The sequence below is a fragment of the Cognatundibacterium rugosum genome (genome assembly GCF_014284365.1).
GTDB lineage: Bacteria > Pseudomonadota > Gammaproteobacteria > Burkholderiales > Burkholderiaceae_D > Undibacterium > Undibacterium rugosum.
The window spans coordinates 1-50,552 of the sequence record NZ_JACOGG010000021.1 but is presented as its reverse complement, the minus strand read 5'-3'; the positions used below and the strand labels follow the sequence as shown (position 1 = coordinate 50,552).

At 50.5% G+C, this 50,552-nt stretch carries 39 protein-coding genes, 2 tRNA genes, 1 other RNA gene and 2 pseudogenes; 32 read left to right on the top strand and 12 right to left on the bottom strand.

Annotated elements, in window-relative coordinates:
- Positions 1–360: 360 nt before the first annotated feature.
- Positions 361–699: a TM2 domain-containing protein gene (locus H8K47_RS15795; protein WP_230404997.1), complete on the top strand. Its 339-nt coding sequence runs from the start codon at positions 361–363 to the stop codon at positions 697–699.
- 32 nt (positions 700–731) lie between these two features.
- Here the strand turns inward: H8K47_RS15795 and H8K47_RS15790 are convergent, their stop codons facing one another.
- Together H8K47_RS15790 and ccoG are read right to left on the bottom strand one after the other, a co-directional pair.
- Positions 732–2,159, bottom strand: coding sequence for an aminotransferase-like domain-containing protein (locus H8K47_RS15790; RefSeq protein WP_186882358.1), 1,428 nt, complete (start codon positions 2,157–2,159; stop codon positions 732–734).
- Positions 2,160–2,226: 67 nt separating this feature from the next.
- On the bottom strand, positions 2,227–3,654 hold the full coding sequence (gene ccoG, locus H8K47_RS15785; protein ID WP_186882357.1) for a cytochrome c oxidase accessory protein CcoG: 1,428 nt from the start codon (positions 3,652–3,654) through the stop codon (positions 2,227–2,229).
- A gap of 359 nt (positions 3,655–4,013) precedes the next feature.
- Here ccoG and H8K47_RS15780 point away from each other — a divergent pair, with 359 nt between their 5' ends.
- The 5 genes and pseudogenes from H8K47_RS15780 to H8K47_RS15760 form a co-directional block, all read left to right on the top strand.
- On the top strand, positions 4,014–6,404 hold the full coding sequence (locus tag H8K47_RS15780; protein WP_186882356.1) for a TonB-dependent receptor domain-containing protein: 2,391 nt from the start codon (positions 4,014–4,016) through the stop codon (positions 6,402–6,404).
- Between the two features lie 46 nt (positions 6,405–6,450).
- Positions 6,451–7,644, top strand: coding sequence for a hemin-degrading factor (locus H8K47_RS15775; RefSeq protein ID WP_186882355.1), 1,194 nt, complete (start codon positions 6,451–6,453; stop codon positions 7,642–7,644).
- 161 nt (positions 7,645–7,805) lie between these two features.
- The gene (locus tag H8K47_RS15770) at positions 7,806–8,267 is read left to right on the top strand and encodes a GNAT family N-acetyltransferase (protein ID WP_186882354.1); all 462 of its coding nucleotides are present in this window, start codon (positions 7,806–7,808) and stop codon (positions 8,265–8,267) included.
- A gap of 593 nt (positions 8,268–8,860) precedes the next feature.
- Complete coding sequence (locus H8K47_RS15765; protein ID WP_186882353.1) at positions 8,861–10,165, top strand: diguanylate cyclase; 1,305 nt, start codon at positions 8,861–8,863, stop codon at positions 10,163–10,165.
- A gap of 11 nt (positions 10,166–10,176) precedes the next feature.
- Positions 10,177–10,363, top strand: a pseudogene (locus H8K47_RS15760) (FAD-binding domain-containing protein); the annotation flags it as partial.
- Positions 10,364–10,370: 7 nt separating this feature from the next.
- On the opposite strand, the gene soxR reads toward H8K47_RS15760, so the two are convergent.
- Positions 10,371–10,868, bottom strand: coding sequence for a redox-sensitive transcriptional activator SoxR (gene soxR / locus H8K47_RS15755; RefSeq protein WP_222612815.1), 498 nt, complete (start codon positions 10,866–10,868; stop codon positions 10,371–10,373).
- 99 nt (positions 10,869–10,967) lie between these two features.
- On the opposite strand from soxR, the gene H8K47_RS15750 reads away from it, so the two are divergent.
- The 7 genes and pseudogenes from H8K47_RS15750 to H8K47_RS15720 form a co-directional block, all read left to right on the top strand.
- Complete coding sequence (locus tag H8K47_RS15750; protein WP_186882352.1) at positions 10,968–12,107, top strand: questin oxidase family protein; 1,140 nt, start codon at positions 10,968–10,970, stop codon at positions 12,105–12,107.
- A gap of 138 nt (positions 12,108–12,245) precedes the next feature.
- Complete coding sequence (locus H8K47_RS15745; RefSeq protein ID WP_186882351.1) at positions 12,246–12,575, top strand: ArsR/SmtB family transcription factor; 330 nt, start codon at positions 12,246–12,248, stop codon at positions 12,573–12,575.
- A gap of 86 nt (positions 12,576–12,661) precedes the next feature.
- A complete protein-coding gene (locus H8K47_RS15740) occupies positions 12,662–13,144 on the top strand; it encodes an arsenate reductase ArsC (RefSeq protein ID WP_186882350.1) in 483 nt (160 codons plus the stop codon).
- 29 nt (positions 13,145–13,173) lie between these two features.
- Positions 13,174–13,860 carry an aquaporin gene (locus tag H8K47_RS15735; RefSeq protein WP_186882349.1) on the top strand — a complete coding sequence of 229 codons (687 nt, stop codon included), beginning with the start codon at positions 13,174–13,176 and terminating at the stop codon, positions 13,858–13,860.
- Between the two features lie 667 nt (positions 13,861–14,527).
- Positions 14,528–16,336 carry an McrB family protein gene (locus tag H8K47_RS18440; protein ID WP_186882348.1) on the top strand — a complete coding sequence of 603 codons (1,809 nt, stop codon included), beginning with the start codon at positions 14,528–14,530 and terminating at the stop codon, positions 16,334–16,336.
- Between the two features lie 14 nt (positions 16,337–16,350).
- Positions 16,351–17,646 carry an McrC family protein gene (locus H8K47_RS15725; RefSeq protein WP_186882347.1) on the top strand — a complete coding sequence of 432 codons (1,296 nt, stop codon included), beginning with the start codon at positions 16,351–16,353 and terminating at the stop codon, positions 17,644–17,646.
- 62 nt (positions 17,647–17,708) lie between these two features.
- Positions 17,709–18,176: pseudogene (locus H8K47_RS15720) on the top strand (type I restriction endonuclease); the annotation flags it as partial.
- Positions 18,177–18,348: 172 nt separating this feature from the next.
- On the opposite strand, the gene H8K47_RS15715 reads toward H8K47_RS15720, so the two are convergent.
- The 4 genes from H8K47_RS15715 to H8K47_RS15700 all read right to left on the bottom strand — a co-directional run bounded on the left by H8K47_RS15715 (position 18,349) and on the right by H8K47_RS15700 (position 21,999).
- Positions 18,349–18,433 (bottom strand) — tRNA-Leu (locus tag H8K47_RS15715).
- An 86-nt stretch (positions 18,434–18,519) separates the two neighbouring features.
- Positions 18,520–19,908: an MATE family efflux transporter gene (locus H8K47_RS15710; protein WP_186882346.1), complete on the bottom strand. Its 1,389-nt coding sequence runs from the start codon at positions 19,906–19,908 to the stop codon at positions 18,520–18,522.
- Positions 19,905–21,626 (bottom strand): ArnT family glycosyltransferase, encoded by a 1,722-nt coding sequence (locus H8K47_RS15705; protein ID WP_186882345.1) that lies wholly within the window; start codon positions 21,624–21,626, stop codon positions 19,905–19,907. The genes H8K47_RS15710 and H8K47_RS15705 overlap by 4 nt, the downstream gene beginning before the upstream one ends.
- Before the next feature lie 106 nt (positions 21,627–21,732).
- Positions 21,733–21,999 (bottom strand): type B 50S ribosomal protein L31, encoded by a 267-nt coding sequence (locus H8K47_RS15700; RefSeq protein ID WP_186882344.1) that lies wholly within the window; start codon positions 21,997–21,999, stop codon positions 21,733–21,735.
- Positions 22,000–22,314: 315 nt separating this feature from the next.
- Between H8K47_RS15700 and H8K47_RS15695 the strand changes: the two genes are divergently transcribed.
- Positions 22,315–22,944: a trimeric intracellular cation channel family protein gene (locus tag H8K47_RS15695; protein WP_230404998.1), complete on the top strand. Its 630-nt coding sequence runs from the start codon at positions 22,315–22,317 to the stop codon at positions 22,942–22,944.
- Between the two features lie 14 nt (positions 22,945–22,958).
- On the opposite strand, the gene H8K47_RS15690 is transcribed toward H8K47_RS15695, so the two are convergent.
- Positions 22,959–23,618 carry a TetR family transcriptional regulator gene (locus H8K47_RS15690; protein WP_186882343.1) on the bottom strand — a complete coding sequence of 220 codons (660 nt, stop codon included), beginning with the start codon at positions 23,616–23,618 and terminating at the stop codon, positions 22,959–22,961.
- 443 nt (positions 23,619–24,061) lie between these two features.
- On the opposite strand from H8K47_RS15690, the gene H8K47_RS15685 reads away from it, so the two are divergent.
- The 5 genes from H8K47_RS15685 (at position 24,062) to H8K47_RS15665 (ending at position 33,803) form a co-directional block, all read left to right on the top strand.
- A complete protein-coding gene (locus tag H8K47_RS15685) occupies positions 24,062–25,408 on the top strand; it encodes an efflux RND transporter periplasmic adaptor subunit (protein WP_186882342.1) in 1,347 nt (448 codons plus the stop codon).
- Positions 25,409–25,498: 90 nt separating this feature from the next.
- On the top strand, positions 25,499–28,657 hold the full coding sequence (locus tag H8K47_RS15680; protein ID WP_186882341.1) for an efflux RND transporter permease subunit: 3,159 nt from the start codon (positions 25,499–25,501) through the stop codon (positions 28,655–28,657).
- A 2-nt stretch (positions 28,658–28,659) separates the two neighbouring features.
- Positions 28,660–30,108: an efflux transporter outer membrane subunit gene (locus H8K47_RS15675; protein WP_186882340.1), complete on the top strand. Its 1,449-nt coding sequence runs from the start codon at positions 28,660–28,662 to the stop codon at positions 30,106–30,108.
- Between the two features lie 281 nt (positions 30,109–30,389).
- Positions 30,390–32,114 (top strand): hypothetical protein, encoded by a 1,725-nt coding sequence (locus tag H8K47_RS15670; protein ID WP_186882339.1) that lies wholly within the window; start codon positions 30,390–30,392, stop codon positions 32,112–32,114.
- A 33-nt stretch (positions 32,115–32,147) separates the two neighbouring features.
- Positions 32,148–33,803, top strand: a complete 1,656-nt coding sequence (locus H8K47_RS15665; RefSeq protein WP_186882338.1) for a hypothetical protein — start codon at positions 32,148–32,150, stop codon at positions 33,801–33,803.
- Between the two features lie 96 nt (positions 33,804–33,899).
- Here the strand turns inward: H8K47_RS15665 and rho are convergent, their stop codons facing one another.
- The gene (rho, locus tag H8K47_RS15660; RefSeq protein ID WP_162019950.1) at positions 33,900–35,162 is read right to left on the bottom strand and encodes a transcription termination factor Rho; all 1,263 of its coding nucleotides are present in this window, start codon (positions 35,160–35,162) and stop codon (positions 33,900–33,902) included.
- Between the two features lie 207 nt (positions 35,163–35,369).
- Entirely contained in the window at positions 35,370–35,696 is a 327-nt protein-coding gene (gene trxA, locus H8K47_RS15655) for a thioredoxin TrxA (RefSeq protein ID WP_186882337.1), read from the bottom strand.
- Between the two features lie 515 nt (positions 35,697–36,211).
- On the opposite strand from trxA, the gene H8K47_RS15650 reads away from it, so the two are divergent.
- The 5 genes from H8K47_RS15650 to ybiB all read left to right on the top strand — a co-directional run bounded on the left by H8K47_RS15650 (position 36,212) and on the right by ybiB (position 38,666).
- On the top strand, positions 36,212–36,442 hold the full coding sequence (locus H8K47_RS15650; protein WP_230404999.1) for a DUF904 domain-containing protein: 231 nt from the start codon (positions 36,212–36,214) through the stop codon (positions 36,440–36,442).
- The gene (locus tag H8K47_RS15645) at positions 36,439–36,765 is read left to right on the top strand and encodes a cell division protein ZapA (protein ID WP_186882336.1); all 327 of its coding nucleotides are present in this window, start codon (positions 36,439–36,441) and stop codon (positions 36,763–36,765) included. The genes H8K47_RS15650 and H8K47_RS15645 overlap by 4 nt, the downstream gene beginning before the upstream one ends.
- Positions 36,766–36,832: 67 nt before the next feature.
- Positions 36,833–37,012, top strand: a non-coding RNA gene (gene ssrS, locus H8K47_RS15640) — 6S RNA.
- 177 nt (positions 37,013–37,189) lie between these two features.
- Positions 37,190–37,648: an EVE domain-containing protein gene (locus tag H8K47_RS15635; protein ID WP_186882360.1), complete on the top strand. Its 459-nt coding sequence runs from the start codon at positions 37,190–37,192 to the stop codon at positions 37,646–37,648.
- Between the two features lie 7 nt (positions 37,649–37,655).
- Positions 37,656–38,666, top strand: coding sequence for a DNA-binding protein YbiB (gene ybiB, locus H8K47_RS15630; RefSeq protein ID WP_186882335.1), 1,011 nt, complete (start codon positions 37,656–37,658; stop codon positions 38,664–38,666).
- A gap of 126 nt (positions 38,667–38,792) precedes the next feature.
- Here ybiB and H8K47_RS15625 read toward each other — a convergent pair whose 3' ends face one another.
- Entirely contained in the window at positions 38,793–41,063 is a 2,271-nt protein-coding gene (locus tag H8K47_RS15625; RefSeq protein WP_186882334.1) for a TonB-dependent receptor, read from the bottom strand.
- Between the two features lie 20 nt (positions 41,064–41,083).
- Here H8K47_RS15625 and H8K47_RS18520 point away from each other — a divergent pair, with 20 nt between their 5' ends.
- The 8 genes from H8K47_RS18520 (at position 41,084) to H8K47_RS15590 (ending at position 50,359) form a co-directional block, all read left to right on the top strand.
- Complete coding sequence (locus tag H8K47_RS18520; RefSeq protein ID WP_268974430.1) at positions 41,084–41,215, top strand: hypothetical protein; 132 nt, start codon at positions 41,084–41,086, stop codon at positions 41,213–41,215.
- Between the two features lie 200 nt (positions 41,216–41,415).
- Positions 41,416–42,615 (top strand): BaiN/RdsA family NAD(P)/FAD-dependent oxidoreductase, encoded by a 1,200-nt coding sequence (locus tag H8K47_RS15620; protein ID WP_186882333.1) that lies wholly within the window; start codon positions 41,416–41,418, stop codon positions 42,613–42,615.
- Positions 42,616–42,853: 238 nt separating this feature from the next.
- Complete coding sequence (gene rpsU, locus H8K47_RS15615; RefSeq protein ID WP_005877634.1) at positions 42,854–43,066, top strand: 30S ribosomal protein S21; 213 nt, start codon at positions 42,854–42,856, stop codon at positions 43,064–43,066.
- A 124-nt stretch (positions 43,067–43,190) separates the two neighbouring features.
- Entirely contained in the window at positions 43,191–43,637 is a 447-nt protein-coding gene (locus H8K47_RS15610; protein WP_162019957.1) for a GatB/YqeY domain-containing protein, read from the top strand.
- Between the two features lie 35 nt (positions 43,638–43,672).
- Entirely contained in the window at positions 43,673–45,469 is a 1,797-nt protein-coding gene (dnaG, locus tag H8K47_RS15605) for a DNA primase (protein WP_186882332.1), read from the top strand.
- Positions 45,470–46,220: 751 nt separating this feature from the next.
- Positions 46,221–48,644 carry an RNA polymerase sigma factor RpoD gene (gene rpoD / locus H8K47_RS15600; protein WP_186882359.1) on the top strand — a complete coding sequence of 808 codons (2,424 nt, stop codon included), beginning with the start codon at positions 46,221–46,223 and terminating at the stop codon, positions 48,642–48,644.
- A gap of 170 nt (positions 48,645–48,814) precedes the next feature.
- Positions 48,815–48,892 (top strand) — tRNA-Ile (locus tag H8K47_RS15595).
- 6 nt (positions 48,893–48,898) lie between these two features.
- Positions 48,899–50,359 (top strand): DEAD/DEAH box helicase, encoded by a 1,461-nt coding sequence (locus tag H8K47_RS15590; protein ID WP_186882331.1) that lies wholly within the window; start codon positions 48,899–48,901, stop codon positions 50,357–50,359.
- Positions 50,360–50,459: 100 nt separating this feature from the next.
- Here H8K47_RS15590 and H8K47_RS15585 read toward each other — a convergent pair.
- A partial coding sequence (locus H8K47_RS15585) for an IS3 family transposase (protein ID WP_186880672.1) occupies positions 50,460–50,552 on the bottom strand: 93 nt, incomplete at its 5' end.

Below are 50,552 nucleotides of genomic sequence, written 5' to 3'. Positions count from 1 at the left end.
AAGTAGGTTATCGTCAGGCTCCCTTTAAAAACCCCTCGTTACAACCGTAACGGGGGGTTTTGCTTTTTACGCTTTGCTTTGTGCTTTGTGCTTTGCTGTTGGAATTCGGCTGCTACGGCGGCGAATCGAACTCAAGGACGGCAATCAGCTAAAAACAACACAACAGACAATCAATAACACAAAGGGAGTACGCTTGCGTGTACTCCCTTTGCTGTTCTCTGATTCTTCAAATTACAATCATTTTTTTTTGCAAATTTAACAAAAACATTGATATTGTGAGCATTATTAATTATTATAATTTTTTAATGATGCAATTTCTTTATAGAACATTGTGAGCATCAATGATTACATGCATTTGGCATGATTGAGGAAAAAATGAACGAAGCTCTTCAGGGGAATATGGCGTTTTGTCGCGGATGTGGCAAACAAATTCATGTCACAGCGATCACTTGTCCAAATTGTGGTGCACCTCAGCAAACGCTGGGGGCATCGGATAAAAAAATAGTGCCGGCCCTGCTTTTATGCTTTTTCGTTGGCTTCCTTGGTGTACACCGTTTTTACGTGGGTAAAGTTGGCACTGGCATCTTGCAACTCCTGACACTGGGTGGTTTTGGGATATGGGCATTGATTGATTTTATTTTGATCGTGACTGGCTCATTTAAAGATAGCGATGGAAACAAGCTCACTCAGTGGAGCTAATAGTCTGCAAGACTGAGCTCCAGTCATTTTGCTTACACAGTAATGGAGCTTTGTTGTTGTATCAGTCGGCCTAAAGTTTGCATTGCTTCGGCAGTTTTGTCACTGTAAGGGTGACCGTAATTCAGACGCAGACAGTGTCTGAACTGTCTTTGTGCTGAGAACATCGGCCCCGGTGCGATACTAATGCCTAACGCAATTGCTAGTTTTTGCAAGTGCAGTACGTCAACATGGAGAGCTAGTTCCAGCCATAACACGTAACCGCCCGAAGGGCGGGTGGCGAGTGTTCCCGCGGGCAGGTAGCGGGCAATCGCTTCTGTGTAGACACTCTGCTGTACCGACAAAGTATGACGCAGGCGGCGCAAGTGATTATCGTAATGCCCTTTCGACAGGTAATGCGCGATCGCTTCCTGCGCAGGCAAGGAGGCAGATAAGCTGCTGCTGAGTTTTTGCCGTATCAGTTTAGACAAATAACGCCCGCCAAGTATCCAGCCTATACGGAAACCAGGTGCCAGTGATTTTGAAAATGACGAGCAATGTAAGACCAGGCCACTTTGATCAAAGGCTTTAGCTGGCAGAGGACGATGGCTGGAAAAATACAATTCAGCATAAACATCGTCTTCAATCAGTGGTACCTGAAATCTTTCCAGCAGGGCAACCAGATTTTGTTTTTTCTGGTCGGGCATAGAACAGCCCAAAGGGTTCTGAAAGTTTGTCATCAGCCAGCAAGCTTTGGGCTGATGCTTACCTAAGGCCGATTCCAGTGCGTCCAGATCGATGCCTTCGCGTGGATGAGTCGCTACTTCGATAGCCTTCAAGCCCATGCGTTCTAAGGACTGCAATGCGCCGTAAAATGCCGGCGACTCAATGATGACGGCGTCACCTGGTCGTGTCACTGCAAATAAAGCCAGATTCAGGGCTTCCAGCGCACCATTGGTAATAAGTATATCGTCAGGATTGACATGCATGCCAACTAACAGGTAACGCAGTGCAATCTGGCGCCGCAGCTCACTGCTGCCAGTCGTCAGATCTTCAACTGTGGCCCATGGGTCGAGTTGTTGCAGACTGCTGTGCATACTGGAAGCCAGTTTGTCATAGGGGAAGAGCGAGGGGCTGGGGAAGGCCGAGCCCAACGGCACCACGTCCCTGACCTTAGTGGACTGCAGCACTTCAAAAATCAGCTCACTTACATCCACTGTGGTTGAATCACCGCTGGTACTGCTGAGTAGTTCCGGTTCCGGTGGCAATTTGCTGGCACCCGCGATGACGTAGTAGCCTGAACGTTCCCTGGCACGTATCAGGCCGCGTGCTTCAAGCAGATAATACGCTTGATACACAGTCGCCTGACTGATGCCGCGACGTTCACTGGTTTGGCGAACGGAAGGCAGTTTTTCACCACGCTTCAGTATGCCTGTGCGTATCGATAAGGCGATATCTTCTGCCAGGGCTTCGTAACGTTTCATAGCTAGTGCTGCTTGTCCTATTGATGTCTAATGCTGCAATTGTGCTGCAAATCGCATATTTTTGATTTTATTTTTCATTCAGAGTTGCGGGGAGATGAAAGCTTGCACTTTCGCGCAGTATCACTTGTTCCTGCTGATGTTCCGGATTTATCGCATACACCACAAACTCAAACTGCAGATTGCCAGCTGCCTGATGATTCGCTGGCAGACGCAGTGTAACAGGGAGTGTTCTGGATTCTGTTGGCTGCAAATGAACCAGGTTCTGTGATTGGAATTGCAGACCATCCAGGCCAGTCACTGTGATACGTAAATCCCTGGCTTGTTCAGCGGTACTCATCAGATGTAGACGATAGATATTCTCATGTGCGCCATCTTCCACCTCACGGCTCAGGATTCTTCGGTCACGCATGACATTCATGCGTAAATCAGTCCGGGTGAGCAGGGCATAGCTGAAAGCACTGACGATCAGACCCAGGATCAGGCTGTAAATGACGACACGTGGGCGCCAGATCCTGCGCAAGATAGCTCTACTACCTTCGTCATTCAAGAGTGCGCGGGCAGTGGTGAAGCGTATCAGACCACGCGGTGCCTGAATTTTGTCCATTACGCTGTCACAGGCATCGACGCAGGCGGCGCAACCTATGCAGTCATGTTGCAAGCCATTGCGAATATCAATGCCAGTCGGGCATACTTGTACGCACAAAGAACAGTCTATGCAACTGCCTTGTCGTTCACTGTTTTGTTTTTCTTTTGCAGACCACCCCTGACGTGGTTCTCCGCGTTGCTGGTCGTAGCTGACGATTAGCGTATCCTGATCCAGCATAGAACCCTGGAAGCGTGCATAAGGGCACAGGTAGCGGCATATTTGTTCGCGCATGAACCCCGCATTCAGATAAGTGGCCAAAGCATAAAACGCAATCCAGAAGCACTGCCAGGACCCGAGCTGACCAGTCTGTATATCCGCCAATAAGGAATGTGCCGGAATAAAGTAAGCGACGAAACTAAGTCCGGTCCAGCCCGCAAACATCAGCCAGAGCAGGTGCTTTAACGACTTCTTACGCAGTTTCTCCGCTGTCAGTCCCTGCTTAGCCATACGCATCCGGGCGCTGCGGCTGCCTTCTGTCTTATTTTCTATCCACATGAATATTTCAGTGTAGACCGTTTGCGGGCAACTGAAGCCGCACCAGACCCGGCCACTGACGGCGGTAAATAAAAATAAGCTATATGCACAGATGATGAGCAGAACCGCCAGGTAGATCAGATCTTGTGGAAATAGCACCAGACCAAACATAAAGAATTTTCTTGCGCTGAGGTCAAACAACACCGCCTGCCGTTCATCCCAACGCAACCAAGGCAAACCAAAAAAAACAGCTTGCGTAAGCCATACAAAAAACCAACGCAGATTGGTGTAACGCCCCTTAGATTCACGCACATAGACATCATCAAATTTGGTGTACATGCTGATGATAGACACAGCGGGAGGGGAGATTTTCATAGAATGGACCCTGAACTGAGAGTGGTAGGCAGTTGCTCACAGGCACCTGCAGGATGTCGCTTATTGTCTGTGGCACCGCAGCAAAAAAACAGAAGCAGATATTTTTGAAAAACCAGAGCAGATGAGATCGGAGCGAGGCAAGGTAGTATCAAAACCAGTTGCACGAGACAGATGGCACTGCGCTCTGAATTTAATGTCAGGATGTGAGGCTTGGGATTTCATTGTTGCAAATGAGAATCATTCGTGATAAAGTGTGCGAGTCGCCAGCACTTGTCCTATCCGTCTGAGCAGCTTTCAACGCTTACTCACGTGTCCCGGATTTCACCGCCAGCTTTAACCTTCCCAACTGTTGGAATTTAATGATGAAATCTCATTTGCGGTCGCTGGCAGACTGTGGTCTGACTTCGGCTATGCCAGCCCTAACTTTCGGTTTAACAACAAAGAGCTATTCAGCCCCCCAGCGTCGCATGCCTGGCCTGAGCACTGTGCAACTGGCTATACATGCACTGCTGACAGGCATGCTGTCACTGGCAGCCAGTGCACAGGCGCAAGAGAAAACAGCGGTCTATCCTGAGACCGGATTAGCACAAAAGCGTTTACCTGACATTCAGGTTCAGGCAAAAAAAGAATCGCTGGCGGACAAACAAAAAAAACGCATCACCAGTGAAGAAATGACTGCGCGCAATGTGGTTTCGATGGCGGACATCGTGCGTTATGAACCCTTGATCAGTGTGCCAGTAGCCTTAAGCGGCAGCGGCAATATTTGGGATGGTGCGGGCAGTACCGGGTTTCATATTCGTGGCATAGAAGGTAACCGGATTGGTATGGACTTGGATGGCATTGCGATGCCGGAAGCGGCACCGAAGCCAGATGGCGTGACGCTTAATAGCTTTGCCAGTGGGCGCGAATATGTAGATGTAGAGACTTTACGCTCTGTGCAAATAGGACATAGCGCAACTGGTGGTGCTGGCTTGGGCGGCGGCGTGGGTTTTGTGAGCAAAGCGCCATCCGATTTTGTTTCCCAGGACGGGGATCGCTATGCCGGCTATCGCGCTGGTTATCAGAGCGCAGACCGCAGTCAGTTTCATACGTTGACGGGTGCCAGTCAATCCGGTCACTGGCAAACCATGGCGGTCGCTGTCTACCGAAAAGGGCAAGAAACATCAAGCAAAGGCGATGTGCCAGCCAACCCGGATCAATGGCATTCCAGCGCTGTATTAGCCAAGCTGGCTTACCAGCCTACAGCAACACAAAACTATGTCTTCACACTGGATGGCTACGAAAGAAATCATGAGCGTCAGCTGAATAATAAGCAGGGAGGTTTGTATCCCGATGGCGCCGCGCAGGATAGTGTGACCAGACGCCAGCGTATCAGTCTGGAGCATAGCGCACAAATCGACAGTGGCTGGCTGGACAGTATCAATAGTCAGATTTACTGGCAGGACGCAAAGGTCAGTGAAAACACCCAGGCACGCTATCTGTTTGGCGGTAAAGCTTATCAACGTCAGATACTGACCAGCTATGATAACAATAGCTATGGCGTGAGCACTCAGCTCATGAAGCAATGGACGCCGCAGCACCAGACCTATGTCAATGTGCAGGCATCGCACATCAGCAGCAAGCGGCCGTGGCTGGAAGATCGCACCGTAGTGGCGACAGGCGCACATCAGATCACCAGCAAGAACCGTATGGCAGATATGGACGCGGATCAGCTTGCTCTGACTGTTAAAGATGAACAGCAATGGATGTGGAATCAGCAGCGCATCAGCCTGACACCAAGCTTGCGCGCTGACTATCGCAAACTGAAGCCTGTGAATTTACAGCAGTATGTGGTGGCAGTACCTGCAGCTGCACATGAAATCCGCACGGAGAGCGATACCGTATTGACTCCTGCTATTGAGCTTGCTGTCGGACTCGGACGTGATCTGGACGTGTACGCACAATACAAGCATGGCAATCGCTTACCCAGTGCGGCAGAACGCACCGGTACGTTTGATTCTTTCAGTTATACCGGCGCTGGTAATGGTTATGCCGTATTGGGAAATCCACGCCTGAAAAAAGAAAGCAGCGATGCGGCAGAGTTGGGTTTGCGCGGCAGCCCTGTACGTGGCTGGCAGCTACGTTCGGCGCTGTTTTATACGCGCTATCACGACTTTATCGAGTATGTGGCGCAAGCGCCGGATCCGGTGAATTATCCAAGCATTACGTATGGCTTATATCGTCCTGAAAACATAGGCGAAGTTACTACTCGTGGCATCGAAGCCAGCAGCCGCTTTGAACTGGGTGCCTGGGTACCTGCTTTAACTGGTTATGCCGTAGATTTGGCAGCGGGTTATACGCGTGGTGATGCCTTAAACCAGAAAACTGGCCAACGCGCTGCACTGGCCTCTGTGGCGCCGGCTAAGTTCAGCGCTGGTCTGAACTACGATGACCCGGCCGGTCGTTTTGGCATCGCTGTTTATGCCCGTCATATGGCTGGCAAACAAGCGCCGGACGATGTGATCTCCGGTATTGCGACCGCACGTTTTGCTGTTCCTGCCCACAGCGTGGTGGATGTCAGCAGCTGGTGGCGTATCAGTCAGCAATTCCGTGTGCAGGCAGCGATCAATAATCTGGCTGACCGCAAGTACTGGGATTACGCCTCCGCACGCGGTCTGGCTGCCGGTACGACAGCAGCTGCGCTGGCGGATATCGAGCGCCAGGCTCAGCCCGGACGTCAATTCTCAGTGACTATGAATCTGAACTTCTGACACTGGTCACGATAATTCACTACACTCGAAAAGGAAAATAATGAAGATGCTGAGCAAAAGAATACACACACTGTTCGCGCTGGCCACTGCACTGATTTTAAGTCAGGTAACACCGTCCATCTATGCAACTGGTGATCAGTCAGATGCCTCCGGTCTGGCAGCGCGTTGGGCAGAGCTGCGTAAAGAGCAGCCGCGTCTGCAAATCCGTGATGCCGCTGCCAAACTTAAGGTGTCAGAAGCGGAGCTGCTGGCAGCTCAGATAGGACAGGGCGTCACCATGCTGCAAAACGATGAGCATACTTTCCGTGAAATCATGCGCCGTGCATTGGATCTGGGTCAGGTCATGGCGACCACCAGGAATGAGCATGGCGTGCTGGAGCGTACCGGTACCGCGATGCGCTTAAAATCTTTGCAGGATGAACAGGCTCAGGCACTGACACCGGAAAATGCGCGCGAGCGTGAGGAAAGGCTGCGTAACATCGCTGGCGGCTATTTGGGTGGGGAGATCGATCTGCGCTTCCATTTCTTAGACTGGAAATATGCATTTGCTGTGGCGCAGCCAGGTCGCGACGGCAATATTAGCCGCAGCCTGCAATTTTTTGATGCCTATGGCCAGTCTGTGCATAAGCTCTACCTCAGAAATGAAGCCAGTATCGCGGTTTATGACAAATTGGTACAAGACTTCCGTCATCCGCAACAACAGCTTGCGTTGCACATTCAACGCACGCGGCCAACGCTGACAGCGAAGCCGGATCAGGAGGTGGATGTGAAGGAGTTCCAGCTAGCCTGGAAAGAAATGAGCGACGTGCATCAGTTTAATCAGATTGTCCGTGAGTTCGGCCTGAACCGTGAGCAGGCGTTCCGCCTTGCACCTGCAGGTATGGCGCAAAAAGTCAGCCCAGCTGCTTTACGTACATTGTTGGATCAGGCTGCGCAACAGAAAATCAGTATCATGGCCTTCCTTGGTAATGCCGGTGTGACGCAGATCTTCAGCGGAAAAATAGAGAAAACTGCTGCAAGTGACGAATGGTATAACGTGCTTGATCCCGCCTTCAATTTGCATGTACGCGAATCCGCTTTGGCGCAGGGGTGGGTATTGCAACGCGCAGGGGTGACTTCGGTCGAATTTTTTGATCGTGACGGTCATCTGGTGGTCAGTTTCTTCGGTGTCCGCGAACGTGCAAAACCGCAACCTGCCAGTTGGATAGCACTCGCATCGGCTTTGCCGCGTATGCCGTAATCCATGCGACGTCAGACTGGGTAGGCCGAATTGATTTGAAGATCTGCCCACTTATGTGAAGCGCCGGATGTTGCGACAGGCAGCATCCGGTTTTTTATTTGCAGCGCAGAGCTAGCCCATGTATGCTCAGTGGCTAAGCTAACGTTCACCGGGTAAGCCTCATGACATTGAATTTTCGTGCTGCTTTAGGCAGCGATATTGCGGAGTGCATACAACTGCGCGGACTCACGCGTGAAAATGCAGTCAGCGCAGCGCGTTTGGCAGAGCTGGGCATCACACAGGCATCGTGGGCTGCACAAGTCAGCGACGGCAGTTTGCCTGGTTGGATAGCTGAGCAAGAGCAAATACTGGGATATTGTTTTGCAGATGTTCAGTCGGGCGAAATCGTGGTACTCGCCTTGTTACCGCAAGCGGAAGGTAAGGGCATAGGTCAGCAATTAATTCAGCGCGCAATGCAAACACTGCGGCAGCATGGGCATCATCGCCTGTTCTTAGCGTGCTCGCGTAATCCGGTAGTGCGCTCATATGGCTTCTACCGGCATTTGGGCTGGCGCAGTACCGGGGAACTGTCTGGGCAGCATGATGAAATCCTGGAATATTGTTACCCACCTCAAGCCCGCTAGCAACATATGTGGAAAGGTGTGTTCACTTATCTGGGATGGACGAACGCATTTGACGCCAGGGATGCTGCTGGCACCTGACAATGTGCGAACAAAAAACACAACGTACTTGGATTTACTGCGATATCGCTGCAAGTTATCGCTGCAAGTTTAGCCCGTCTTCATACATCACGATGTTTGTACGTCGCAAGTGTTGAGGCCGCGGTGTGGCGCAGATCGGCATTGTTGCTTACAGCATCCGATGAAGCACAGAACAAGGGGCAGGTCTTTTAGCGTTTTCTTCAATCCGGTCAGATTGTCACGTATCCCTTGGATATAGACTGAAATAAGCAACTGTTTTACCCCTTTCGCAAACTAAATTTAAATGTTAACAGGCCATAATAGTCACTGTATTTGACGAACAAATTTGATGAGCTGAGACAAGATCAGTGAATTGTTATCTGTAAGTCGATTGCCAGTTGCCAATTAATTCGGTAATGTCACTATAGGAGTAAGGGTAAACTTGGGAAACCGCTGCTTGCTATTTGTCTGCGCAGAGGGTGGTTTGATTTGCTTCCTCAGGTTTGTAGCGTCAATCTGGATATAGAAATTTCTGCATGCTGAACCAAAATGAACGTAGCTTTCATTCAAAAACGATACCAGGCGTAGTACTGATCATTGAAGATCAAAAAACGTTTTCCAGCGTGCTGGTAACGGTATTGAATACCAAATTGACTTGTGCAACCGTGGTTTGTGCCACCCTGGCTGAAGCAAGAGAGGTGTTGGCTCGTTCGCATGCAGTAATCTCTATCGCCATTTGTGATTTAACTTTGCCAGATGGCTCGAATGAAGAGGTGATCGACGCGGTACAGGCGCATGGGATACCGGTGATTGCCTTGACCGGTACGTTTTCGGATTCTTTGCGTAATCTCTTGTTACGTCGCGGAGTAGTCGACTATGTACTCAAAAGAAGTTTGAACTCCCTGGAATATGTGGCCAGCCTGGTCGAGCGTGTGACCAGAAACAGGCAGATTAAGGCTTTGGTTGTTGATGATTCAGAATCGTCGCTGACGATCATTCGCCATTATCTGGCGCGCCAGAAAATCACCGCCATTTGCACTAAAAGTCCGGTTGATGCACTGGCAATCTTAGAGCAGGAAAAAGATATACAGCTGGTGCTCAGTGATCATGAAATGCCGCATATGAGCGGTGTCGAATTTGTGACACAAATCCGTAAAAAACACCGTAAAGAAAAGCTTGCGATTATCGGCATTTCTGGCTCCGAAGATAAAACGCTGGTGGCGCATTTTTTGAAATCCGGCGCCAATGATTTTATTCCCAAGCCTTTTTCATACGAAGAATTTTTGTGCCGTGTCACGCAAAATTTGCAAATGCTCGATCTGATCAAGGAAACGCTATATGTCTCCAATACGGATTATCTGACCGGACTATATAACCGCAGGTATTTTTTTGAATCAGGACAGGTGCTGCTACAGGAAGCGGCGGTTGCTAATCAATCCAGTTACCTTGCTGTGATCGATATCGATTATTTTAAGCGCATCAACGATCAGTTTGGGCACGACGTCGGCGATCTCGCGATCAGTTTTCTGGCACGTACCATGCAAACTTTTTTTGCCAGCGAATTAGTGGCACGTATCGGGGGGGAGGAATTTGTTATCCTGTTTCATCGACAGGAAAAAAACGAGATTCTGGATGTCCTCGAACAGTTTCGCGCACATATAGAGCAAACGCCATTTCAACTCCCGGGGGCAGCTTCTGCGAACCACGATGGGCGCCTGGCCATCACTGTCAGTATAGGTTGTGCGAGTGGTAACGGCGACTTACATGCTTTGATGAAGGTGGCTGATCTGCGTCTGTATCAGGCAAAAAAAGCCGGACGTAATCGTCTGGTGGCAGGCTAATCAGCAGGTGTGCCGCCTGGTTCGAGGCGCAACTGATAGATCGATGTCTACAGCAATCAGGGTTACTGGCTCTACATTGCGGGGCGTGGAACGGACCCACCTGGCGGGCGCCGTTTCGACGTACATAAACAAACCAGGCAACACGATGCAGACGGAAGTTATCGCCGATTGTGGGCACAGGGCGAAACACGCGCGTAAGCGGCTTTCAGGTCCTGGTTGATTTACGCGGTTTTTTCTGTTCCGTATCGATCGTCGCTAAGTCATCAGGCCGGTTGCCATTCAGGTAGCGTGCACCATTGCCAAAATGTCGGATTTTATCTTCCGGGTTATACAAGGCGCAGGCCGACAGAGACAGGCAGCCGCAGCCTATGCATTCGTTCAGGCGGTCGCGTAGGGCAGTCAGACTGGAGATGCGCTGATCGAGCTGATCGCGCCAGCCAGCCGATATTTTTCCCCAGTCAGCTTTGCCCGGAGTCCTTTGTGCAGGCAGTGCATTCAAGGTGCGTTGAATCTCGTCGAGACTGATGCCGGCAGCTTGAGCCGCTTTGATAAATGCGACTCTGCGCAACTGATGCGCCTGGAACCGCCTTTGTCCACCTGCATTGCGCTGGCTGTGGATCAGACCTTTTTCTTCATAAAACCGCAGTGCGCTACTAGCAACACCTGCTCTGTTGGCGAATTCGCCTATCGTTAACATTTTCATGATGTGGCTCCTGATGCACGCATATTGCGGTGTTTGTCGCTTGACTTCAAGTTTACTTGAAGTTTTAGGATGGCATTTTTTCGGGAAAGGAAGCAGACGATGAAACCGACAATTTCACCCATTGATCATACTATGCGTGCACCAGACATCACGCCTGCAAGCACACCAGCCAGCACAATAGCTCTGAGGCCGATCACATCAGCAACCCTGGTGGACTTGCTGGATCTCTGTCAATCCATCGATTTGCGGTGTAAGGGCACGACCAATCATTGTCCTATGATGCTGAGCGCAGCCTGCTCGCTGGGCGCTGATACCGCTCAGCTACAGGCGCTGTATCAACACTGGCTGGCGCATTTTGCGTTGCCGTTAACAACAACAGCAGGTCATATAGGCATGCACGAGCTGACTGCTGTGCGCGGACAAGGACATTATTTTTCCGGTACACGTGCAGCTATCCTGAATCAGATGCAGCAACAAGATGCGCATCAATTGGCAAGTCAGCTATTACGGGCGTTTCCACCGGCACCACTGACGCTGGCATTTCACGCCATCATCAGGCTTGCCTATGCGCTGCGGACCGGTCATGCGGGCGAGATTGCTTCAGGGCTGGCGGCACTGATTTGCGGACATCTTCCAACCGGCATTGACAGCAGCCACCTGGCTTATTGTGACTCGCCGGCAGAAGGTTTTAGTCATATTGCTGTCGCGCTCAAAGGACGGATGTTTGAAGGAAGAATGATTACCGAAAAGGTCCGTGTCGTGCTCAACGATCCCTTATTTCAGGCTAGCTGCCCTCAGTTGCGTGAGCCGGAACGGCAGTGGCCTGCACTGCGTGATTTGGTCTTGCAGCTGTATGCGGAAACCAGAAATTTTACTGCCCTGCATTTGCTCACAGGTTTGCATGCCTGGCGTAACTTACTGATATTTGATCCGGCATTGAATCAAGACGCGCTGGCGCAGGAATTCTGGCTATCCTGCTGTGCTGCCTACGCCAGCATAGGTGCGCCGGCCTTGACGGTCAAACCGGCATCAGGCAACGATGTGCAACCTGCTTCTCAGTCAGTAGCTCAGTTATTCGTCGATTCGGACATAGAGGCAAGCTGGCGCATCGTTATTCAAAGAGCCTTACTCAGTCAGGACGATCATCAAATCAAACTCACGCATGCCTGTTTAGAAGAGTTTCAACTGAGTGGTAATCAAGATTATCTGACTATGCTGATGACGCAATACGCAGCTTAAGCTGTGGTGCACGATCTTATTCGGTGACTCCAAATGGGGGTAGACGCTCGCAAGTACAATGTTTGAGCTTGCAAGGTTTCTTAAGTTAATTCTATAATTCGAATAATATCGAAATATTTGATGAAGTAGGAGTGAAATATGGATACCTCACAGGCTATCGCGGGCTTGGCTGCCATTGCGCAAGAATCGCGGCTGGCGGTTTTCCGTTTATTGGTCCAGGCCGGACCAGATGGACTGATTGCGAGCAAAATCAGTGATCAGCTCGGTATGCCGCCTTCCTCTTTGTCATTTCACCTCAAAGAATTGAGCCGTGCTGATATGGTCAGCGTAAAGCAGGATGGGCGCTTCATGATTTACACAGCTAACTTCGACACGATGAATAACTTGATCGCCTACCTGACTGAAAACTGTTGTGGCGGTCATCCTTGTGCATCTGATTCTGCATGCTCATCCGGTACTTGCGGATGATTGTTTTTTTAGCGTTGATAAAAGCTTGCATGGGTTTTATTTTCAGCGTTGGGTGAACAACTATATTGAAGGAAAATTCCCAAATCATGAAGGTCTTATTTCTTTGCACCGGCAATTCATGTCGCTCTATCCTGGCCGAGGCGACATTTAATCATCTGGCACCTGCTGGCTGGTCCGCGATGAGTGCGGGCAGTCAGCCTACCGGTCAGGTTCATCCTCGTTCCCTGGCTTTGTTGAACAGGGAAGGGATATCGACCGCGGGCTATGCCAGTAAATCCTGGAATCATTTACCAGCCACGCCTGATCTGGTCATCACCGTTTGTGCCAGTGCCGCTGGTGAAACTTGCCCGCTTTATCTGGGACCGGTCTTACGTACCCATTGGGGTGTCGAAGATCCGGCGCACGTGAGCGGTAGCGAGCAAGAAATTGACGCAGCGTTTATGCTGGCCTACCAGATTTTGCGGACCAGAATTGAGGCGTTTCTTGCCTTGCCGTTCGACAGCCTGAAGCATGATCCAGCCTCATTGAAAAGTGAGCTGGACAAAATAGGCCAACGGATGCCTGCCTGACAGACCGCGACTAACCCAAAGGATAAGAGATGAGTTTGCAAAAACGCCTGGTGGCAGAAGGCCTGGGCACGGCTTTTTTACTCGCCGTAGTGGTCGGTTCGGGCATCATGGCTGAGCGTCTGGCTGCAGGAAATGTCGCGCTTGCTTTATTGGCCAATGCAATCGCGACCGGTTGTGGATTGCTCACGCTGATATTGATGTTTGGCCCAGTGTCAGGTGCGCATTTCAATCCTGTGGTGAGCTTGTCCGCAGTATGGCAGCGACAGTTAGGATCTGCCGTGTGCGTCGGGTATATCCTGATTCAGATTCTCGGTGCCTTCGCGGGTGTTGCGATGGCGCATACGATGTTTGGCGAACCATTGTTTTTTGCGTCTGAACATGTCAGGACTGGCTGGTCACAATGGGGTAGCGAATTCCTGGCCAGCTTTGGGCTGATCGGCGTCATCATCAGTACCTCCAGAAGCCGTCCGGCAGTAACGCCTTTTGCAGTCGCTGCCTATATCACTGCGGCGTACTGGTTCACCGCATCGACCTCATTTGCCAATCCTGCCGTCACACTGGCACGCGCCGCCAGTAATACATTTGCCGGTATCTATCCGGGCGATGTGCCCGCTTTCATCGTCGCTCAGTGCAGTGGTACTGTGGCAGCGAACTGGTTGTTTTCCTGGTTGTATCCGGATGCAGAAACAACTGAGTCAGCGGACGTCTGCAACTGAATTATGTCAGAACTGTATTCCAGCATCAGATGATGTTGTATGCGCTTAATACGCGATTGTTTTCATGACTTGTAGTCGAGAGTACGGCTTGCTGTATTGACACTTAATTTATTTTCCACTCCTTTTTTAGGGTATTGACCGCAATCTCTTAGCAGAATGCGTCAGCGAGTTTTTTTACTTTCCTTTGCACCAAGTCAGGACTGACTAAATTTGTTAATTCGAATGTGTATTCTGCGGCATAATATCGGTAGTATTTTGTCATGCTATTTAAGCCAAATTACTTGATCGATGACATCCAAAAAACTTGTGGGCTACTGCCGACAAGCTACGCGCCAATCTGGATGATGCAGAATACAAGCACCTCGTTCCCGGTCTTACGCGACACCCTGTCCACGGCTGATCTCTGGCCAGCTGCGTCTGCCGGATGATAAGGCGCAATAACAATGGACATGTAATCAGTGAGTAAGAATATTAACTTACTGTTACGTTAGCTTAATTTTTTCAGGCAAGCAGTTTTGTTACCAGCACTGCTAAAGATGCGTAATCAGCACAGATATCGCTAATGCGGGGCTTACAATGACATCACTACGCTAAGCATTTAACGAGCTTGCTGCGCCTCGTATCAAATTTGACCTTAGTTCTATCAGTTATTTACATGGAGTTATTGATGCACGGTTTTTCCAATCCACATATTGAGAAATTTTTAGAGAGCATCGGAAGCGATGAAGGCCGAGCATGGTTCAAAGGCACTGTTGAGGCTATTCGTAAGGTATTTCCAAAGATCGATTTTTGGGTGCTTGGTGGCGGTGCTGGGAATAAGATCAGAGTTTGCGCAGGGAAGAAAACGAGAGAAGCGTTCAAAGGGAATCGCGTGTTCATTTTTCGCCAAAAAACTGGGAACAAGCCATTTCATATACAAATAGTCAAACAAATTAGCGGGAAATTCGTTAAGCATCCTATAGAAAAGAGCGATTTTCCAACGTCATCTGATATAGAAAAATATTTGACTGAAAACAGAGATTTGTTCTCAGACGTCGAAAGCAACCTTGCGGGCAATAGTTTAGATCCGGATGATTATTCTTCAATTGAAATAGGTCCCGATTCAATTTCAAAACTACCATTGAATCAAATACTCTTTGGGCCACCAGGGACTGGAAAAACATATACCTCCATCTATGAGACATTGAAGATTCTCGATCCTGAGCTGGCGGAAGAATATCGCGAGGTTGATGAAGATACTAAATCCACGATGTCTCAAAGGCTGGAAGTACGCTTGCAGCTGAAACAAAGATTTGACGAGTTTGTGGCAGATCAGCGGGTTCGCTTTGTGACGTTTCATCAGAGCTTTAGCTACGAAGATTTTGTTGAAGGATTGCGTGCTGAAACCGACGATGAAAACGGGCAAATCAGATACGATGTCGTTGACGGTGTCTTTAAAAGTTTGTGTTCCGAGGCAAAAAGTGGAAGCGACTTAAGCGACTCTTTTGCTCGCGCCGTTGAACGGTTAGAGGAAAAGCTTCAAGCTGCAAACAATAAGCTCAGGCTGAAAACTCTGCGTGGCTACGAGTTTGATATCAAGTTTGATGGTAGAAAAACGGTACACATATTTCCATTAAATTCTGTTAAAACTGATTCTTACTATACGATCAAAATGGAGAACGTAAAAAAGCTCTATTCTGGTGAGCCAAAAAGTAAAATGTCAAACCCGTCTTATGTCGACGGCGTGCTTCGTTACTTGCTGTCGGAATGCGGTTTGCCTGCCAAACCGGAGTTTACTCAACAGGTGATCAAAGAGCCATATGTGTTGATTATCGATGAAATCAATCGTGGCAATATCTCTCGCATTTTTGGTGAGTTAATTACTCTCATAGAACCCTCCAAGCGCACCGGTTCCGATGAAGCTTTGGCAGTAACGCTGCCCTATTCAAAGGAGACATTTTCTGTACCGGATAACGTCTATCTGATTGGAACGATGAATACAGCAGATCGCTCGTTAGCTGGGTTAGATCTCGCATTGCGCCGTCGTTTTAGTTTTACTGAAATGCCACCGAAGCCAGATTTGCTAGACAAACTGGTAGTGAATCAAGTCAATATCGGCCAGATGCTGCGCGTGATGAACCAACGCATTACCGCGTTGCTAGACCGCGATCATTGTATCGGCCACGCTTATTTTATGTCGCTGACACCGGATTCCGGCATCGCGGATCTGAGAGAAATTTTTGAGCAAAAAATTATCCCCCTTCTGCAAGAGTATTTCTTTGAAGACTGGGAGCGCATACGCTGGGTGTTGAACGATCAAAATAAAGGGGATGAAGCCTTTATCGTTGAGGATACGGCCATTTCTATTGCAGATCTGTTTCCTAAGGTTCAGGACAAAATACGTACAAATCCACGCTGGATAATCAATGCCAAGGCTTTTAGCAATGCCAATTCCTATCGGTATATTGCTGAAGCCACCGGGAGCGAAACGAATTGAGTGGGGTTGCTACGATGTCTGAGCGCATTGTCGTTCGCGAATATGCACGCCTGACCACATCGCCGTTACAAAAAAATACGCTGGACGAAGCACAGATTTCAGAAAGTGCTTTTGACTGGCTGTGTGATCTGGCAGCCCGCTTCCGCAGTTCGGGCGCTGCTTTGCTGCAAATGAATGGCAGGCGCTGGCTAAGGCTGGATAGTTATGTCGGTGTTTTAGAAAGTCCATGCGGCCAGATTATCGAAATTCTGCCTAAGCATCATCAGATCGATGCATGTGAAGAGTCTGCGCGTGCATTGCTGTGTAAGTTGATAGCGAGTGCATTGGACAGCAGCTCACGCACTACCACGGAAGCCGGACTGCAAATTTATAAGACTTCCCTGTCTGAGTGGGTGATGCGCCAGTTTTTGCTGGCGTTTGATCATTTGCTCAAGCGTGGGCTGCGCTTTGATTATTTGCGTATCGAAGAAGAGCAGCCGTTTTTGCACGGGCAGTTAGACGTGGTGAGGCAAATGCGTCAGCCGCCCGGGCGTCAGCATTTGTTTAATATCCGGCACGATGTATTTTTGCCGGACAGACCGGAAAACCGATTACTGCAAAGCGCGTTGAAACTGGTTTGTCAGTCGGCACAAGATGCAGAGAACTGGCGGCTGGCGCACGAGCTGGGCGGTATGCTGATGGAAATGCCGGAAAGCCGCGACTTCGCGCAGGACTTCCGTTTGTGGCGTAACGATAGGCTGATGGCGCATTATCAGCCTTTGAAGGCGTGGTGTGAGCTGATTTTGTATCAGCACATGCCTAAGGCTGTGTCTGGCGCATTTCGCGGCATCAGTATGTTATTTGCGATGGAAAAGCTGTTTGAAGGCTATGTGGAGCAGCAATTGCGCAAAGTGCTGCCAAAGGGCGCCAGCTTGCGCAGCCAGGCACGTGAAAAATATCTTTGTCAGCAGGATCAGGAAAAAATATTTCAGTTAAGGCCGGATTTGATGTTGCAACTGGATGACAGGCCCATCATTCTGGATACGAAATGGAAATTACTGGATGCAGGTGACCGGGCACATAATTATGGCTTGAGTCAAAGCGACTTTTATCAGTTATTCGCTTATGGGCATAAATATTTAAATGGGCAGGGAAGATTGATTTTGCTCTATCCATCATATGAAAAATTCAACAAAGATACAGTAATATCTGATTTTAATTTTAATGAAAATCTCAATCTATCTGTGCTGCCGTTTGATTTGGAAGATGAAAAGTCTGCTGCCAGTTTAATCGACAGGCTAATGACCGGAAAAAGTATTGGTCGCCATTGACGACACCGTATCGTTAAGCTCGACGAATCCAGAATGTGACTGAAGGCCAATGAGAACAAGAAGTGCTAAGTAGGCTGGTTGAAACCGGCTATCGGCATATCTGCTGTTACGACATTGCGCCGCATGCTGCATCGCCTGAGCGTAGCGACTACGTATAGCCCATACTCACAGAGCGTTTGTGGGCGGCGATTGAGCGCTTGAATCCGAATATTCCACTGATTGCACGTGAAGATGCGGTGAATCAGGTGCTGGATTTGGGCATTCCAGCAATGCTATCGGCCAACCCTCATTTTCACGGTCTGCTGGTCAACGGCGTGCCAGTGCAATATTGGAAAGATGGCGAAACACGCGGCGATTTTGTGCGGTTGGTGGATTTTGTTGATGGCGCCACCAACGAGTGGCTGGCAGTCAATCAATACATGCGTAAAGGCCCCAAACACGCTCGACGACCCGACATCATTTTGTTCATCAACGGCTTGCCATTGGTGCTACTAGAACTGAAGAGCCCCACCGATGAAAACGCCGACATCGAAGCGATTCCGGTTTTTCGGGATATTGAGACGAAAGTACAAAACACCATGCCTGTTACGGTGTAAATTGGAAGGTAATTTGATGCCCATTTTGTGCGATATGTGACACCTGACAAAAACAGGGCGTAAAAACCAAAAAAGCCCTTGAAAAATCAAGAGCTTAGTATCTGGTTGGTGCCGAGAGCCGGAATCGAACCGGCACGCCTTGCGGCGCGGGATTTTGAGTCCCGTGCGTCTACCTATTCCGCCATCTCGGCAACGCGTAGGGAGAATTATGACAGGGTGGAGGGTTTTTTGCAAGCCGGCATCTGTTTGCGTTTACGGCGCGCGTAGTCTCGGCTGCTTATACAGGTGATCGATCTGTTTTGTGATGCTGGTGCTGCACATGTCGGAGGTAGTACCATAAGCTGATGGCGATCAGCGCGATGCTGATGACGTTGGCGATCCAGAAGCCAGTTGCGCCATGTAAGTTCGCCGGAAACCAGCCGCCAGGATCGATGCCTAACAGGTAGCCACCACCCAGACCGCAACCCCACAGCGTCAGTGCATACAACAGGGTGGGGACGATGGCAACGTGGTAGGCGCGCAGGACGAAGGCGATGATGACCTGAAGCGCATCAAATATCTGGTAGATTGCGACCAGAATAAATAAGGGCATGGCGGCTTCGATGATGGCGGGGTTGTCGGTGTAGGCAAGTAGTATCCAGCTCCTGCCCAGTACGATCAGTAGTGCCAGTGGCAGGCTCAGGCAGAGCGCCAGCCGGATCGCGGCATTGGCCGTGAATTTGGCTTGTTGGTGCTGACCTGCACCCAGTGCCTGTGCGGTCAGCGTGGCGCAGGCATTGGCAATAGACAGTGGCAGCATATAGAGTACAGTACCAAAATTGGCGCTTAGCTGGTGGCCGGATACGGCGATTTCACCAAAGCGTGCAATGAATAAAGCCATGAAGGCATAGGCGGTGACTTCGATCAGATAGCTCAGGCCCATCGGGATCCCAAGTCGCAGCAATTGCTTCATGCTGGGCCAGTGTGGCCAAACAAAACCAGTGCCAAACAGTAGAAATTGTTTATACAATCTGGCGTGCCGTAGCATGGACCAGGCGATCAGCAGCGTCAGCCAGGAAATGATGACGGTTGCTACAGCGCAGCCCGGGCCACCCATGGCAGGCAGGCCGAAACCACCAAAAATAAATAAACTGTTTAAAGGGAATTTCAATCCCAGGCTGAGTACCTGTATTGCCATCACCATTTTGGGTTTGCCTATCGCATTATTGAGTGCGCTGTAAATCCGGAAACCCATGGTAGCGGGCAGGGCATAGGCGAGTATCTGCAGGTATTGTGCTGCTTTATCAGTCAGGCTGGCATCGGCATGCGAAATGCTGAGTAAAGTCCGCGGATACAGTAAGGCCAGACAACCGATCACGGTCAGAACGGTAGCCAGCCACACACCTTGTTTCACGCGCTGTCCAATCGCGCGGAAGTCCTGTGCTCCATATAGCTGCGCGATGGTCGGGGATAGTGCTTGTAGTACGCCGTTGAGTCCGACAAAAATACTGATGTAAATCGATACGCCTATGGACAGTGCGGCCAGGTCAGTGGCGGAATAGCGTGAAGTCAGCGCAGTATCAATAACGCCATTGCTGACGGTGGCGAGCTGCCCGACCAGAACCGGCCAGGCCAGCGCGCCGATGCGGCGCATGTGATGCCTGGTGCCGCCTGCTGTTTCACTCATGGATGCTTGCGGCGATACAGTGTGAACAATTCATCTTTATCGGCAGCACGGTGTCCTATCCAGATCGACTCCCATTCTTTGCCTTCGTAGTGGCCAGGTATTTCGGGTGTGAAACTGTATCGGCGGCTGTGCTGCAGCAGCAGGTATTGGCAATTGTGATCAGAAAAACCTGCAAAACGTAATTGGCCAAAGTAGGCAAAGCTGGCACGCTGAGACGGGCCGACATAGGCTTCCACACAAGCCTCTGGTGTGGTTATATGGCGTTGCAACTCTTCAGACAAGGTGGCGTAACTGATGCGCTGATTGATCCATGGCAGGCCTATGCTGAGTAATAATAGCCAGCACAAAATCACGCCACCTGCGGACAGCACGACTGCTCGCCACAAGACAGATGGACGGCGTGAAATACGCCAATAGACCAACATAAACCAGGCGATGGTTGCTGCACAGGCGATCAGAAACACCAGCGGCTGGAAGCTGGATTCGAAGCCGGGTGCGAGCAGATGCAGTTTCATGCTTAGTTTATCCGGCCAGCCCGTCTGTAAAGCGATATATGCAAGCCAGATCAGACCAGCGGTACCGGTCATGACCATGACGGCAAACCAGTCGACCGCATTGATTGCACTGCGCTTCATGGTCGGCAGGCCAAATGCGGCGAGTATGGAAATTGCCGGTAACAGTGGCAGTAACAGCGATTCTTCAGAACTGTGATTGGCGAATGCCAGTAGCGTAAAACATAGTAAAAATGCTGCGGGTAAGGAAATGTGTAGTGCTTTTTCCTGTCTGCGCCATGCAAATACCGCCCACACCGCAAACGGCCAGGCAGGCCAGGCAAACCAGATCGCATATTTAAAGAAATAGCTGACGCTGTCCAGACTGGGTAATCTGACCTGGCGATAATTCCATTCCATCCAGGCTGGAAAGGGGCTGCTGTCGAAAGGATGATGCTGACGTAGCACCAGCATCCAGCCTATAGGAAACAGCAGTGCCAGTGGCAATGCGCCAATCACATAGCGGATCTTGACGAACTGAGCGCGCACAGCACACAAGCCCGACAAGCTTAGCACCAGCGCGGCGGGGACGACCCAGCCACGATTCAGAATCAGTAAACCCAGTACCAGTCCCAGTTGCAGGCTGTAGCGGATGTTCGGCTCATCAAGCAGACGCACACACAAATAAAAAGTGAAGGCGATCAGCGCCATCTGCAGGTTTTCCACGCCGGTTTCATGGCTGTGCAATAGCAGACCCAGGCTGGCAATGTAAATCAGTAAAGCACCATCCGCCAGTGTCCGTCCGAAATCACGTGGCTCAGGCTGGCCGCCAAAGGCTAATTTGAGAGGCTGGGCTTCTGGCCTCCTGCCCAATAAATAGGTTGCATACCAGACTGAAACGGCGCCAATCAGAAAAAATATTCCCGTCATCAGACGTGCCGCCATAGGCTCACCCATGAGGCTGCCGAACAGCTTGATGCTCAGAGCGCCTATCCAGTAAGCGAGCGGGCCTTTTTCCGGTAAGGGCAGGCCTGCGATATGGGGCCACAACCAGTCTGCCATCGTGCCATGTGCCATGGTCCACATCACACCAAAACTGGTCGCATCATCGCCTTTCCAAGGGTCTCGTCCTATCAGCCCAGGCAGGATATACAACAGGCAAAGAGCAAAAATTCCCCAGCGTGGTAAGGCGATCGTGGCAGCAGCAGGCAGACGGACTGGCTTCATAATTCGGTGAGTGAGCAGAGCGGTTGTTTAACAGTAGGGATTGTAAGTAAAGCCGCAGTAAAAAAGGCAGCCTGAGCTGCCTTTTTTATGGAAATCGTTGCGCTGATTAGTTGGCAACAGCGGTTTTGGAACCGACTTTGCCGAACTTTTGGCGGAATTTTTCAACGCGGCCAGCGGTATCAACGATTTTGTGTTTGCCAGTGTAGAAAGGATGGGATTCTGCAGAAACCTCGATCTTGACCAGTGGCAGGGTTTTGCCTTCGAATTCAACTGTTTCTCTTGTTTGAATTGTAGAGCGTGTTACGAATTTGAAGTCGTTAGAAACGTCGTGGAACAACACTTCACGATAATTTGGGTGGATGCCGTCTTTCATGCTTGCCTCGAAATAAAAGTTGGTAGCCAATAAGCACTTCGTCGGTCGCACAGCTTCTTGACCCGATTGCGTATCACTTGCCAGAATTGAATGAAATTATTTGGCAGCTTGCACCTGCAAGCAACCAAGCCCGCGATTATACAACGCAAACTGGATTGAACGCCAGCATAGGTAATCAGACTGGCATTTCGTATATGTTGTACAGAGATATTGCTGGTCTATATGCGGGTACCTATGTTGCATATAAGAATTGCATCGCTACGGTGCGGGCGTCTAAGAGGTAAAATTGCGAAGTTTGAGTGAAGAAAGCAGGGAATGGCAAGTACGACATTAGGAATGAATGCTATGTTGCACACGATAGAGTTCGTCGGTGTGCTGGCATTTGCGTGTTCGGGATTTATTGAAGCCAGGCGTAAGCGCATGGATTTTGTCGGGGTATTTACGGTCGCATTTATTACGGCGTTTGGCGGTGGTACTTTGCGCGATCTGCTGCTGGACCGTCGCCCACTGTTTTGGGTGGAAAATCAGGAATATCCAATACTGATCTTTATTTTTGCCTTAATTGCGGTGCCGTTGTTGCGCCGCCTGCGGCATGTAGTCACTGAAAATATCCTGGAATGGGCTGATGCCTTGGGTTTGGGGCTATTCAGTGTCACTGGCACATCACTGGCTTTTGAGGCCGGTATGCCTATGTTCGTCTGTGTGATGATGGGTGTGGTGACGGGAATTTTTGGGGGGGTATTGCGGGACGTGATCTGTAATGAAATCCCGCTGGTATTCCGTCGCAGTCAGTTGTATGCAACCTGTGCCTTTACCGGTTGCTGGGTCTACCTGGGGATGTCATATTTTGAATTTACCGATGCTGCTGCTTTGTCAGCCGGGATCATCAGTACCTTTGCTTTGCGTATGCTGGCGGTGAAATTCGATTGGAAATTGCCTGCCTGAAGCATCAAGCGTGGTCAGGGCTGGCTCGCAGAATCAGACTGCAACAGTTTTTTGAGCGGCGGGCGCGCCACCAGTCCAGCCAGGAACATATCCACCATTGCTTCGGCATGTTCATTCATGCTGTAGGCACGCGTATCTTCCAGCCATTCACGCAACAGGCCGATCAGGAACCCATGGTTGGCCTGCATCGCGATCCAGGTGTCAGTCTGTGCCGGTAATTGACCCTGATTCACCGCATTTTGAATAATGCCCTGGACTTTCGCCAGGCATTCATCGCGTTTTTCTCTCTCGTCGACAAAAAAAGGCAGGTCAGAGTTCTTTTCGCAGCGATGCATGATGATATCGAATACTTTACGCTGACGCAGATCGCTGGCAACCTGGCGTAAGAAATGAATATTCAGCTGACGTAATGCGGCGATAGGATCGCGGTCCGGTGCGGCTGTGATTTCATTCAACAGCGACTCCATGGGCAGGAAAGCGCGGTCACACATGGCCTGGAATAAGGCATTTTTATCTTTAAAGTGCCAGTAAATTGCGCCTCGGGTCATTCCCGCTGCGCTGGCTACATCATTGAGGGTCGTATTGGTGACACCTTTGCTGGCAAAGACCTCCTCTGCCGCATCTAATAATGCTGCATAGGTTTCCAATGCTTCTTCTTTGGTCTTTCTTGCCATGATTCGTGTTTGCTTTCTGATCCCGGTAGATTCCGGTATATAAGGAACTGCCTGCAGTAAAGCGTTTTCATGCTTCAAAACTGGTAAGGACGGCATCTTAAAAGTTGCCCCCGGTTTGCGCAATGTACGTCTGTTATCGAATTCGAAAAAAGTCCGGATATGCAGCTTTCTATGACGAAATTTTGTTAATAAGCAACATTTGTTTATTAAAATGCCAAGCTATTGCGTATGCTAAAGAAAGCGCCAGGCTGAAAATTACTGCGTGACAGCGTTTTCCGCGACGTTGAATAAAAAAACCAACAATTTTTATATTCGTCACCGCATTGTCATTGAGATAGCGCAATGCCTTGTTAATCTATAGGGGTATTGCAGAACTTTATTTACAAACATTCGTGTATGTATATAATAGCACACCATCCTTTCATCAATCAGAAAGAATTACTATGCACTCTACAGGCATTCCTTCCTCCCGGTCATCCGACCTGTCCTCTCAGATTGAGCAATTATTCTCCCGCCGTGCCTTGCGTGTGCTGGCTGTCAGCTTGCCTTTGGTGGCATTGGCAGCCTGTGGCAAGCAAGGCGCGCCACAAGGCGCAGGCGGCATGCCGCCACCTGAAGTTAACGTGGTCAAGCTGGAAAGCAGCGATTTGGCACTGGACTATGAATATGTAGGCCAAACCGCGGGTTCCAAAGAAACGGAAATCCGTGCACGCGTTCCCGGCATACTGGAAAACCGCCTTTACGAAGAAGGCTCGCGCGTCAAAGCCGGAACGGTACTGTTCCAGATTGATCCATCGACATTTCAAACTCAGTTGGCGTCGGCTGAAGCAGCGGCGGCTGTTTCTGAAGCTAAATTGAATCAGGCTAAGCGTGAATATGCGCGCCTGGCACCACTGGCTGCAGAAAGGGCGATCAGTCAGAAAGAGTTTGATGATGCTAAATCCAACCTGGAGACGGCAGAAGCTGGCCTCAAGCAGGTACGGGCTCAGGTCAATGAAGCACGTCTGAATCTGAGCTACACCAAAGTCGTCGCTCCTATTGATGGTGTCACAGGAACAGCAGCCAAATCCAATGGTAGCCTGGTGACTGCAGCCGATAGTCTGCTCACGACCATCGTACAGACCGATACCTTGTATGTGAACTTCAGTATTCCGGAAGCCGATTACCTGAAAGTCGCGAAAGAAGTCGGTAGCGGTAAAGTTGCGGTACCGGGCAAGCGCGCAAACAACGGCAGTATCGGTTTTGACGTGAAGCTGAAACTGGCAGACGGCTCCATGTTCCCGACGACAGGAAAAATGAATTTTGTCAGCGAGCGTATCAATACGACGAATGGTGGTTTTGATGCGCGGGCACAAGTCGCGAATCCTGAAAGCACGCTGCGTCCGGGACAATTTGTCCGTGTCATTTTGTCTGGGGCAAAACGCACTGCTGCACTGGCTGTGCCACAACGTGCGGTCATTGACGGACCGATGGGCAAGATGGTTTTTGTGGTCACTCCGGATAACAAGCTGGTACCTAAGCCGGTAGAGCTGGATGGTTGGACACATGGACAATGGATCGTCACCAAGGGCTTGCAGGCGGGTGAGCAAGTGATGGTGGATGGTGTGATCAAGGCGCACGATCCGGGTATGACTGTCAAGCCTGTCGTCGTAACTGCTCAGGCTGCACTGAACCCACCGCCAGCGATGCCAGGTGCGCCAGCAGCAAAACCTGCATCAGCCAGTGCTTCTGCACAGGCTCCGGCCGCGGCATCGGCAGCATCTGCTTCAGCCGCTTCAGCCGCAAAGTAAGCTGAGTCAGTTGACAGGCGATTCTAAGTCAGGCATCTACTTTTTCATGAACATCCTGTCCCAGGCGGGGCGGGCGATAAGGAAATATTCATGTTCTCAAAATTTTTTATTAACCGGCCGATTTTCGCGACTGTGGTGTCGCTGATCATCGTGCTGGCAGGTCTGGCCGCGCTGCGTGTGCTGCCGATCTCACGCTATCCGGAGATATCTCCGCCAGTGGTGAACGTGACTGCGTTTTATCCTGGCGCGTCGGCAGAGGTGATTGAGCGTACCGTCGCGGCACCGATTGAGGAACAGATCAACGGGGTCGAGCATATGCTGTACATGGACTCTGTGTCCTCGGCAGATGGCCGCGTTTCTATCAACGTGACGTTTGAAGTCGGTACCGACCTCGACATCGCGGCGGTTAACGTGAACAACCGTGTGCGTCAGGCTGATGCCAAGCTGCCGCAAGAGGTACGCCGTCAGGGCGTTACTGTCGCCAAGAGTTCGTCGAACTTCCTGGTGGTGGCGGCCTTGTATTCACCAGATAATCGCTACGATTCCCTCTACTTATCCAATTACGCAACCCAGAATGTCCTGGATGCGATTAAGCGTATTCCCGGTACCACCAATGTACAGATTTTCGGTGCCAAAGACTATGCGATGCGGATCTGGATGCGTCCGGACCGTATGGCGCAATTGGGCGTGACCGTCGCGGATATTTCTAACGCGATCAATGAACAGAATGCGCAGTATGCGGCAGGTAAAGTCGGTGCCACTCCAAATACCACCGAAGAACTGACGATGACGGTGACCGCAAAAGGACGTTTGCTGGAACCGGAGCAGTTCGCCAATATCATCGTGAAGACGGATAAAAGCGGTGCTGCTATCCGCGTCAAGGATGTGGCTCGCGTCGAATTGGGCTCTAAAGACTATAACCTGAATGGCCGTGTGAACGGTCACCCGTCCGCTAACATTGGTGTCTTCCTGCAGACTGGTGCCAATGCGCTGGAAACCCGCAAAGCGGTAGAAAAAACCTTGCAGGATCTGAAGGCAAAATTCCCTGAAGGGATGACTTACGCAGTGCCGTATGACACCACACCCTTTGTGACTGAGTCGATTGCAGAAGTACTCAAGACACTGGCTGAAGCGATGGTACTGGTGTTTGTCGTGGTGTATCTGTTCCTGCAAAGCTGGCGCGCAACAATTATTCCTACCTTGGCGGTTCCGGTTTCTTTGATCGGTACCATGGCAGGTTTGCATTTGCTCGGATACTCGATCAATACACTGACGCTGTTTGGGATGGTGCTGGCGATTGGTATCGTGGTCGACGATGCGATTGTGGTGCTTGAAAACGTAGAGCGTTTGATGAACGAAGAAGGTATGTCGCCTAAGGATGCCGCGATCGAAGCGATGCATGAAGTGACCGGTCCCGTGATTGCGATTGTGCTGGTGCTGGTTGCTGCGTTTGGTCCGATTGCTTTCCTCGGTGGTCTGGCGGGTGAGTTATATCGTCAGTTCTCGGTCACGATTTCGATTGCGGTTGTATTGTCCGGTATCGTCGCGCTGACACTGACACCGGCCTTGTGCGCGATCTTGCTGAAACCGGGTGCAGAGAATCATCATCCTTTCTTCCTCTGGTTCAACGCGGCCTTCCTGCGCCTGACCAAGCGTTATACCAATGGCGTGAGCTTCTTCCTCAAGCGCGCTGTGCTGGGTACCGCGCTGGTTCTGGGGATGGTGGCGCTGACGGGCGTGCTATGGAAAACCGTACCTGGCGGCCTGGTGCCGGATGAAGATCAGGGCTATTTCATTGGTGCAGCTATCCTGCCTGACGGTGCTTCGTTAGACCGTACTGATGCGATGGTAAAGCAAGTCGAAGCCGCGATGAAATCGAATGACAGTATCGACACCACTTTTGCGCTGGTCGGTCTGGATTTTCTCGGTGGTGGCGGGTTGAAATCCTCTTCTGCAACCATGTTTTTCCCCTTGAAACCATGGGAAGAGCGCAGCAAATCGGCACAACAGCTGGTCGGCGAAAGCTATATGAAGACAGGCCATATCAAGGAAGGCTTACCGCTGTTCTTTGCACCGCCTGCGATACAAGGTCTGGGACAAACCGGCGGCTTTGAATTCTATTTACAAAATGCCGGTGAAGGCGGTGTCAAACGTTTAGCGCAGATTTTGCCTTTGCTGATCGCAGAAGCGAATAAGCAGCCGGAACTGGCTGGCGTGAAAACGCTGTGGCAGGCGAATTCTCCGCAGTTGTATGTTGATGTGGACAATGAAAAAGCCAAATCTATGGGGGTGTCTTTACCAGATGTCTACAACACACTGGCAGCCACCATGGGCAGCTACTATGTGAACGACTTCAATAAAAATGGTCGTATCTACACGGTGCAGTTGCAGGCTGATGGACAGTTCCGTGCCAAGCCGGAAGATATAGGCAATATGTATGTGCGTGCTGCTTCGGGTCAGATGATACCGGTGCGTGCCTTCACAACGATCAAGTTCATTACCGGTCCGGATTCTGTGCAGCGTTTCAATGCGATGCCTGCGATCAAATTGCTGGGCGATGCCAAACCTGGTTATAGCTCGGGTCAGGCGATTGCAGCGATGGAACGCGCTGCGAAAAACGTGTTGCCAGCAGATGTGGTGTATGACTGGGGTGGTGCTTCATTCCAGGAAAAACGCAGTAGCAATGCAGCGGGCCTGGCTTTAGGTGCTGGTGTCTTGATGATTTTCCTGATTCTGGCTGCTCAGTATGAAAAATGGTCGCTGCCATTCTCCGTATTACTGGCGATGCCTTTCGGTATCTTCGGTGCCTTGCTGGCGGTGTATCTGCGTCACTTCAATAATGACGTGTATTTCCAGATCGGTCTGGTGACCTTGCTGGGCTTATCGGCGAAGAATGCGATTCTGATTGTGGAGTTCGCGGTGATGAAGGTACATGAGGGCTATGCACCGGTTGCTGCCGCAGTGGAAGCCGCGCGTTTGCGTTTCCGTCCGATTCTGATGACTTCGCTGGCCTTTATTCTTGGCGTGGTACCTCTGGCATTTTCACATGGTGCCGGTGCGGCAGCCCGTCAGTCACTCGGAACCGGTGTGCTCGGCGGTATGCTGGCAGCGACTTTCCTGGCGATCTTCTTTGTGCCTTTGTTCTTTAAGCTGATCAACGACAAACGCTTTAAAACAACAGAAGAAGATTTCCATCACCCGGATCACGTTCCTCTGAGCCAGTTGCATCAAGCACAAGGGAAGGAATAATTATGTTGAAATTATCATTGAGTTATAGCGCAGTGCTGAGCGCCTTGATGCTGAGTGCCTGTGCTTCGGTCGGGCCAGACTATCAACGTCCTGCGCTGGATTTGCCGGTACCGGTGCAAGCAGACAATCCGGCAGGCACAGGCAAGCCCGGTCTGCTGGCTGCTGATCTGACACCGTGGTGGGCACAATTCCAGGACCCGGTGCTGACTGACCTGATTCTGGAAGCTGCAAAATACAATCAGGATTTAGTGTTGGCAACCGGACGTATCGAAGAAGCGCGCGCACTGGCTGTTGGCGCAACGTCTAACCGTTATCCGACAGTCGATGCCACCCTGGTCGGCAGCAAAGTCCGTACCAGTGAAAATGCGGGCAAACTGGGTGCTGGTGCCAATCCTCTCAGTAAAGATTTTCAGCTTGGTCTGACGGCTTCTTATGAAGTCGATGTATGGGGAAAATTGTCCCGTGCTGATGAGGCTGCTAAAGCACGTTTGCTGGCGCAGGAGCAAAACCGCAATGTAGTGCAAATGACTTTATTCAGTAATCTGGCTCAGTCGTATTTCGCATTACGTGCAGCGGATGCTCAGTTAAAGCTGGCGCAGGATACCGGCAAGACACGCACAGAAAATTTAGGTCTGCAACAAAAGCGGCGTGCCGCCGGTGCCATCGGTGAACTGGATTTACACCAGGCCGAAGCAGAAGCTGCAGTTGCAGAAGCCAGTGTCGCGCAAGCCAAACAAAATGTTGCCAATCTGGAGTCCGCTATCGCGGTATTGATAGGCCGTAGCCCGGCTGGCGTCGCGCATCCTGTGATTGCGCGTGGCAGCGAGATTTCCAGTCTTTACCAGCATTTGCAATTGCCTGCCGATTTATCGTCTGAGGTCTTAAACCGCCGTCCGGATATTCTGGCCGCGGAGCAGGCGCTGGTCGCAGCGAATGCAGACATTGGCCAGGCAAAAGCCGCTTACTTCCCTAGTCTGAAACTGACTACCGGTATCGGCTACGAGTCGCGCGTGTTTAAAGACCTGATTGACCCTTCTTCCCTGTTATGGAATCTGGGTGCGAATCTGGTGCAGCCAGTGTTCCGTGCCGGGGCAATCGGTGCGGTGGTGGCGGGTGCGGAAGCACGTAAGACCCAGGCTACTGCACAATATGTGCAAGCGGTGCAGGGGGCATTCCGCGATGTGCATGATGCGTTGAATAATGCTGAAGCCAGTGCCCAGCTTTACGCCGCGAATCAGAAACGCGTGCTGGCCTTAAAAGACAGTCAGCGTCTGGCCGAGTTACGCTACAAAAATGGCTATTCCAGCTATCTGGAAGTGCTGAATGCGCAGCGTGATCTGGCGCAGGTGGAGTCAGGTCTGATCGATACACAACGCGCCCATCTGAGTGCCATTGTCAGTCTGTATAAGGCTTTGGGTGGCGGCTGGAATCAGGCTGTGACGACTCAGTAAGCAGTTGGATATCTCCAGATTGGGTTTGCCCTCTGGATCCGTCTGCAAGCCCCTCAGCGTGTGCTGTAGGGGCTTTTTTTATACATATTCCTACCTGTCCAGTTTTCCGGGAAGTGTGTGCCGGGCCATGTGGTAAAGCTGATTTTGTATTAATTTATCTGCAATTAATGAAAGATGGTTGATGTTTCCTTGCAAAAATATTGCTTTTGAATTGTGATTCATTGTGGGACTGCCTGCGCCGCGCTTACAATGTCCGCTAGATGAATGAGCTGGAGAGCAGTGTGAAAACGAAACAAATCAGGCAGTCTGAACAGCAACCAGGTGTCCAACAGCCATCAGCCAGGAATGTGGAGAAACTGGCAGGTGGCAGCCTGGTACTCAGTCTCTTGTTTGCAGGAAGCGCCGAGGCATATTGCCCGCCAACTAATCCTCCTTATCTACAACAGCAATGTCTGGAGCGTGAACGTCAGGCCCAGATAGACGCAGACAATCGTCGTCGTCAGGCTGAGGCTGAGCAAAGACAGCGCCAACAGGAGGCGGAACGTCAGCGTCAACAGGAAGCACAGGAACGGCAACGTCAGCATCAGGAGGCCGAGAGACAGCGCCAACAGCAGGAAGCTGCAGAACGTCAGCGCCAACAGCAACAGCAACAGCAACAGCAACAGCAACAGCAACAACAGGAGGCAGAGCGTCTGCGTCAGCAACAAGAGGTTACGGAGCGCCAGCGTCAGGCACAGCAACAGCAGCAGAGTCAGCAACAACAGATTCAGCAACAGCAAAATCAGCAGCGTCAGCTGCAACAAATTCAGCAACAACAGCCAATTCAGCAACAACAATTACAGCAGCAATCCCAACAGCGACAATTACAGGCTCAACCGGTGCAGCAGCCAGGCTTGCCACGTCAGCCTGCGCAGCAGGTTCAGCCAGGTCAGTCACAGCAGTCTTACCAGCCTTACCAGCCTCAGCAGCAGACTGCTCAATCAACTTATCAACAACCAGTGCAGCAGGCTGGTCAGCAGCAGTTATTGAATCAGACGCGTCAGGTGCCGCAGCAGCCTGTGCAGCCAGCACACCCGGCGCAGCTGCTGAATCCGCAGCAAACACCACATCAGTTGACACCTCAATATCAGCAAGTGCCACAACAGGTTCAGCAACAGCAAGCGCAACCGCAATATCAGCAAACGCAACAGGTGCACACCCAGTCGAATGGGCAGCTCCTGCCAAGCGCGGCGCAATCGCATCTGCAGCAGGGCGCACCACTCCGTCAACTGGATGCACCGTCTCACATAGTCAATAATGGCAGCATCCGTCAACCTGGCCAAACTGGTATGCAGGGCAACCCGTTAGTGGCAGGCACGCTGCATCCGGTAGAACACAGTACACCAAGTCAAGTTGGCTATGCACCCAAGGCACCGGTATCGCAGGCCCAGCTCTTGCAGATGCAACGCAGTGGACAAATGCAGCCTCAGTCTCAAACGCTGCCGGCACCGGGCGCTAATCGGAACGACACGAATCCGCGACCAGGCCAGCCAGTCAGTTCCGGCTATGCAGGCAATGCGGTAGCTGGCCAGCAGCAAGGCTATGCACAGGCGACGGGCTATGGCACACAGCAACATGCACCCGCTAATTCCACTCCGGGACGTGGCAGCCACAGCGCAGAGTATTTGCAACAAGAGGCTGAGCGTAAAGCCAAGGAAGATGAAAAGAAGCGCGTCTATATGGAAGCAATGACGAATGGAGTGCGTTTGCACGCAACCAAATGTCCGGACGGAGAGGGACATTACTATGCGACTGGCTCTAACCCGAAACCCGCTCCAAAAGGAGATTATTGTGTCGACGTCGCGTATGAGGCACGCTGCCCTGGCCAGATCCCGATTAAAGGTGTCGCATCCAATTTCATCGGCATGAGCGGTTGTTTTGGCGATACCTACAAAATCGAACCCAAACCAGCTTGTCCGGTGAAAGAAGTGACGGTGGTTGTGATCTCCGTGGGTGACTGCAAGTGAACTGCGCGCAGCTGTCACTGATGCTGCCATTGAATGGAATTTTTTAAGATGTGGGATTTACTCAAACCAGTTTATCTGGCGAGCCTGACCTTGAGCCTTACCTCAGTGGTAGCGGCGCAGGAGATGCAAGTCTTGCCTGATGGCTCGCGCTATCAGGGCACGCTGTTAAACGGAAAAATGCATGGCAAAGGCCTCGTACTTTGGGCCGATGGAGAGCGTTATGAAGGTGACTTTGTCCATGGATTGCGCACTGGAAAAGGGACTTACCGTTGGGCCAGTGGTGATGAATACAGTGGAGATTTCCTGAACAATGTCCTGCATGGGAAAGGGAAATTTACCTGGTCGACTGGCAACCGTTACGAAGGTGATTTCGTCAACGGTAAACGTACCGGGAGCGGTATATATCGCTGGAAAAATGGTGATGTGTATGAAGGTGACTTTGTTGATGGACGCAAGCAGGGCAAGGGCTCGCTGCTATGGGCAAATCAGCAGCGTTACGAAGGGGATTTTGAGGCCGACCAGCGTACCGGGCTGGGTGCTTTTCTGTGGCCGGACGGGGCACGCTATGTCGGTGAATTCAGAAACAATGAACGCACAGGCCGCGGTAAGCTATTCTTCAGCGATGGCAATCGTTATGAAGGCAGTTTTCTGAATGGGGTATTGAACGGGAAGGGCAGTTATTTCTGGAAAGACGGTGCTCGCTACGACGGTGATTTTGAGAACGGTATGCGGCATGGTAAAGGCGTCTACCAGTGGAAAGAAGGTGCCCGTTATGAGGGGGATTTCGTCAATAATCTGCGTACTGGCATTGGCATCTTTACCGATAAAGGCTATCGCTATGAGGGGGGATTTGAAGATGGTAAATACCAGGGGGGCGGCGTTGAGCAGTTTCAGAATGGCAGCAGTTATCAGGGAAATTTTATTCAGGGGCAGAAAGACGGACCGGGTATTCTGATCGCAGCTGATGGCCGGCAAACGGCGCAAAACTGGCAGGCTGGACGCCTAATCGTACCTGAGCCTCAGATCGCTGCAATCTCTGAAAAAAAATCTGAGTCCAAGGGCAAGAAAAATAATCCGGTGACACCAGCATCAACACCGATACACGCAACGGCAGATCCGCAAACGGCGATGCTGGAGGCAGCTGTCAAAGAGTATGAAGCGGGTCGTTATCCTATCGCAGCAAAGAAATATCGCCAGTTACTGGAGTCCGCCCCGGACAATGCCATGGCCTGGTATTTCCTGGCGCAGACCCAGGAGAAAATGGACGAGAAAATTCCAGCGATGAAGTCCTACCGGCGCGTGCTACAACTGCAGCAAGAGGGTATGGTGGCCGATCTGGCACGGCTGGCACTGGAGAAAATGGAGCAGCAAAATGCGAGCATCGATGCCCAGATATTGGCTCGCTTTGTATGGGACTATGAGTTCGAACCACCTGGCCGGCGTGAGTGGCGTATGGTGAATCAGAATCGCTGGCTGGAAGTCTATCCGGATGGGCGTGCCCAGGCCTACGCAGTACGTGAAGTTGCGCAACTGGGTAATTGTTCTGGCATGCTGGTTACTAAGGAAACAGAACCAGATTTTCAGATTTTCATCCCGTTCAACGGCTGTGAAAAAATGTGGCTGCGTTTCCGCCGTGGCAATGGCAACTGGATGTGGCTGGGGGAGATGAAGGAGGTGGAATGGCGTTGAAGCTGGCAGTCGTTCCGTATTTATCCTTTAATCCTGTGAAATAAAAAAGGCTGGCAAATAACTTTGCCAGCCTTTGATCTGTCTCAGGCAGACAGATTAACCACCACGACGCATCATTTCAAAAAACTCTGCATTGTTTTTAGTGGCTTTCATTTTGTCCTGAATGAATTCCATCGCTTCGATCTCATCCATCGAGTACAGCAGCTTACGCAAAATCCAGATCTTTTGTAGCTGATCCGGTTTGATCAGCAACTCTTCACGGCGGGTGCCGGACTTGTTCAGATTGATGGCTGGATAAACGCGTTTTTCTGCGAGGCGACGTTCCAGGTGAACTTCCATGTTACCGGTGCCTTTGAATTCTTCGTAAATCACGTCATCCATACGGCTGCCGGTTTCGATCAGCGCAGTAGCGATGATGGTCAGCGAGCCACCTTCTTCGACATTACGGGCTGCACCGAAGAAGCGTTTCGGACGTTGCAGTGCATTGGCATCGACACCACCGGTCAATACTTTGCCGGACGCCGGAATGACCGTGTTATAAGCGCGTGCCAGACGGGTAATGGAGTCCAGCAGAATCACCACGTCCTTTTTCATTTCTACCAGACGCTTGGCTTTTTCCAGCACCATCTCAGCAACCTGGACATGGCGTAAGGCGGGTTCATCGAAAGTCGATGCAACCACTTCACCGCGCACAGAACGCTGCATCTCGGTCACTTCTTCCGGACGTTCGTCGATCAGCAATACGATCAGTGTCACATCCGGGTGATTGGTAGTGATTGCATGCGCTACGTGCTGCAACATCACAGATTTACCTGACTTAGGCGATGCGACCAGCAGGCCGCGCTGACCACGGCCTATCGGTGCAATCATATCAATGATGCGGCCAGTGGTATTTTCTTCACCGCGCATTTCGCGTTCCAGCGTCAGTACCTTATTTGGATGCAGTGGTGTCAGGTTTTCAAACAGAATACGGTGTTTGGATGCTTCCGGCGATTCGCCGTTGACTTTGTCCACTTTCACCAGCGCGAAGTAACGCTCACCATCTTTCGGGGTACGGACTTCACCTTCGATCGAGTCGCCGGTATGCAGATTGAAGCGGCGAATCTGTGAAGGTGAGATGTAGATATCGTCGGTCGAAGCCATGTAGCTGGCATCTGGTGATCGCAGAAAGCCGAAGCCGTCTGGTAAAACTTCCAGGGTGCCGTCGCCGAAAATTTGCTCGCCCGCTTTGGCGCGTTTTTTCAGGATAGCAAACATTAATTCCTGCTTGCGCATACGGGCAGCGTTGTCGATTTCAAGTCCTATGGCCATGTCCAGCAAAGCGGATACGTGTAGGGCCTTTAATTCAGATAGATGCATGGTGAGTGTCCCGGGATGGGAAAATGAGGTGGGGGAGTGAACGGAGGAAATGACAGAATAAACAGAATAGTTATCGTGTACTCTTGTGTACTGCACTGACTTATCGCCAGTGTCGGTTCTTGTTACTTAGTCGTTCAATATTCAGAAATTGTATTTACTTCGCGCTGTAACTGCCAGTGTCAGCAGTTACAGCGTGCTGATCATACCTTAGATATTGCTATCAATGAAGGAAACCAGCTGACCTTTTGCCAGCGCACCGACTTTTTGTGCTGCTGCCGCGCCGTCTTTGAACAGGATCAGGGTTGGAATACCACGGATACCGAACTTGGCAGGAACTGCCTGGTTAGCATCGACGTCCATTTTGGCAACGACGATTTTATCGCCATATTCTTTGGCTACTTCTTCCAGGATAGGGGCGATCATTTTGCAAGGACCACACCACTCTGCCCAGAAGTCAACCAGTACTGGTTTCTCAGATTTCAATACGTCAGCTTCAAAGGAAGCATCGCTTACATGTTTGATGTTTTCGCTCATGGAATCCTCGTTGAGAGGGAAAAATTAAGGGGTAACAGCGCCACAGAATGTCGGTCGGTTATTTGGAATTTGCCGAATTCAAATTTGTATCTGAAGGCGATTGGTCAGAATTCAATGGTGACGTGAAGAAAGAATGTACCAGAATTATGCCAACGAAGAGTCAGGCGTGGTTAGCTATACAGCAAATAATAACCTATTTTTTTAAAATGTGGGCTGCTCTAAATAAAAATCAGTGATTCATTGTTTGAATTCCAGTGTCGCTTGCTGTTTGCTGGACGATTCCAGACATCCAGCGAGACATAGCACCGCACATTGTCATCCTTCATTTTGGTATCTTTGTTTGCTCAGTTACAGAGTAGTCCGGGTTGGCGCTTGCTTGCCTTACCTGCCGTGTCAGTCATGATTTGCGATGTAGTTTGACGAAATTAACGAAATTTCGCTATCGACTCAGCTTGGCTGCTGGAAATTTGCTCGTATAATAAGAGCTCAGATTTGTTGCATCCAAAACCTAGCCTATGATGATTCCCGAATTCGAATTACTCGCCGATAAAGTCGCCAGACTCGCTGAGTTGACGCATGCATTGCGTGCGGAAAACGCAGCTTTGCGCCATGAGCTGGCTGGCCAGACGGCAAAGAATCTGGATATGCAGCAACGCATAGAGCAAGCACAGGATCGTGTGCTTGCATTAATACAGTTATTGCCACCAGAAGTTGTTAATCAAGATCAAGAGGAAGATGCGGCATGACCGATAAAAAAGTCATTCAGGTAGATGTGATGATCATGGGGCAAAGTTATAAGCTGTCCTGCCGTGAGGGTGAGGACCGTGCTTTACGTGAGGCCGCTGCCTATCTGGATGCAAAAATGTGCGCTATCCGCGATACGTCCAAGGTCAAAGGGACGGACAGAATTGCTGTTATGGCGGCGCTGGGCATGACAACAGAATTGCTGGCGACCAAAACTTCAGAGGGCCCGCTGTCGGGTATGTCGATTTCCGAAGTCAGACAGAAAATCACGAGCATGCATCAAATCATGGATCAGGCACTGACACCGCAAGAAAAGCTATTTTGAACCTGAGATTTATTAGATTATTTCATCAAAACAACTATCCCTTACGCGGGTTTTAGGAGTAAACTTCAATTCCCTGCCGTGTTCGCCAATGTCATATATTCCTTGAACCATTTATGTGCATAGGCTGCGGAACATAGTTCGATGGGCGTGAGCGTCGCTAGTCCGATGAACCCGAAATTGAACTGACTGTGGCCAACTTGAACCATCAGGTTCAGGATGCCGGCATAGCGGCTCTGGTGGGGACTTATGCAGAATGGCTGTCAGTGATGACAGCCATTTTTTTTGCATTGCGAATTAAGAGTCGCCGAGGCAGCACGGAGTTGGCAGCCTTATATAGGAAGCTCGTTGCTAGCTGTTGCACGCTGTCTGGATTGCACTGTGCGACAATATGCTTTTCAGTATTTGAGACAGTCAGGAGAGGATGATGGCGTATTGGTTAATGAAGTCTGAACCCGATGAAGTCAGTATCGATGATGCGCTAGCGGCTGGCAGCGTTCCCTGGTTTGGTGTTCGCAATTATCAGGCCAGAAATTTCATGCGCGATCAGATGCAATTGGGCGATGGCGTGTTGTTCTATCACTCCAGTTGCGCTGAGCCTGGTATCGCGGGCATTGCTGAGGTGTGCAGCAGCGCCTATCCCGACCATACTCAGTTTGATGCGACGAGTCATTATTACGATCCGAAATCAACTCAGGAAAATCCGCGCTGGATGATGGTTGATGTGCGTGCAATCAAAAAGACCCGCTTGCTGAGTCTGGCTGAAATGCGAACACACGCGGAGCTGGCCGATATGCTGGTGTTACAAAAAGGTAGCCGCTTGTCGATTACACCGGTCACTTCCGCAGAATGGCAGGCCGTATTGGCACTGCTGGATACACAGTGAGCGTAGCATGAATGAGCAAAGACAGAATAGAGATCAGCCATTGCGAGCTGCCCGTTTTATTAAGGAAATCGGACGTGGTAAAGACGGTGCGCGTGATTTGTCGCGGCAGGATGCCTGCAGCTTATTTGCAGCGATGCTGGAGCAGCGCGTCAGTGATCTGGAGTTAGGCGCAATCCTGCTGTCCATGCGGATCAAAGGCGAGTCCATCGATGAATTGGCGGGCTTCATGGATGCGTTAGCGCCAGCCATGCTGAAGCTACAACTGCCACCCGGTCTGACCGCTGCGCCCGTAGTGATACCAAGCTATAACGGCGCCCGGAAAAAAGCGAATCTGACGCCGTTGCTGGCACTCTTGATTGCACGTGAGGGTATTCCGGTATTGGTACATGGGATTGCAGAAGATCCCGGTCGTGTGACCAGTGCTGAGATTTTTCAGGCGATGGATTTACAATTGTGTCAGTCATCGCAGGAAGTCAGCCAGCGCTTTGCCGCTGGTGTGCCAGCCATGATGGAGTTGGACTACTTGTCGCCCGCTTTACACCGGCTACTGATGCTCCGGCGTATTCTGGGGGTGCGCAATTCCTCGCATACCCTGGTGAAGATGTTGTTGCCCTTCGATATTCCTGCACTGCGCTTGTATTCCTATACCCATCCTGAGTATTTGCAGTCTTTGGGACATTATTTTTCTACCCATCTCAATCAGACTCAGGGTGAGGTGTTGATGATGCGTGGAACAGAAGGCGAGGTCGTAGCCAACACGGGCCGCGCGCAGCAGATAGACCGATTTGCCCAAGGCGTGCGTGAGACGCTGTTGGAAAAGCAAGAGCTGTTAACTGCTACAGAGCCTGAACTGCCTGAAGACATTGATGCCACCTCCACCGCAGTCTGGATACACAAGGTCTTAAATCAGGAGTTGCCTGTTCCGGCGAATATCGCAGAGCAAGTCAGGCTGTGCGTCAGCATCAGTCGCCGGTTACATGGGCTGACAGCGAACGCCGTTGAGTATTTAGCACAGTAAGGCTTAGATAAATAAAGCTACGCTATTCGCAGGGAGGGGCGTAGTGTCAAAAAAAAATGCACCGGTTTTAAAGCCAGTGCATTTTTTTGTGCCCGCTCGTTACTGAGCGGGCGGACCATCAGGTAATTAGAAATTGACTTTGAACTGTACGCCGTAGTTGCGTGGTTCGTTGACGATACCTGTCAGGTTGTTGAAGTCGATGGCTGCGATGACTTGTTGCTTGTTGGTGATGTTGCGACCATAAGCAGCCACTTCATATTTGCCATCATTCCAGATGTAACCGATACGAACGCCACCTTCGAGCAAGGATTTCGCCTTGTATTCTTTGGCTTCATACAAGAACATATTGTATGTGTCTTTGTATGACCAGTCAGTGTTCGCATACAACGTGCCTTCGCCGATTTGTGTGGTGTACTTCAGTGCGAAGTTACCTACCCATTTCGGTGCGCGTGGCAGTGGATTGCCGCCTATCAGTACTGTGCCGGCAACCGGACCTGCTGGATTGGTCACGCTGCATCCGTTACCGCACGGAGAAACAAACAGGGCGGAGTCCTTAATTTGTGTGTCGTTGTAGCTGATACCTACATTTGCCTTCCAGTTACGGTTGATATTGGCTTGCAGATCCAGCTCAAAGCCCTGACCGGTTGCTTTATCAGCATTGACCAGGCGGTTTTGGTTAACTGCACCGCTACCAGCCGTCAGTTGCAGATCTTTCGCTGTGTACTGGAATACAGTTGCGCTCACACGTGCTGTATTGTCCAGGATGTCTTTCTTGATACCAGCTTCGAAAGACAGATTTTTCTCGGACTGTGCCACGGAGATAGAATCACCGAACAAGACGCGACCCTGGATACTCGGTGCGCGGTATCCAGTCGCAACACGGGCGAACACATTGGTTTCTTTGTCCAACGTGTAGCTGCCGCTCAAATCCCAGGTCAGGTTGCTGGAGGAAGGGTTAGCAGTGAACAGTGGAGTGATGCCGACACCAGGTGCTTTGCCTGGAGTCCAGGTACGTTGTGCGTCAAAATCTTTCTTATCGCTGGTGTAACGCAAGCCGGCACGTACTTTAAACTGATCGCTGACTGCGTAGTTGATCGTTCCGAATGCAGCGTAAGATTTAGCATTCTGGTGCTGAACTGCATAACCGTCTTGTACATTGCCACCGAGCGAGTTGAAGTCAAAGCTGTCGACTTGCAGTTTTTCGTTGAAGTAGTACAGACCCGCGATCCATTGCAGCTTGTCTTTGGTATTGGATTCTACGCGGATTTCCTGCGTCAATTGCTTCAGATATGGCAGTCCGTCAGCGGTTTCAGCCGCGAAAGGAATGGAGCCTGGGCCCATAGGCAGTGCATAGGATGCGCCATAGCCGCCATCGACGTCAGCGCGGCTGTAGAACTTCGCCTTGTCGTAACCCGTGATGGAATGCACGGTAATACCGTCCAGATCCCAGCGCAGACGTGCGCTGGCGCCGGAGGAAGTCAAGGTTTGCTTGTTCAGGCCGTCGGTCGGGTAGCTGCCGTAGTCAAAGCCAGGTACCAGCTCATTCGAGCCTTTTTGTATGATGTTAGCGCGGAACAGGGTTGCGTTGCCGGACATGTCACGGCCATGCAGATTCAGCAAAGCACTGAAGTTACCGTTTTTGTACAGGAATTGCAGGCGCGCTGCGTTATCGCGGTAGCCTTCCAGATTTTTTTCGCCGGTAGCACGTGGATTGGTTACGCGGTTGTCGCGGCTTTGTGCCTGACCGGAGAAGCGCATTGCCCAGTCCTGGTTCAAAGGAATATTGATTGCGCCTTCCAGATTGACGGCGTTGTAGTTGCCGTAACCTATGTTGCCATAGCCTTCAAAACGGCGGCTAGGTTTAGCGGAGTCAAACTTGATCACACCAGCTGGAGAGTTGCGGCCGAACAGCGTGCCTTGTGGGCCGCGCAGGATTTCTACCTGTTCTACGTCGAAAACCGGGAAGCCTTTCAGCATAGGGCTTTCCTGAACGACGTCGTCATACACCAGGCCAACAGGCTGGGATGCATTCAGATCGAAATCGGTATTGCCCAGACCACGAATATAAAAGCGTGGGAAGGAGCGGCCAAAGTCGGATTCAACGTTCAGACTCGGTACGCGCGCTGCCAGGAAACGGATGTCTTGGCCGCTGGCATTGTAGGTGTCGAGCGCATCGCCTTTGATCGCAGAAATCGACATCGGTACTTCTTTGATGTTTTCTGCACGGCGGTTGGCGGTTACTATCACTGTTTCCAGCTTGGTACCGTCATTTTTTGCTGCTTCTGGTTTTGCTTCCTGAGCCCAGGCGGCATGCATAGGGAAGGCGGTGGACACTGCCAGCGCGATCAGGGTTTGGGTAGTCCCTTTGTAAAACTGACGCTTGGATTTCGCAGTCATGGGTTTTCCTTGGAAAGTTGATGGGTAATCTGGAATTGCAGAGCTTCAACATGATGCCGTCTTTCTCTGATGCCTTGCACTCAGACAGACATATGGAGCGCAGTGCGCAAACGTTTGCGGCCTATGTGCAGCAGTTAACTCTTAGTGCTTGAGCTTCGTCAAGAACATATTATTTTCAACTATAAATACTTGAAATTACTATATGAAAATGTTGTGTATATCAAACAGATTAATGATTTATAAATATATGTGGCATGAACAGCTTGTTAAGCAAAAAAGCTGCTTTGCCCTGCTCTGATGATCGTTTTTCCGCTATCCGTTACAATCGCGCGTTCTGAGAAATGGAAATGTCATGAATAAACAGGTCGATGTAGTGGTGATCGGTGCCGGTGCTGCCGGAATGATGTGTGCGGCAACTGCAGCTAAGCGCGGCAAGCGCGTGGTGTTAATCGATCACGCCAGTAAGCTGGCGGAGAAAATACGTATCTCTGGCGGTGGGCGCTGCAACTTCACAAATCTGCAGGCAGGACCGGCGAATTTTCTGTCTGATAATCCGCATTTCTGTAAAAGTGCACTGTCGCGTTACACCCCGCAAGACTTTCTTGCTTTGTTGCAGCGCTATCGCGTTGCCTGGCATGAAAAGCATAAGGGGCAGTTGTTTTGCGACAATTCTGCGGAAGATATTATTCATGTCCTTAAGTCGGAATGTGATGCGGCTAAGGTGCAGTGGTGCATGCCTGGTACTGTCGGTAGTGTTGAGCGACTGCCTGAACAGGGCTTTTTGATACGGAGCTCGCAAGGTGAGTTGGTGACCGAATCTGTCGTCATTGCGACCGGAGGTTTATCTATCCCTAAAATTGGTGCGACTGATTTTGCGCATCAGATCGCGCGTCAGTTTCAGTTGAAAATGGTTGAACCCAGGCCAGCGTTGGTACCCTTAACATTTGATGCGCAATCCTGGGCGCCGTTTATTCCTTTGGCGGGTATTTCGCTGGAAGTGGATATCGCGACGGGTGATAAAAAACAGAAAATGCAGTTCCGTGAGGACCTGTTGTTTACACACCGGGGCTTGTCTGGGCCAGCGGTGTTGCAGATATCCAGTTTCTGGCAGCCAGGGGCTGCGATCCGGATTAATCTGTTGCCTGAAGTTGATTTGGCAGAAGAATTGTTAGCCGGTAAAAATAATAGTAAGAAGAATTTGGCAAATTACCTTGCGCAATACCTGCCTGCGCGACTGGCGGATGGCTTACTGCAGGCGCATGGATTTGATGGTGCAGCAAAACTGGCAGAGATGCAGGATAAACGCTTGCGTTTGCTGGGTGAGAAGCTGAATCGCTGGGAGTTGATACCAAGCGGATCCGAGGGCTACAAAAAAGCCGAAGTGACGCGGGGTGGGGTGGATACCCGTGAATTGTCGCAGCAAACGATGATGGTGACTAAGGTTCCAGGACTATACTTTATCGGTGAGGCGATGGATGTAACAGGCTGGCTTGGTGGCTATAATTTCCAATGGGCATGGGCGTCCGGGTTTGCAGCCGGATCGGCGGTCTGAGTCAGTTTGAAATTCTTAGGGTGCCAGTATTCATGCTTTGGTGTACAATGCCGCATTCAGGGTTAGCTCCGGTCAGACCGGAATTTCAAGAAAATTGGATAGACTCTGAAAGGTTTTGTGGTTTTTGTTGCTACAGAATCTCAAAATTTGCGTAAGATTTAATCAGTATTCTTCCCATTTTCAAGAATTCCTGTTAATATCTCTGTCTTCCTATAATTTTTCCATGGTTTGAACTTAAATGACCACAATTCGCCTTAAAGAAAACGAGCCGTTCGAAGTCGCCATGCGCCGCTTCAAGCGCACTATCGAAAAGACCGGTCTGTTGACCGAATTGCGCGCTCGCGAGTTCTACGAGAAGCCAACTGCAGAGCGTAAGCGTAAGCTGGCTGCCGCAGTTAAGCGTCACTACAAACGCATTCGTAGTCAGCAATTGCCTAAGAAGATGTACTAATCCTGATTGGTGTCTGGTTATGCCAGGTGCTTTCAGAGTTGTATAGCTTAGGTTTGCATGCCCGCTCCGGTAAGCCGCAGCGGGCTTTGTTGTTTTTATCTGATTCAGTATCCAGGGGTAAGTAATGAGCTTAAAAGACCAAATCACCGACGACATGAAAGCAGCCATGCGCGCTAAGGAAGCAAGTAAGCTGGCGACGATACGCCTGCTGACTGCGGCAATGAAGCAAAAAGAAGTCGATGAGCGGGTTGAGCTGGATGATGGCATGGTGTTGGCCATCATAGAAAAAATGATCAAGCAGCGTAAGGACTCCGTTCAGCAGTTTGAGGCTGGCGGACGTCAGGACCTGGCGGACATCGAAAAAGCGGAAATCGAAGTGCTGGCGACTTATATGCCTGCGGCTTTGTCTGACGAAGAGGTGCAGGCTGCGGTGAATGCTGCGGTTGCTGAAACAGGTGCTGCCGGCCCTCAGGATATGCGTAAGGTCATTGATGTGCTGAAGCAGAAGCTGGCTGGCCGTGCCGATATGGGTAAAGTATCTGGTCTGGTCAAAGCGGCTTTGTCTAAATAATTGAATACGAATGCCGGAGCTACCGGCAGTATGCATTGATACCGCAAAGTTTTATTCAGGATCTGCTTGCCCGCGTTGATATTGTCGACGTGGTGGGTAAGTACGTCCAGTTGAAAAAAGGTGGCGCAAACTATATGGGTTTGTGTCCCTTCCATAATGAAAAATCCCCCAGCTTTACGGTTAGTCCGACTAAGCAGTTCTACCATTGCTTTGGCTGTGGTGCGCATGGCAGCTCTATAGGTTTTTTGATGGAGTATTCCGGGCTCAGCTATGTCGACGCAATACGTGATCTGGCGCAAAGTCAGGGTCTGGTTGTGCCGGAAGAGGATCGTATGCTGCCGGCTCAGCGTGCCGAAGTGCAGGCGAAAAGTCTGGCTTTGTCCGAAGTAATGACTAAAGCGGGGGAGTATTACAAGCAGCAACTGCGTCATGCGCCGAATGCTATCGCTTATCTAAAAAAACGCGGTCTGACAGGCGAAATTGCGGCTCGTTTTGCCTTGGGTTTTGCGCCTGATTCCTGGGATGGGCTGCGTAGTGTGTATCCGGATTATTCTGCTTCGGAGCTGGTCGAGGCGGGGCTGGTCATTGATAAAAGCGATGAGGAAGGTGCCGGGCGTAAGCGCTATGACCGCTTCCGTGATCGCGTAATGTTTCCGATTCGAAATACCAAGGGCCAGATTATTGGTTTTGGTGGTCGCATCATGGAGCAGGGTGAGCCCAAATACCTGAATTCCCCTGAGACTCCGTTGTTTCAAAAAGGCTTTGAGTTGTATGGCTTGTTTGAAGCCAGGCAGGCTATCCGCGATGCCGGCTATGTGCTGGTCACAGAAGGCTATATGGATGTGGTGGCGCTGGCACAAATGGGGTTTCCGCAAGCCGTTGCCACACTGGGTACTGCGTGTACGCCCACCCATGTGCAAAAGCTGTTACGACAGACCGATCATGTGATCTTCAGTTTTGATGGTGATGCTGCCGGGCGCCGGGCGGCGCGACGTGCACTGGAAGCGTGTTTGCCGCACGCGAATGACGATAAATTTATCAAGTTTCTGTTTTTGCCACCAGAGCATGATCCGGATAGTTACATCCGCGAATTTGGTGCTGATGCATTTGAGCAGCAAGTACGTGACGCGATGCCTTTGTCGCAGTTTTTTATGCGCGAAGTAATCGGTGTTAATGATTTGAATTCGGCTGAAGGCCGTGCAAAAACGCAGTTTGATGCCAGGCCTTTGCTGCAGGCGATGCAGGCCTCGGGTTTGCGCTTGCAGATAGTGCGTAATTTGGCGCAGCAGACGATGACGGCGCCGGCAGAAATCGAGACTATGTTTGAATTAAGTCAGCCTGTTGCCAGAGTAAAGTTGGCGCCGCCACGCACTAAGCGTAGTGCGCCGGTCGGGCTGGAGCGTCAGATTATGCGTATTCTGGTCGCATACCCTGCCTTGGCGGTTTATGTTGATGAGCACGTCTTGCAAGATGCTGCCCTATTGGCGCCGGATGGCGCAGCGATGCTAAAAGAGTTGGTGCTGGTCTGTATGTCCTTAGGGGAAAATGCGCAATTCGTCGCGCTTGCCGAGCAATTGCGGGGAACGGGATCAGATTTTGATGGTCTGATCGCTGAAGTTGCTGAACAAACGGATACCGAGCCCGAGCTGGTCAGGCTTGAATTATTGGGGGCTGTGCGCCAGATACGTACCCAGGCACTCAAGGTAGAGGCGGAGCGGCTGGTTGCAGCTGGGTTGCATGGCGAGCTGGAAAAGAATCGCTGGCGGGATATCATGTTGACATTGGATCAATTGCGCAAACAGGCGATATCTGAGGCGGCTAACCGCCAATAAGGATTTTTTTTGCACTTTAATTGTTTTTTGCAGGTCTTTTTTGTATAAATGTTTATCGCCTGAGGAATAGGTTAAATTGAAAGCTTTGCCTATTTTTTTATCAGTTCTGAGCCGTTGTACGCCCGGTCAGGCTAGAGAATGCGGTGTCCGCATGGTATAATTAAAAGCTTTCGATTCAAGGTCTTAGGTTGTTTCATTCTGCCGTTTTTGATGTTTTTCTGTGCAGAATGTGTTGTTTAGGTGAGCAGATGCTCCTCCGAGTAACCCAAAACGCTGGCGCTGAGACTCGGGAAGTCTGAAACAAAATGAGCTGCGGGGCTGGCAGATCCAGAGCCGTTGGCTATTGTTTATTTTGTTGAGAAGTATCGCAGACGACTTCCTCAGTACCGGATGGTTTGATTCAATGGCTAACGCAATGAAGAAACCCGCGAAAACCCTGATACCGACAACGGTAAAAAAAACAGCGGCTAAGGCGTCTGTGAAAGATGCCGGCGATGTACCCGTAAAAAAAGCGGCACGCCCAGCTGCTGCAGCCAAAGCAGTCAGTGTCAGTGCGAAAGCGCAGACAAAAACGGCAGCCGGTACGGCTGCACGAGTTGCCTTAAAAAATGATGCCCCTCAACATAATCCTAAGCTCAAAGCTGCAGAGAAAAAAGGGGTTGCGAAAGACGTGAAAGCGCCTAAAGTGAAATCTGCCGTCGCAGTTGCCCCGGCAGCTAAAGTCACTGAAAAAGCCAGTCCGAAAAAGTCTATGACCGAATCAGCAAAATCGACTTCAGCAAAGAAAGCGCCTGTGAAAGAAGTTAGTACCAAGTCATCCTCCAAATCTAAGAAAGCCGACGTGGCTGCTGAGAATCTGGAATCCCTTGCCCCTAAAAAGCGTAAAGCAACTGCCGTAGCTAAGGCAGAAGTCGCCGCGCCGGAAGCGCCGGCTGTTGTCGACAAAGCTGAAGCAAAACCGGCGCCTAAGGCGAGTCGTAAATCGGCAAAAGCTGTGCCTGAAGTTCAGGAGATTAAGACCGGATCAGCACCTGCAGTCAGCCAGACTACAGATGCCGCTGTACTGGCGACGATAGATACCTCGGGCTATGTGTTGCCTGGTGTAAAAGTGCCAGGACGCCGGGGGCGCAAACCTAAAGAATACCAGCCTGAAAACGAAGAAATTGCTGCTCTGAATGCGGTTGAACGCGCGGAGATGAAAGCCATTGATAAGGCGAAAGCAAAAGATCGTAAGGCAAAAGAAAAAGCGTTATTGAAAGATGCGTTCTCTTCTGATCCCGAAGCGACAGAAGAAGAGTTGGAACGCCGCCGTCAGAAGTTAAAAACCCTGATTAAACTGGGTAAAGACCGCGGTTATCTGACCTTTGCAGAAATTAATGATCACTTGCCGGAAAACGTGGTTGATCCGGAAGCGATTGAAGGCATTATCGGTACCTTCAACGACATGGGCGTTGCGGTATACGAGCAGGCTCCTGACGCGGAAACCCTGTTATTGTCTGACAATGTAGTTACTGTGACTACAGACGATGATGAGGTTGAGGCAGCTGCTGAAGCCGCCTTGTCTACGGTGGATTCTGATTTTGGTCGCACCACCGATCCTGTCCGCATGTATATGCGTGAAATGGGTTCGGTTGAGTTGTTGACCCGTGAAGGCGAGATCGTTATCGCCAAGAAAATCGAAGAAGGTCTGAAGGACATGATACAGGCGATTTCCGCCTGTCCAACTACGATCGCCGAAATTCTGGCAGCTGCCGATAAAATTGCAGCAGATGAAATCAAGATTGATGAAATCGTTGATGGTCTGGTGGACCCGAATGCAGTAGAAGATGCTCCGGCTGTTGCGGTCGTGGCGCCTTCCGATGACGACTCTGATGAAGAGGAAGAAGAGGAAGAAGAGGAAGAAGAGGAAGAAGAGGACGGTGGTGCAGCAGGTGCTGCAGCGATTTCTTCCGAGCAGCTGGAGCAGATGAAGCGAGAAGCGCTGGCGAAGTTCCAGATCATTGCGACCAATTTCGAAAAAATGCGCAAATCTTACGAAAAAGAGGGTTACAACTCCAAGTCGTATGTGAAGGCGCAGGAAGCAATTTCGAATGAATTGTTGGGCATACGCTTTACCGCTAAAGTCGTCGAGAAGCTGTGCGACACCTTGCGTGGCCAGGTCGACGAAGTGCGTCACATCGAGAAGCAAATTCTGGAAGTGGCAGTTAATCGTTGCGGTATGCCGCGCTCGCATTTCATCAAAGTTTTCCCTGGCAATGAAACCAATTTGTCCTGGGTCGAAGGTGAGGTCAATTCCGGTCATTCGTACAGTGCTATTCTTGGCCGCAATGTACCCGCAGTACAGCAGTTACAGCAAAAGCTGATTGATCTGCAGGCGCGTGTCGTATTGCCTCTGGCTGATCTGCGCAATATTAACAAGCGCATGTCTGCCGGCGAAATGAAGGCGCGTAAAGCGAAGCGTGAAATGACAGAGGCTAACTTGCGTCTGGTGATTTCTATTGCAAAAAAATATACCAACCGTGGCTTGCAGTTCCTGGATCTGATTCAGGAGGGGAATATCGGTTTGATGAAAGCTGTCGATAAATTTGAATACCGTCGCGGCTATAAATTCTCGACCTATGCAACCTGGTGGATACGTCAGGCGATTACCCGTTCTATTGCAGATCAGGCGCGTACTATCCGTATTCCTGTTCATATGATAGAGACGATCAATAAAATGAATCGTATCTCGCGTCAAATTTTGCAGGAAACCGGTGTTGAACCGGATCCGGCTACACTGGCGATCAAAATGGAAATGCCGGAAGATAAAATCCGCAAAATCATGAAGATCGCTAAGGAACCGATTTCCATGGAAACACCGATCGGCGACGACGATGATTCCCATCTGGGCGACTTCATTGAGGACAATCACACCCTGGCGCCAGCCGACGCAGCTTTGCATGCATCGATGCGGAATGTGGTCAAGGATGTGTTGGATTCATTGACACCACGTGAAGCTAAAGTGCTGCGCATGCGTTTTGGCGTTGAAATGTCGACTGACCACACGCTGGAAGAAGTTGGTAAACAGTTTGACGTGACACGTGAGCGCATTCGCCAGATAGAGGCGAAAGCTTTAAGAAAATTACGTCATCCATCGCGTTCTGATAAGCTCAAGAGCTTCCTAGAAGGTAATTAATCGTATATAATGGGCGCTGATTTTTTTCGGTGCCCGTTCAATATGTTGTGCTGAGTTTTCGGCGCAATATTTGCAGGCGGCAGCATCTGGCTTTACCTGCAAATCCTGAAGTCCTTTTCCAAACCTGGATTAACCTCAGATTACAGCAGGCATTGCTTGCAGAAAGAATTGGGCCTCTAGCTCATGCTGGTTAGAGCAGCGGACTCATAATCCGTTGGTACCGTGTTCGACTCACGGGAGGCCCACCATTTATCATGACCGATACGAAGTCCCACACCCCATCCCCTACAGATCAAACAGCGGCACAAGTCCGGTTTGAAGATTTTGGCTTGTCGCCAGATATTTTGCGTGCATTGACCGAACAAGGCTATGTGCATCCTACCCCTATCCAGGCACAGGCAATTCCTGTTGTACTGCAAGGTAAGGACGTCATGGGCGCTGCACAGACTGGTACCGGTAAGACGGCTGGTTTTTCGCTGCCTATCATCCAGCGTTTGCTGGCGCATGCGAACTCCAGTGCTTCACCTGCGCGTCATCCGGTACGTGCATTGATTTTGACGCCGACCCGTGAGCTGGCAGATCAGGTGGCTGAAAATGTGAAAGCCTATTCGCGCTTCACGCCTTTACGCTCTACTGTGGTGTTTGGCGGGGTCGATATGAATCCGCAAACGGCTGCATTAAGGGTAGGCGTGGAAATTGTGATCGCAACGCCCGGACGTTTACTCGATCACGTGCAGCAAAAAACGATTAATCTGTCGCAGACTCAGATACTGGTGATGGATGAGGCGGATCGTATGCTGGATATGGGATTCTTACCTGATCTGCAGCGTATCATCAACCTGTTACCAAAACAGCGGCAGAATCTGATGTTCTCTGCAACGTTCTCGCCGGAGATTAAGAAACTCGCAGCAAGCTTCCTGAATCAGCCGCAAACCATTGAAGTTGCTCGCAGTAATGCGACGTCCGATAATGTGACGCAGATACTGTATAAAGTCTCTGAAGAAGAAAAGCGTGACGCAGTTTCTTTCATTATCCGTGAACGTGGTCTGAAGCAGGTCATCGTGTTCTCCAACACGAAGATCGGTGCTTCGCGTCTGGCAGTACATTTGGTCAAGCAAGGTGTCAAAGCTGCTGCAATTCATGGTGATAAATCACAGAATGAGCGTATGGTGGCATTGGAGGATTTCAAACGCGGCGAAGTTGAAGTGCTGGTCGCAACCGATGTGGCTGCGCGTGGACTGGATATTTCTGAGATGCCGTGTGTGATCAACTTTGATCTGCCTTACAACGCTGAAGATTATGTGCACCGTATTGGCCGTACTGGTCGTGCCGGTGCCAAGGGCGATGCAATTTCTTTGCATACTGATCAGGATGAGCGTTTGCTGGTTGATATAGAGAAGCTCATCAAACAGAAAATTGTGCGCCTGCAGTTATCCGGGTTTGTCGCGACTTCCGTGCATACTGAGCGCGCTAAGCCAACGCGTGAACGTTTTGATTCCGGTAGCAGACATGAATCTGGCAGCAGACATGATGCACGTCCGGCCAGAGGATATCAGCCACCGCGTGAAAAAGTAGATCCGTGGTTCCTGAAACCGTACACACCAAGTACAACTGCGACTCTGCCTGTAGCAACTGCGCAGACAGAAGAGGCCAGCGCAGCTAAGCCTCAGAAGCGGGCAGCTTTGTTGGGCGGCTTACTCAAAGCCCGTTCTTAAGCATATCTTAAGCATATGCTGGTCGCGTTTTTTCACTGGCGACCAATAATAAAAAAGGAGCTGCGTTGAAGTGACCCCATTTAGTTGGACAGCTTGATAGTTACGTGGCCAAGGGCTGATTTCTGTATTGAACAGGACTCAGCCCTTTTAATTTCAGTTTTATACGGTCATGATTATAGTAGTGGATGTAGTC

Coding starts and splice junctions, on each gene's coding strand:
- H8K47_RS18440 (WP_186882348.1), top strand. CDS start 14,528: ATGCACGGTTTTTCCAATCCACATATTGAGAAATTTTTAGAGAGCATC.
- ybiB (WP_186882335.1), top strand. CDS start 37,656: ATGAATGAGCAAAGACAGAATAGAGATCAGCCATTGCGAGCTGCCCGT.
- H8K47_RS15740 (WP_186882350.1), top strand. CDS start 12,662: ATGAAGGTCTTATTTCTTTGCACCGGCAATTCATGTCGCTCTATCCTG.
- H8K47_RS15705 (WP_186882345.1), bottom strand. CDS start 21,626: ATGAAGCCAGTCCGTCTGCCTGCTGCTGCCACGATCGCCTTACCACGC.
- H8K47_RS15750 (WP_186882352.1), top strand. CDS start 10,968: ATGAAACCGACAATTTCACCCATTGATCATACTATGCGTGCACCAGAC.
- H8K47_RS15770 (WP_186882354.1), top strand. CDS start 7,806: ATGACATTGAATTTTCGTGCTGCTTTAGGCAGCGATATTGCGGAGTGC.
- H8K47_RS15790 (WP_186882358.1), bottom strand. CDS start 2,159: ATGAAACGTTACGAAGCCCTGGCAGAAGATATCGCCTTATCGATACGC.
- H8K47_RS15635 (WP_186882360.1), top strand. CDS start 37,190: ATGGCGTATTGGTTAATGAAGTCTGAACCCGATGAAGTCAGTATCGAT.
- H8K47_RS15685 (WP_186882342.1), top strand. CDS start 24,062: ATGCACTCTACAGGCATTCCTTCCTCCCGGTCATCCGACCTGTCCTCT.
- trxA (WP_186882337.1), bottom strand. CDS start 35,696: ATGAGCGAAAACATCAAACATGTAAGCGATGCTTCCTTTGAAGCTGAC.
- H8K47_RS15780 (WP_186882356.1), top strand. CDS start 4,014: ATGATGAAATCTCATTTGCGGTCGCTGGCAGACTGTGGTCTGACTTCG.
- H8K47_RS15665 (WP_186882338.1), top strand. CDS start 32,148: ATGGAATTTTTTAAGATGTGGGATTTACTCAAACCAGTTTATCTGGCG.
- H8K47_RS15775 (WP_186882355.1), top strand. CDS start 6,451: ATGCTGAGCAAAAGAATACACACACTGTTCGCGCTGGCCACTGCACTG.
- H8K47_RS15695 (WP_230404998.1), top strand. CDS start 22,315: ATGGCAAGTACGACATTAGGAATGAATGCTATGTTGCACACGATAGAG.
- H8K47_RS15645 (WP_186882336.1), top strand. CDS start 36,439: ATGACCGATAAAAAAGTCATTCAGGTAGATGTGATGATCATGGGGCAA.
- H8K47_RS15745 (WP_186882351.1), top strand. CDS start 12,246: ATGGATACCTCACAGGCTATCGCGGGCTTGGCTGCCATTGCGCAAGAA.
- H8K47_RS15690 (WP_186882343.1), bottom strand. CDS start 23,618: ATGGCAAGAAAGACCAAAGAAGAAGCATTGGAAACCTATGCAGCATTA.
- H8K47_RS15675 (WP_186882340.1), top strand. CDS start 28,660: ATGTTGAAATTATCATTGAGTTATAGCGCAGTGCTGAGCGCCTTGATG.
- rpoD (WP_186882359.1), top strand. CDS start 46,221: ATGACCGAATCAGCAAAATCGACTTCAGCAAAGAAAGCGCCTGTGAAA.
- H8K47_RS15610 (WP_162019957.1), top strand. CDS start 43,191: ATGAGCTTAAAAGACCAAATCACCGACGACATGAAAGCAGCCATGCGC.
- rpsU (WP_005877634.1), top strand. CDS start 42,854: ATGACCACAATTCGCCTTAAAGAAAACGAGCCGTTCGAAGTCGCCATG.
- rho (WP_162019950.1), bottom strand. CDS start 35,162: ATGCATCTATCTGAATTAAAGGCCCTACACGTATCCGCTTTGCTGGAC.
- ccoG (WP_186882357.1), bottom strand. CDS start 3,654: ATGAAAATCTCCCCTCCCGCTGTGTCTATCATCAGCATGTACACCAAA.
- H8K47_RS15700 (WP_186882344.1), bottom strand. CDS start 21,999: ATGAAAGACGGCATCCACCCAAATTATCGTGAAGTGTTGTTCCACGAC.
- H8K47_RS15625 (WP_186882334.1), bottom strand. CDS start 41,063: ATGACTGCGAAATCCAAGCGTCAGTTTTACAAAGGGACTACCCAAACC.
- H8K47_RS15735 (WP_186882349.1), top strand. CDS start 13,174: ATGAGTTTGCAAAAACGCCTGGTGGCAGAAGGCCTGGGCACGGCTTTT.
- H8K47_RS15680 (WP_186882341.1), top strand. CDS start 25,499: ATGTTCTCAAAATTTTTTATTAACCGGCCGATTTTCGCGACTGTGGTG.
- H8K47_RS15765 (WP_186882353.1), top strand. CDS start 8,861: ATGCTGAACCAAAATGAACGTAGCTTTCATTCAAAAACGATACCAGGC.
- soxR (WP_222612815.1), bottom strand. CDS start 10,868: ATGAAAATGTTAACGATAGGCGAATTCGCCAACAGAGCAGGTGTTGCT.
- H8K47_RS15590 (WP_186882331.1), top strand. CDS start 48,899: ATGACCGATACGAAGTCCCACACCCCATCCCCTACAGATCAAACAGCG.
- H8K47_RS15795 (WP_230404997.1), top strand. CDS start 361: ATGATTGAGGAAAAAATGAACGAAGCTCTTCAGGGGAATATGGCGTTT.
- H8K47_RS15650 (WP_230404999.1), top strand. CDS start 36,212: ATGATGATTCCCGAATTCGAATTACTCGCCGATAAAGTCGCCAGACTC.
- H8K47_RS15725 (WP_186882347.1), top strand. CDS start 16,351: ATGTCTGAGCGCATTGTCGTTCGCGAATATGCACGCCTGACCACATCG.
- H8K47_RS18520 (WP_268974430.1), top strand. CDS start 41,084: ATGGGTAATCTGGAATTGCAGAGCTTCAACATGATGCCGTCTTTCTCT.
- H8K47_RS15710 (WP_186882346.1), bottom strand. CDS start 19,908: ATGAGTGAAACAGCAGGCGGCACCAGGCATCACATGCGCCGCATCGGC.
- H8K47_RS15620 (WP_186882333.1), top strand. CDS start 41,416: ATGAATAAACAGGTCGATGTAGTGGTGATCGGTGCCGGTGCTGCCGGA.